36 protein-coding genes and 4 pseudogenes are annotated in these 44,649 nt (G+C 37.1%); 29 read left to right on the top strand and 11 right to left on the bottom strand.

The features are described from left to right. Positions 1–388: 388 nt before the first annotated feature. Together J7E81_RS24745 and J7E81_RS24740 are read right to left on the bottom strand one after the other, a co-directional pair. Positions 389–1,121 (bottom strand): annotated as a pseudogene (locus J7E81_RS24745) (transposase); the annotation flags it as partial. Positions 1,122–1,406: 285 nt separating this feature from the next. Further along, positions 1,407–1,559 carry a hypothetical protein gene (locus J7E81_RS24740; protein ID WP_215046495.1) on the bottom strand — a complete coding sequence of 51 codons (153 nt, stop codon included), beginning with the start codon at positions 1,557–1,559 and terminating at the stop codon, positions 1,407–1,409. 35 nt (positions 1,560–1,594) lie between these two features. On the opposite strand from J7E81_RS24740, the gene J7E81_RS24735 reads away from it, so the two are divergent. Next, positions 1,595–2,215 (top strand): phage antirepressor KilAC domain-containing protein, encoded by a 621-nt coding sequence (locus J7E81_RS24735; RefSeq protein WP_308162275.1) that lies wholly within the window; start codon positions 1,595–1,597, stop codon positions 2,213–2,215. 110 nt (positions 2,216–2,325) lie between these two features. Then, positions 2,326–3,060: a DEAD/DEAH box helicase family protein gene (locus J7E81_RS24730; protein WP_215046491.1), complete on the top strand. Its 735-nt coding sequence runs from the start codon at positions 2,326–2,328 to the stop codon at positions 3,058–3,060. A 1,280-nt stretch (positions 3,061–4,340) separates the two neighbouring features. Here J7E81_RS24730 and J7E81_RS24725 read toward each other — a convergent pair. Next, positions 4,341–5,360 carry a DUF3231 family protein gene (locus tag J7E81_RS24725; RefSeq protein WP_215046489.1) on the bottom strand — a complete coding sequence of 340 codons (1,020 nt, stop codon included), beginning with the start codon at positions 5,358–5,360 and terminating at the stop codon, positions 4,341–4,343. 253 nt (positions 5,361–5,613) lie between these two features. Further along, complete coding sequence (locus J7E81_RS24720; RefSeq protein ID WP_215046487.1) at positions 5,614–6,174, bottom strand: recombinase family protein; 561 nt, start codon at positions 6,172–6,174, stop codon at positions 5,614–5,616. Between the two features lie 527 nt (positions 6,175–6,701). Between J7E81_RS24720 and J7E81_RS24715 the strand changes: the two genes are divergently transcribed. Together J7E81_RS24715 and J7E81_RS24710 are read left to right on the top strand one after the other, a co-directional pair. Further along, complete coding sequence (locus tag J7E81_RS24715; protein ID WP_215046485.1) at positions 6,702–7,013, top strand: hypothetical protein; 312 nt, start codon at positions 6,702–6,704, stop codon at positions 7,011–7,013. Positions 7,014–7,385: 372 nt separating this feature from the next. Next, the gene (locus J7E81_RS24710) at positions 7,386–7,961 is read left to right on the top strand and encodes a hypothetical protein (RefSeq protein WP_215046484.1); all 576 of its coding nucleotides are present in this window, start codon (positions 7,386–7,388) and stop codon (positions 7,959–7,961) included. 520 nt (positions 7,962–8,481) lie between these two features. Here the strand turns inward: J7E81_RS24710 and J7E81_RS24705 are convergent. Next, complete coding sequence (locus J7E81_RS24705; RefSeq protein WP_215046482.1) at positions 8,482–8,631, bottom strand: hypothetical protein; 150 nt, start codon at positions 8,629–8,631, stop codon at positions 8,482–8,484. Between the two features lie 1,254 nt (positions 8,632–9,885). On the opposite strand from J7E81_RS24705, the gene ltrA (J7E81_RS24700) reads away from it, so the two are divergent. Continuing rightward, positions 9,886–11,877 (top strand): group II intron reverse transcriptase/maturase, encoded by a 1,992-nt coding sequence (ltrA, locus tag J7E81_RS24700; protein ID WP_215046481.1) that lies wholly within the window; start codon positions 9,886–9,888, stop codon positions 11,875–11,877. 589 nt (positions 11,878–12,466) lie between these two features. Continuing rightward, positions 12,467–14,180, top strand: a pseudogene (gene ltrA / locus J7E81_RS24695) (group II intron reverse transcriptase/maturase). 231 nt (positions 14,181–14,411) lie between these two features. Here ltrA (J7E81_RS24695) and J7E81_RS24690 read toward each other — a convergent pair. Beyond that, positions 14,412–14,867 carry a MerR family transcriptional regulator gene (locus J7E81_RS24690; RefSeq protein ID WP_214718041.1) on the bottom strand — a complete coding sequence of 152 codons (456 nt, stop codon included), beginning with the start codon at positions 14,865–14,867 and terminating at the stop codon, positions 14,412–14,414. Positions 14,868–15,458: 591 nt separating this feature from the next. Between J7E81_RS24690 and J7E81_RS24685 the strand changes: the two genes are divergently transcribed. The 19 genes and pseudogenes from J7E81_RS24685 to J7E81_RS24600 all read left to right on the top strand — a co-directional run bounded on the left by J7E81_RS24685 (position 15,459) and on the right by J7E81_RS24600 (position 37,185). After that, positions 15,459–16,685, top strand: coding sequence for an MFS transporter (locus tag J7E81_RS24685; RefSeq protein WP_215046479.1), 1,227 nt, complete (start codon positions 15,459–15,461; stop codon positions 16,683–16,685). A gap of 84 nt (positions 16,686–16,769) precedes the next feature. Next, complete coding sequence (locus J7E81_RS24680) at positions 16,770–17,489, top strand: SDR family NAD(P)-dependent oxidoreductase (RefSeq protein ID WP_214809356.1); 720 nt, start codon at positions 16,770–16,772, stop codon at positions 17,487–17,489. An 83-nt stretch (positions 17,490–17,572) separates the two neighbouring features. Next, the gene (locus tag J7E81_RS24675) at positions 17,573–18,553 is read left to right on the top strand and encodes an aldo/keto reductase (protein ID WP_215046477.1); all 981 of its coding nucleotides are present in this window, start codon (positions 17,573–17,575) and stop codon (positions 18,551–18,553) included. A 671-nt stretch (positions 18,554–19,224) separates the two neighbouring features. Continuing rightward, positions 19,225–19,980 (top strand): carboxymuconolactone decarboxylase family protein, encoded by a 756-nt coding sequence (locus tag J7E81_RS24670; RefSeq protein WP_215046475.1) that lies wholly within the window; start codon positions 19,225–19,227, stop codon positions 19,978–19,980. Positions 19,981–20,106: 126 nt separating this feature from the next. Further along, positions 20,107–20,418, top strand: coding sequence for a Dabb family protein (locus J7E81_RS24665; RefSeq protein ID WP_215046473.1), 312 nt, complete (start codon positions 20,107–20,109; stop codon positions 20,416–20,418). Beyond that, positions 20,415–21,044, top strand: a complete 630-nt coding sequence (locus J7E81_RS24660; protein ID WP_215046471.1) for an NAD(P)-dependent oxidoreductase — start codon at positions 20,415–20,417, stop codon at positions 21,042–21,044. Before J7E81_RS24665 ends, J7E81_RS24660 begins: the two co-directional genes overlap by 4 nt. A gap of 63 nt (positions 21,045–21,107) precedes the next feature. Continuing rightward, positions 21,108–21,230, top strand: a complete 123-nt coding sequence (locus J7E81_RS31000; RefSeq protein ID WP_285292048.1) for a hypothetical protein — start codon at positions 21,108–21,110, stop codon at positions 21,228–21,230. Beyond that, entirely contained in the window at positions 21,231–21,929 is a 699-nt protein-coding gene (locus J7E81_RS24655; protein ID WP_215046501.1) for an SDR family NAD(P)-dependent oxidoreductase, read from the top strand. Between the two features lie 297 nt (positions 21,930–22,226). Next, entirely contained in the window at positions 22,227–23,189 is a 963-nt protein-coding gene (locus tag J7E81_RS24650) for an aldo/keto reductase (protein WP_215046469.1), read from the top strand. A gap of 69 nt (positions 23,190–23,258) precedes the next feature. After that, positions 23,259–23,562: pseudogene (locus J7E81_RS24645) on the top strand (aldo/keto reductase); the annotation flags it as partial. 53 nt (positions 23,563–23,615) lie between these two features. After that, positions 23,616–24,455 (top strand): aldo/keto reductase, encoded by an 840-nt coding sequence (locus tag J7E81_RS24640; RefSeq protein WP_215046467.1) that lies wholly within the window; start codon positions 23,616–23,618, stop codon positions 24,453–24,455. Between the two features lie 26 nt (positions 24,456–24,481). Further along, positions 24,482–25,333: an aldo/keto reductase gene (locus J7E81_RS24635; protein ID WP_215046465.1), complete on the top strand. Its 852-nt coding sequence runs from the start codon at positions 24,482–24,484 to the stop codon at positions 25,331–25,333. Positions 25,334–25,548: 215 nt separating this feature from the next. Continuing rightward, positions 25,549–26,679, top strand: a complete 1,131-nt coding sequence (locus tag J7E81_RS24630; protein WP_215046463.1) for an FAD-dependent monooxygenase — start codon at positions 25,549–25,551, stop codon at positions 26,677–26,679. 398 nt (positions 26,680–27,077) lie between these two features. Further along, positions 27,078–27,929 (top strand): BglG family transcription antiterminator LicT, encoded by an 852-nt coding sequence (gene licT, locus J7E81_RS24625; protein WP_215046462.1) that lies wholly within the window; start codon positions 27,078–27,080, stop codon positions 27,927–27,929. Positions 27,930–28,053: 124 nt separating this feature from the next. Next, a complete protein-coding gene (locus tag J7E81_RS24620) occupies positions 28,054–29,877 on the top strand; it encodes a beta-glucoside-specific PTS transporter subunit IIABC (RefSeq protein ID WP_215046460.1) in 1,824 nt (607 codons plus the stop codon). A gap of 101 nt (positions 29,878–29,978) precedes the next feature. Continuing rightward, entirely contained in the window at positions 29,979–31,430 is a 1,452-nt protein-coding gene (locus tag J7E81_RS24615; RefSeq protein ID WP_215046458.1) for a glycoside hydrolase family 1 protein, read from the top strand. 223 nt (positions 31,431–31,653) lie between these two features. Next, positions 31,654–31,845, top strand: a complete 192-nt coding sequence (locus J7E81_RS31410) for a PQQ-dependent sugar dehydrogenase (RefSeq protein ID WP_215046499.1) — start codon at positions 31,654–31,656, stop codon at positions 31,843–31,845. 664 nt (positions 31,846–32,509) lie between these two features. Beyond that, positions 32,510–34,090: a response regulator gene (locus J7E81_RS24605; RefSeq protein ID WP_215046456.1), complete on the top strand. Its 1,581-nt coding sequence runs from the start codon at positions 32,510–32,512 to the stop codon at positions 34,088–34,090. 188 nt (positions 34,091–34,278) lie between these two features. After that, a complete protein-coding gene (locus tag J7E81_RS24600) occupies positions 34,279–37,185 on the top strand; it encodes a glycoside hydrolase family 3 protein (protein ID WP_215046454.1) in 2,907 nt (968 codons plus the stop codon). 953 nt (positions 37,186–38,138) lie between these two features. On the opposite strand, the gene J7E81_RS24595 is transcribed toward J7E81_RS24600, so the two are convergent. Both J7E81_RS24595 and J7E81_RS24590 read right to left on the bottom strand, forming a co-directional pair. Then, positions 38,139–38,996 carry a tyrosine-type recombinase/integrase gene (locus J7E81_RS24595; protein WP_215046452.1) on the bottom strand — a complete coding sequence of 286 codons (858 nt, stop codon included), beginning with the start codon at positions 38,994–38,996 and terminating at the stop codon, positions 38,139–38,141. A 248-nt stretch (positions 38,997–39,244) separates the two neighbouring features. Then, the gene (locus J7E81_RS24590; RefSeq protein WP_214733099.1) at positions 39,245–40,360 is read right to left on the bottom strand and encodes a tyrosine-type recombinase/integrase; all 1,116 of its coding nucleotides are present in this window, start codon (positions 40,358–40,360) and stop codon (positions 39,245–39,247) included. 358 nt (positions 40,361–40,718) lie between these two features. On the opposite strand from J7E81_RS24590, the pseudogene J7E81_RS24585 reads away from it, so the two are divergent. Beyond that, positions 40,719–40,947 (top strand): annotated as a pseudogene (locus J7E81_RS24585) (Cif family virulence factor); the annotation flags it as partial. Positions 40,948–40,963: 16 nt separating this feature from the next. Here J7E81_RS24585 and J7E81_RS31405 read toward each other — a convergent pair. Beyond that, positions 40,964–41,227 (bottom strand): IS3 family transposase, encoded by a 264-nt coding sequence (locus tag J7E81_RS31405; RefSeq protein WP_215046497.1) that lies wholly within the window; start codon positions 41,225–41,227, stop codon positions 40,964–40,966. A 280-nt stretch (positions 41,228–41,507) separates the two neighbouring features. Then, the gene (locus J7E81_RS24575; protein WP_215046450.1) at positions 41,508–41,708 is read right to left on the bottom strand and encodes a hypothetical protein; all 201 of its coding nucleotides are present in this window, start codon (positions 41,706–41,708) and stop codon (positions 41,508–41,510) included. Between the two features lie 312 nt (positions 41,709–42,020). On the opposite strand from J7E81_RS24575, the gene J7E81_RS24570 reads away from it, so the two are divergent. Beyond that, entirely contained in the window at positions 42,021–42,248 is a 228-nt protein-coding gene (locus J7E81_RS24570) for a hypothetical protein (RefSeq protein ID WP_215046449.1), read from the top strand. An 81-nt stretch (positions 42,249–42,329) separates the two neighbouring features. On the opposite strand, the gene J7E81_RS24565 is transcribed toward J7E81_RS24570, so the two are convergent. After that, positions 42,330–43,220 (bottom strand): LysR family transcriptional regulator, encoded by an 891-nt coding sequence (locus J7E81_RS24565; RefSeq protein ID WP_215046447.1) that lies wholly within the window; start codon positions 43,218–43,220, stop codon positions 42,330–42,332. A gap of 208 nt (positions 43,221–43,428) precedes the next feature. On the opposite strand from J7E81_RS24565, the gene J7E81_RS24560 reads away from it, so the two are divergent. After that, positions 43,429–43,761, top strand: a complete 333-nt coding sequence (locus tag J7E81_RS24560) for an aconitase X (RefSeq protein WP_215046445.1) — start codon at positions 43,429–43,431, stop codon at positions 43,759–43,761. Then, on the top strand, positions 43,709–44,239 hold the full coding sequence (locus J7E81_RS24555) for an aconitase X (RefSeq protein ID WP_215046443.1): 531 nt from the start codon (positions 43,709–43,711) through the stop codon (positions 44,237–44,239). The genes J7E81_RS24560 and J7E81_RS24555 overlap by 53 nt, the downstream gene beginning before the upstream one ends. Positions 44,240–44,649 lie beyond the last annotated feature (410 nt).

The following is a 44,649-nucleotide window of genomic DNA, read 5'->3' as shown; positions in this document are numbered from 1 at the left end:
TGAGCCTTTGAAAAAGGCTCACTACTCCAACAGGTCAGCAAGCGAAGCGCGGTAGGGTTTTTAATAAAAAAAGTTTCAATTTATTTTGTCCGTTTTCTTGACGTAGTACCATTGCGGGTATAGATTTGTCCCTTTAGAACAAACAAAAAAGGAATTAAAATATTGTGAATGTGGTTGTCCAGTTCCTTTTCTTAATGGAAGAGGATATTGTGTAAATTGCAAAGAAGAAGTATATAGTTCTGATTTGGGTAATTTCTAGGTATGTGAAACCGTCATTAATGACGGTCTCAGATTGTAGACAAAAGGCATCCGGATGTGCCAATCTGGGTGTCTTTTTGTTGTTTTTTTGCTCGTAAGAGCAAAAGTTATGCCTATCCTATGTCTATTATTACGCCATTTCTGGACTTTTCCATGTCCAATTGGCCATCTTTTTTAAATTCATGGCAGCAAAAGTAAGCATCGCTTGCATGGACAATTTTTTTAGGCCTCTTAAGGTTGTCCAACGCATACCATGCTTTTCCTTGGCATCTGCAAAAACACGTTCAATGGTTTCTTTGCGTCTTGCGTAAATGCTTTTATTCTCTTGTGTAGAACGAAGATATTCGGCTTCTTCTATATGGTGTTCCCAGACATGACGCTGAATGAGTTTTTTATGTTCCATACTCTGCGTGCATTTTGAAAGTAAGGGACATTTTTCACATTAATCGGATTAGAGAAGTATTGACGGTAGCCTTCCTTCGTCGTAGTTGCATACTTCAATACTTGTCCTTGCGGACAGATATAACAATCGTAGTATTCATCATAAACATATTCATATTTTTTCATGTACCCCTCTTTCGTACGAGGGCGAGTATAAGGTAAAGCAGGCGTCATATCATTTTCAAATATGTATTGGGAATAGCAGGTGTTTTATATCCAGCATCAGCAGCAACAGCAGAAGGTTTTCCTTGTTTCTCGATTACCTTTTCCAAAAGTGGTCCGAAAATGACACTGTCATGGACATTCCCAGGCGTTACAATTGCCCCTAATACAAAACCATTTCGATCAGCGGCGGCATGGAATGAGTATGCGAACTGTTTCGTACGCTCGTCTTTTACGTAATAACCACTCTCAGGGTCAGTCAAGGTAACGGGTTCGGTTGACGGGGAGAAAACGAAAAAAAGTAAAACAAATAGTAAACAAAAAGGGAGCTAATAGAACTTTTAAGTAAAGACCCTAATTAAAGACGAAAAATTATAGAGGGGAGCTGCTTAGATTATAGCAGATACTCTTTGAACTTAGGAACTCATGCCCCCTGTGAAAATTAATTATTAACAGAGCTTATCTAATAAAACAAAAAACGTTGGTTCCACTTAATGGGACAACGTTTTGCAATTTAATTCATATAAGAATCAATACAATAAATTTCAAGTTGAAACTAACTTATTTGAACCATCCAAATAAATTAGGGTTCCGTTTTCCTCCGTAACATCATTTTGCAAATTATTAATAAGCTGCTCATTAAAATTCATAAATTCTTCACCATAAATATTTCGTAAAATCGTATTAACCTCGTTCATTTCTGGAAACTTACCATATATATTTCTTATAGGTAGTGAAGCAGATATTACTTCGTTATTGTAGGTTTGACTGTCTCCCATTCAACTTAGGGGGCTTAGAAGGAGAGGCTAACTTTGTAAATGAATATGGTTTGTATAACCTAATACTTGGTAGTCGTAAGCCTGAAGCTAAAGCCTTCAAGCGATGGATTACCCACGAAGTTATTCCAACAATCCGTAAGCATGGTGCATACATGACGGATGATGTATTAGCTAAAACGTTAGATGATCCAAATTACGTGATAGGTTTATTGACAAACTTGGCGGAAGAACGAAATAAACGATTGAATGCAGAACAAACGCTTACCTTACAGGCGCCAAAAGTAGAGGCTTATGATTTGTTCCTAAGTGGAGTGAATACAATGACCATCACTGAGGTCGGCAAATGTTTTGGTTTCAGTGGAATTAGATTATGTGAATTCTTACGAGATGTAGGTGTTCTTCTAAAATGGCCGTGCAATGCTCCAGCACAGAAATATCTGGATAAGGGTTACTTTAAGGTAATCTTAAAAAAGGATGACAGAGGTTACCACTTTAACGTCCGTCAAACAAGGGTGACAGCTGCTGGTGTAGACTTCTTAAGTAAGCTTTTAAAGCGTTACGGAATGGTTGCATAATCATTCAATGGTGAGATTGTCAATGCGGCAGTCTCCTTTTTTATATTTACTAATCGATTAAAATATGGAGGAAGATATACGTGAATAAAATTGTTAAGGTGATCGATAGTATGATGGGAACGGGAAAAACTAGTTATGCCATTCAGATGTTGAAGGAGGCGGAAATTGATCAAAAGTTCATTTACGTAACACCTTTCCTTGACGAAGTCCAACGTATTAAACAAGAAGTCTATAATAGGGACTTCAAAGAGCCTGACGCAATGCACGGATCTGGAACTAAACTAGAGTTGTTAAAAAGGCTAATAGGGAATGGTGATGACATAGTAACTACGCACGCCTTGTTTGCAAAGGCAGATGACGAGTTAATTGATTTACTGAGCTGGTCAAATTATACGTTAGTAATGGACGAAGTAATGGAGGTGATTTCTCAGTTACAGGTGCGTAAAGGCGATATTAAAATGATGCTAAATGGAGGAGCAATTGAAATAACTGAAGGAGGTAAAGTTGATTGGAAGGAACATCCGAGGTTCGATACTACATTTAGCACCGTTCGGGATTATGCTATTGCTGGTAATTTATATCTAGTAAATGACGTTGTATTTGTCTGGAGCTTTCCAGCAAAGATATTTGAATTATTCAATCAAGTTTATATTATGACTTATATGTTCGTTGGACAGTTGCAGCGATATTATTATGATTTGCACAACATAAAATACGAATATTTCTCTGTTATTAAAAAAGTGGAGAGATATGAACTTATTCCCAAATTAGAAATCACAGAAGACCATTCAAGACTAAAACAGCTGATTAATATATACGAAGGTAAGTTGAACGATATTGGCTAAAACAAGTTTTCATTGTCTAAACAGTGGTTTCTTAACTCTCATAATACCGCAAACTTGAAGCAGTTAAAGAATAATTTGTACAATTATTTACGAAAATCTCCATGATGTAAAGGCTGAAAGAATTCTATGGACAACATTCATGGATAATAAGAAAAAAATAGAAGGGAACGGTTATAGAAAGGTAGAGTCAGAAAATAGTTCAACATTTGAAAGAGGTAAGGCATGTTTCACAGCGTTTAATTTACGTGCCACCAACAAATATAGGCATAAGGACGTATTAGCATTCTGCTTGAACCGCTATATGAACCCTATCGAGAAACACTTTTTCGACCAACAGAACGTTAAAGTTGATGAAGACTTATTGGCGTTATCCGATCTATTGCAGTGGATATTCCGCTCTGCCGTTCGAGAAGGGAAGCCCGTCCATATCTATATCCCAAGCCGTAGAATGCGTGATCTGCTAAAGAAATGGTTGAATAACGAACTACAGTGCAGTAACGCCAGTCATTCTAGTGACGTTTATTCTCTAGTAGTCTAGCAAGAGGGCCGTGCTAAAATCGTCTGAAAACCCAGTTGTATCAAGGGTTAGAGGCGTATAGGTCTTAAGAGAAAGTATATGACGTTATAACCTTCGCCTGACGGCTCGGTGATGTAACTAAAGCATATTAGCTTCAGTAACATCTATAAAATACTAACGGTGTAGTTTTAATAGAAGACTGCCTAAGCAGGATTCAACTGAGCGTCAGCGAAGTTTAAGACGTCTTACGATTAAATGTTAAGCCAGCAAGTATAATTACGTTGTTTGTACAGAAGTTAACCATTGCGTTGTGAATGTCCATCTACAATGTACAGGATTTTTGATTAGCTTCTGATCCGACTCATCGACGGCTTCCATCGATTTATAGAAATACACTTGATGCAGCTTGACCGAAAATGGCGTTCCTGGAAACCTCGGGGTCTATGGATTAGCGAATACACAACCTAGATGTACCAAGCGTTTGAAAGGTGTTTTAGGATATGGTGTAAAGTAAAAACACTTGACAATATGACATTGAAAACGTCACTTATGGTAAAACTTCGAGGAGGCGACTTAACTTACTTTATTACGATAAAGCGTTGTTAAAACTGGGTTTCGAGATATCTACCGTGCTTTAATACGCTGAAGGATACGATGTTATCAATACCGACCAGAAATCCAGTGACAGTAACTAGACTAAATTGTCGTATCCCTAAATAAGAAAAGGCGACACCCTTATTGAAGTAACAGTCATAAACTTTAATTATTCGGTGTCTTTTGTTTGGGATAGTTTTTGTTTATCGGTAGTTCCAGGTGGTTGTTCTAGCCATTTGTTATCAATCATGATGTTAACTCCGTCCTTTGCATACTGAGCGACTTCTAGCGATAAGCGTTCATAATTTAGAAAAAGGTCTGTTCTTTGACTTGCCGCCGCTGCAGTTGCGTAATTTCCTGAACCAGTCGCACTTAACAATACCATATGAGACATGGTTAATTTGTCTGAGAATGGCGGTGTAGTTGAATTTGTTATAGCAACATCTGATGAAGCTGGTGGTTGTATATCATTGTCGAGTAGAGTTGCAGAAAAAATCTGCACATGCTTTTTTGAAATATCGTTACCTCTTAGCATCCACTTTTGTATATTTTTTCTCGGTGATGTTTGAGCAAAACTAATAGAAAGATGACTACCTATTAGATTGGTTTGAATGTTCATATAAAGATGAGATATTTCAAGTGAATTTAAAGGGCGTTGCTTACTGAAAAGAGAAAAACCACTTAAATAACTTTTGCTATCTACGTAATCAGTCTTTGTTGGGTATACAATATACGGTGCTCTTACAAACAATCCTTTAGAAAGTGCGACATCAGAACTTCTGTCGAATAAATCGGACGTTTCTTTTAGTCCTTCCATAAAATAACCCCTTACATCTTTTCTTGCACTCATGGAAACGAGTCCACTATAAGCAAGTAACCCAGCCTTTGCCATGTGGTTTATGTAAGTCAGCATAAATGAATCAGTATATAGGCGAGGAGCATTTAAATTGACATCTTCGTTAGTAAATCCTGTTGGTAATGGCAAATCTTCTTCTTCGAAAAGATGAGTTAGTTTTTCTATATGAGAAACTGTAAGATCATATGCAAATTGTATAATAGGCCTTATATCTGAGTCTTCAACATGTACTAGAAAATATCCAAGAATGCACTTAGCCATACTATCGTTCATATAGCCAGTCCAAGTACTAGCGATTTCTGACGATGTTAGGCTAATACGGTTTTCAGTCATATTCCGAACTCCTTCAAAAAAATATATATAGGTATATTCTTTTCGAATAAACTTGTTTTTATGTAGCCTAAGATGACCAAATACATATACGAACACCTTCGATACCTTGGGGACTCGGAATGGTGATCCAACACTCTAGGAAACATCAACTGTTCGGAAGGCACTACCAAACGTCAAATAAGCGAATTCATATAAATAGGATAAAACCTTTGCCAGATATGGTAAAGGCATTTACAGGAGAAACATTTCTACATCATTCTGTTGCTTGTAACTTCTTTTTGGATCGGATCAACGTACTTTTCGATATTCCGGTTAAATCCTCAACTTGCGTGTAAGAGTGTGTCGCTAACAACTGTAAAGCATGATGAATTTGCTTCTTTGTGAATTTATTAGGTCGACCTTCTCGAAAGTCTTCACGTTGCCTGGCGATTGCCTTACCTTCTTGTGTCCGCTCTACGATCATATCTCTCTCAAACTCTGCGAAACCGCTCATAATCGTTAGTATTAACCTTCCAGTAGGCGTGTCCTCGACCAATCCCATATTCAAAACGTGCACCTTTACGCCTCTTTCGAATAACGCTTTTATAGTATTAATTGCATCGACAGTTGAACGAGCAAAGCGGTCTAATTTCGTGACTACCAGTGTGTCGCCTTCTACTAGTTTTGAAAGAACCTCTTTAAACTTTGGCCGCTCTGCCTTCGTACCTGTAAACTTCTCAAAGTAGATTACGTCACAACCTTCGTTCTTTAACGTTCGTAGCTGTGATTCTAAGTCTTGCTGGATCGTGCTCACCCTGGCATAGCCATATTTCATTGTTTTTCCCCCTCTATTTATGAACCTAAGTAATGACACTGTTTGATACCTTGATAATACTGCCTTTTCATTCCGGTGTCAAAACTTTTAAGTTATGAAACTATTTAGGGTATCAGAAGGAGTACGGGAAGCCACCCTATCACAAGACAGACCCACCCTTAATATAGCCTTATGCCTGGTGTAACGCACACACGATCGTAAAAACTTGGAATCCTGAAGGTTCAAAACGCATAGTAGCCCCAGAAAATGTGTTTATTAACTCCATAACTTGTCCCTTTCAAATCCCTTACTTTTTGCATTTACTATATTGATTGAAAAATTATAAATTTCGAAAGGATGTGTTTTTTATAGCGACTTTACGTACGGGACCTTTTCTTATTCCTATCTTTACCCATCATCCACCAAGTCCCTGCAATATTGTAATCGTAACACTCAGTAACCAGACAAATCGGACTCTAACCGCCACGGTACGAATCGACCAAGTTATTTTTCCTCCGGGGCCGCTTGTTCCTCCGGAACCAATAATCGTGCTGGTACCTCCGAACCCTATGACCTTGCCTCCAAACACGGCTGGGGGGGTTGCTGTTCCTGTATTCACTCCAATTCCGATCACAGACACCACTGCAACAGCATCAGGCGATCCACGTGCTTTAATCGTTACAGTAAGTGGAGATGTTGAAGAATCAGGCGATCTCATTGAAGTCAGCGTCACAGGCGGATTCTCATCAGATGGTAGTTCACTTGATGTCTCAGAACCGACTATGTTCTTCCGACATGAAGACTTCGTGCAAGTTCATGACGAACACCATCATCACCACCATGATGAAAGCAGCAGCTAACATTAGAATAAGCACGTAAGATCGTTTCTAGCGTACACAGCGGTCTTTCTTTTTGGACAAGGGGGAGCCACCCTATCACGAACAAAGCCATGAGGCCATATAGCACTATGCCTGGTGTACCGCACATTCGAGGTTCAAATTTCGAATCCTTGACGAGCTGGATAGGAAAGATACCCCCTTTTCCACAAAATCAGTCGGGTCAAATACCCAAATCGATCAAAAAAATTTTTTTCGGAATCAGAAATCTCGGGGGTGTTGTTAAACTAACTGTGCATTACTAGAACAACGGTAATGCTTTTTTCTTATTCGAGTAACTGGGCATTTAGTTGAACTACACATTTTTTAAATTATGGGAAGCAAGGTTGTGATTGTATGTTTCAAGAGGGGTTTCCAAACTATTTGAGAGATGATGTTACTAAAGCGGTTGGATTGATACCAAATAAAACTTATAATAATGTCACTATTGGTGTGTCTCAGGATATTATTCAATATTTTCAAGATAATAACGTAATTAGGTTTCCCTATCGTATCTACTACATTGATAGTTCAGATGAAGTTATAGACAATTTAAGTGAACGACAAAAAATGATTTTGCATTGCATATATTCAAGAAGTTGTGATGGACTTGTTCGCCAAAGGCATATGTATTCGTTGCTTCAGATGGATTATGAAGATTGGGCTATTCCTTATATCGTAAAAATCTGTGATGAATATGTCGTAGAAATATTAGAAATGACTTATGATATTTTAAAAGAACAGGATACAGAACGGATTAAGAAATTTTGTATTGAAAATATTGAGGCGTTTTGCAAAAGCTATAATAGAATGATTAGCTATTGGAACGAATATTACAGATATAAATACAATAATTTCCAACAATATATTGGTAGAAAGTTATTTAGAGATTGTTTTGGTTACTCAAAATCAATGGAACGCAGGAAAAAATAAGTTTGTGAAACAATACACTTTAACTAACTGGGTGCAAGAGTTGCAGATCAAGCTGTCATAATGATGAGTTATAACTATATCGTAAATAAAATTACGACCAAGAATGAATGCACTTAATAATATAGGCAAATATCTATTCCTCTTTCAACATGGACACATACATTATTTTTGAAACAATTTGAGGAGGAGATAAAAATGGAAAGAATGTTTGGAATGGGTATGGGTGGTTTCCCTGGAATGGGCATGGGAGGTATGCCTGGATTTATATAGGCAGTTTCATCAGAATGGATATACCATTATGCTATAACCTAATTTCCAATATTTTGTTATGTTAGTGGTTCTTTTGTGATAAAACAGAGCTGTCGATTAGGCAGCTTTTTCTTATGCTACTAACTGGCAGTTTATTTGAAAAAAGAAAAAAATTAAAAGATGACCATTTAATGCAAAGGGTGACAAAAAAAAATAAACCGAGTATCTTTTGGCTTATTTCAAGAAATGTTCTATAAGGTTTTTTAAACATCTAATTCTCTTCTTCTCCCAAGACGCCACACGCTTCAATTAATAATTTTATATCATTTTGAATCAATTCTTTGACTTGTGGAATATCGCATTTTGAATAATCATTTTTTAATCGTTCAAGTTCACGGAGAAAGATAGGAATTAGGTTCATTACAAATAATCATCCTCGGTAAAAAATTAGCCAAGAGCTTCAATCCCCTGACCAAATTTAATTGTAACACGCAAACTCCCCCACTGTAAAAATTACTAATTATATATGGAAAAGAAATAGGAACTAATCATTTAAGTCTATATTCAACTAACGGGTGCGATTGTTGTGCGAAATGTTTCTAACTTAAATTGAGAATGGTCACATTATTCAGGTAAAGGTTAGACAGTTCCTTACGGAACTGAAGGGTTATATCGAAGAATCAAATGATAGAGTAACGTCTTGAAGGGTTCTCTCTGAGTCGAATAGCACTAGATTTAGTAAGAATAATAGTGTTATAAGCTCGGCAAAAAGGCGTAAGAATTTACCGTATCAGTTTGGCTGACGAAAGCCTACCCGCGGGGGTGGTGTAAATCATGATGCTTGAGTTGAATGAATATGGTGAGAATGTGAATAAACCTAAAATAAAAGGTTAAGCTGACGAACTTCTGAATGGTGCGAGACGTTGTTCTCAAAAATAAGGCTAATAACTTTATAGGGAGAGAACCGCTCTGAGTAGCTCAAATAAAAGTTACAAAGAGAACAACTTTTTCGATGAGAGAATGAAAAGATAGGGTAACGCCTTGAAACTTCTCCAGTAAGATACCCTAACCTCCAGTCGATTGCAGTCGGCTAGGGCAACCATAGCTGGGTAATGAAGGTAGAAACTACCGAAGTGCCGATAAGGTAACCGAAAGCCAAAGGGAGTAATAAACCCAATGGAATTGTAGTGAATACTCTCTGTCGTTTAAATATGGTGAGAATGTCGTACCAACGGCTGACGAATCTCTGAAGGTAAACCTCGACAGAAGTACGATTTAGAAATGAATCGGGCGTGAAAATATCGCTTGTCTAAAGGATTGAAATTTTCATTCGGAGAGTAAATCCTAACGCAGTTACAGGCTGCGGAGCTAGACACGGGGAAAAGGAGACACCTAAGTTGAAACAATGATAATCGGAAAGGAACGTCGGAAGCTGTCAACGTTGCTCGTTAGAGCGAGGGGCACTTCAAGTTAAACAGGAAACGTGTAAACGAGGGAACTGTTTTTAATGACCGATGAAAGTAGTGGCACAACCCATGATGGCTCTTGTAATGAGAGAAGGAGGAACAGCCACAAGTCGAAAATTATGGAAGGAATATCCATCATTCAATCCTTGCATGGATTCTGGTGAGACTCAAAAGGTCACCTAAATTCTCGTGAAGGAAGGTGATAGACCATGAATGAAAAATCTGAGGACAGGATACTTAAGGACAATAAAAACAGGTATGCAGAGTACTATGGTATGCAAGCAGTGTTTGATGAATTGTACATAAAGTCTAATGAAGGGAAAAAGTTTAAACATCTCATGAGAATTATCACGTCAAAGGATAACATCCTTCTTGCTTACAGAAATATTAAGCGAAACAAAGGAAGTTACACACCTTCGGTGGATAGAATAACTATTGAGACGATTGAACGGATGTCCCAAGACCAACTTCTAAAGAAAATAGAAAATCGCTTTAACAACTACCAACCAAGCAAAGTTCGCAGGAGGGAAATTCCAAAACCAAATGGGAAAACGAGACCGCTCGGAATACCATCGCTTTGGGATAGACTCATCCAACAATGTATATTGCAAGTCTTGGAACCAATCTGTGAAGCTAAATTTAACACTAGAAGCTACGGTTCTAGACCAAACAGAAGTGCAGAACACGCTATCGCAGATGCAAACTTCAAGATAAACCAAACAAACCTAATGTATGTGGTTGATGTGGACATTAAAGGTTTCTTCGATGAAGTAAATCATGTAAAACTGATGCGTCAATTATGGACGCTCGGGATACAAGACAAACAGCTACTTATTATACTACGAAAGATATTAAAGGCACCAATACAATTGGAAGATGGGACAATCGTCAACCCAACAAAAGGAACCCCTCAAGGGGGGATACTCAGTCCCTTATTAGCTAACGTCAACCTAAATGAGTTTGACTGGTGGATAAGTGACCAATGGGAAACAGCGAAAACCCGACATAGCTTTAAATATAAAAACAAAGAAGGTAGAACAGGTAGAGACAACAGAGCCTTGAAGAAAACAAAGTTGAAGCCAATGTACATTGTACGTTACGTAGATGATTTCAAAATCTTCACAGCCACACGAAGCAACGCAGAGAAAATATTTAAAGCTGTGCAAATGTGGCTAGAAGAGCGCCTAAAGTTGCCAATCTCAAAAGAGAAATCAAAGGTAACAAACTTAAAGAAGCAAAAAAGTGAATTCTTAGGGTTCACGCTTAAAGCAACTAAAAAAGGCAAAACAAAAATAGGTGCAACAAAGTACATGGCGGAAACACACATGTCCCCAAAAGCAATAAAGACAGCGAAAGCGAAACTAGCTGAGCAAATTAAAAAGATACAAAAAACCCCCAACAGCTCAAACTGCATTAAGGAAATCGCAAAGTACAACAGCATGATAATTGGGATACATAATTATTATGAAATCGCTACGCATTTGAACCTAGACTTGAAAAGAGTAGGTTACGATCTACAGAAACAAATGTACAACCGATTTCCAAAAAGCAAGCCGAACGACAAGTATACTAATGGTTTTACTAGATATGGGGAATATAGGGGCAAAGACAAAGGGATAGTGAAGTATACTAAACGAAAGAACAGATACATTCGATACCTCATGAAAAGTCCAATACTTCATCTCGCCGATGTTAGAAATAAAAATCCAATGATGAAACGTAATACCATCAACAAGTACACTGAAGAAGGACGAAAGTTAATTCATAAGAACCTAACAAACGTATCCGAAACAGAACTTAAATGGTTACGAGAACACCCTATACTAATAGGTAGAGCGACGGTAGAATACAACGACAATCGTTTGTCGCTTTATGTGGCTCAGAACGGAAAATGTTCGGTAACTGGCGAGCAGTTAGATTTATTAGACATGCGTTGTCATCATAAAATACCGTGGCATATAACACGTGATGACAGCTACCAAAACCTAACGTTAATCAAATCAGACGTTCACAAGCTGATACACGCAACAAAAACAGCAACAATAAGGGCTCTCCTGGAAAGACTAAATCTGAATAAAATAGCCATTGAAAAGCTGGATAAATTAAGAGTGTTAGTGGGGAACAATTGTATCAATGAAAAAGAAAATAATTTAGATATTTTCAACAATGAAGTTAGATATGAACAACTAACGTTGTTCTAAATACAAAATAGAAAAATCATAAGGTCCAGAGGAAAAATCATGATTGGATGATAAAGAAAACATAATTTTCGAGGGAGCGCCGTGTGAGATGAAAGTCTCACGCACGGTGTGGGACGAGGGAAAGCTGAAAAGAGAATGGAACTCGGAAGAGTTTTACACTTAGTAGGTTACCTATCGTTATTACGGGTCTAAAGTTACGAACAATAGGAAAATATTGTCTCATCTTACGATGAGGTGAGTGATGTGGAGTAAAAATTGCCTCTCTGAAACACGTTATACCGAACAATGGCGGTATCCAGCTCACAGGCTTACAGGAAGCACCTAAGTTTAGAATAGATAGCTAGGTTATAAGGTACTTGGAAAGTAAGGAACGTTGATTGAAGGGCTGTCACCCGAAACGGTTGCTATAAGTATTATGGCGAAATGCATTTGTCCTTATGAGGGTAGGGGTACGACTAACGAAGCCTCGGTAATAGAGGTGGAGGAACAGCCCCAAGTCTAGCGATAGTTAATGATTATTTTTCAAACGTGCATTGCACCGGTCGGGTAAGAACGTGGGAACATCGCTTCAAAAAGGAATGATGCCACAGTGCAAGCTCTACGGTTTTGGGATTATTACGACATGACCGACACCTTTACAGACTTACATCAACGAGCCAAAAATAAAGAAAAATTCCATTTTCTTTACGACATCATCACGTCGAGGAATAACATTTTATTAGCATATCGCACAATCAAGTCAAATAAAGGGTCGAAGACCCCAGGTTCAGATGGGAAAACCATCTTAGATATTGAGAAACGGACCGAGAACGAATTAATTGAAGAAATACAAAAGCCGCTCAAGAATTATCGTCCTAAGAAAGTAAGACGGAAACTAATAGAAAAAGATAATGGTAAAATGCGACCGCTAGGCATTCCATGTATACTCGATAGAATAATTCAACAGTGTTTTAAACAAGTGCTAGAGCCAATTGCGGAGGCTCATTTTTACAATCATAGTTACGGATTTAGACCTCTACGGTCTACCCACCATGCTATGGCAAGAGTTCAATTTCTCGTTAACCATTCGAAACTTCATTTCGTTGTAGATATTGATATTCGCGGTTTTTTTGACAATATTAATCATACGTTGCTGGTTAAACAACTATGGAATCTAGGCGTTCGAGACAGACAAGTTATTGCTTGTTTATCTAAAATGTTGAAAGCCGAGGTAGATGGAGAGGGCATTCCGACAAAAGGATCGCCGCAAGGCGGCTTACTCTCACCGCTGCTTTCGAACATTGCGCTTAATGAATTGGACCAATGGGTAGCGAATCAATGGGAACTATTTCCCCTTCACAAATCATTCAAGACTAGGGAAGGTGAACTTCTAGCAAAAAAGCGTACTCATTTAAAAGAAGGCTATTTAGTACGTTACGCAGATGACTTCAAAATACTGTGTAGAGATTGGAAAACAGCAGAGAAATGGTATCACGCAGTAAAGCTATTTCTAAAGGAACGTCTAAAACTTGATATTTCACCAGAAAAATCGAAGATTATTAATCTACGTAAACATGAATCTGTTTTTCTTGGATTCGCCATACGCGCAAACCGTAAAGGTAAAAAACGAGTAGCTCACACTTTCGTTCGAACTGAGAAAATACAGAAAATAAAAGCTGAAGCGAAGAAACGAATCGATATACTACGTTCCTAACCAACAGCCCAAAATGCTTTACTCTTTAATAGTTTTGTCTTAGGGCTACATAATTACTTTAACAGAGCGACACACGTCAACTTAGCGTTCTCACGTCTTGCCTATGAAATACGTGCAATGATGTACAATCGTCTTAAGCCTATCGGGAAATATGCACATCCAACGAATCCACCTCCAAAAAAACGTTATTAGCTTCACACAAAGTCTAACACCATTCACGGTGAAAGGTCGTACGCATATTCATAAGAATTTGCATAAGAATATCAAGCAAGAAATAGCTCTATTGATGGAATCGAGCATCCCAACACGCAGTGTCGAATATATGGATAATCGAATTAGTCGATACAGTATGAAGAAAGGAAACTGTGAAATCACAGGACTATTCCTCCAGGCACACGATGTGCACTGTCATCACTATATTCCTATACAATCCGGTGGAAGTGACAAGTTTCATAACCTACGCATCCTACATAAAGATGTACATAAACTTATCCATATGACAGATACAGCTAAGATGAATATACTCATGAAAAACTCGGGGATCACAGAACCGATGCTACAGAAAATTAATAAATATCGGGAAAAATGTAAATTAGAACGAATTAAATAACCTAGGTCAACAAGAGTAACTTGAAACTTATAATTAACAAGACCATCGTTAGATGGACCGCGGAATGCTTGGAAACTGGCACGTTCCGTGCGGAGCAGGGGAAAAGCCGGAGATAACCTCAAACGCTTACCTATTGCTAACGGTTAGTTTAAGTGTATTTCCTCACAAAGTTAAAAAGTCGATGTCCCGATAAGGAACATCGACTAGCAGTATCATTAGTATTAGCAATAACTAATGAGCAATCGGCATTTTATCTTTTGCCAAGGGACAGGATGAATTGACATTTTTATCATTTTGCCAATTGGAAGGGTTGGTATCATCCGGGATTACTTCATTTATAATGTCACGATAGTGTTGTTCTTTATTAGTAATATATTCTGCCATTGATTTAATTTCTTCTAATTGAGCTAGAACCAATTCTTTTTGCTTTAATATTATTTCATAACGTTCCTGAATAGTAGAACCGCCTTCCAAACACAGGTCTACATATTTTTTGATGTCCTCCACTGACATACCACATTTTTTTAATTTTTTTGCTCCTGAAAGCCATTGTATAGAGTCGTCATTAAAAATTCGATTATTATTTTTATCACGTTGTAAACTTGGAACTAATCCCTTATCAGTGTAAAAGCGAACAGTGTGTTGAGTTAAATCAAGTAATTTGGCAACTTCTTTTACAGTGTACATGTTAGCCCTCCCTATATTTCAATGAATTATATAATATTAAATATTTGATTTCGTGTAACACGAAGATAGTAAGGTGATAATACTTTAAATTCTTACGATTGTAAATCCTATATGCTGAACAAAAAAAAGAATTTAAAATTATTGACTTCGTGTAACTCGAATGTTGTATAGTTACAAATGTTCAAAGTTCTGTTCTGTAATTAATCCCATAATAAATCATGTAGGTTAAGGGATCTTTCAAAAGAATTTAAATAGAGAATTACAAAGGAGGGTAATAAAAAGTGATTAAAACTATTGACCTCGTGTAACACGAAGGTGATAAAGTGATAATACTTTAAGTTCTCAAGATTGTAAACCCATAAATACAGAACAAAAAAGTAATTTTAAACTATTGACTTCGTGTAACTCGAAGGTAATATAGTTATACTTGCTTAAGGCTTAATTTATAAAATTCCTATGATTATTCGTTTAATGTAAAAACAATTTATAAGGAAAGCACCTTAAAGAAATATTTTAAGAAAGTTAAATAAACAGTTGCGACAGTATTTTAACGAGCCTGTCACAATCGTTAGATTATTAGGAGGTTTCAGCATGTCCAAAATATCCACCAACTCCGACCGCCGGATGACACCGGCGAAAACAGTCATCTTCGCGATTGCCGCGGGACTGGCCGTCGGGAATTTATATTTGTCTCAGCCACTGTTCCAAATTATCGCCTCGTCTCTCGGTGTCTCATCATCGACCGCTGCAATGCTGGTGACCGTTACCCAGTTTGGATACGCGCTCGGAATATTCCTCCTAGTGCCACTAGGCGATGTTCTTAATTTACGTCGGCTAATTCCGCTGATTCTGAGTCTATCAGCAGTGATGCTTATCGTCTCCGCTATAGCACCGACGTTTTCAGTCCTCCTGGCAGCGCTCGGCGGCTTAGGATTGACCACCGTCTCTGCACAGCTTTTGACTCCATTGGCCAGTGAACTAGCTGAGCCTGAGCGACGTGGACGAGTAGTTAGCACTGTCGCTTCGGGTGCCCTAATCGGTATTCTGCTTTCACGCACTATTAGCGGCTTAGTAGCCGATCTTCTCGGGTGGAGGGCGATATATGAAATTGCAGCAGGTGTCGCAATTATTCTTGCTGTCATACTGTACAAAATCATTCCGCGACTCGAACCACGCGAACATATTTCCTACCCACGTCTTTTAGGATCAGTGTTCACCACCGTGGCACGTCATCGTGCAGTGCCCCCGACGTTGGTCATTTCCGCAGCGAACTTCGCCGTGTTCTCGCTGTTTTGGACATCACTAACTTATCTGCTAACAGCGGAGCCATTCTCCTACTCGGCAGGTCAGATAGGGCTCTTGGGACTTGCTGGCTTGGCTGGTGCACTAGCTGCAAGGCGTGCAGGTGTTTTGCACGACCGTGGGTGGTCCGTTCCTGCTGCAGGAGGCGCCTTAGCGTTACTCGCATTGTCACTGGTTGCGGCTTGGGTAGTGAAAAGTTCAATCATTGGGGTGATAATCGTTGTCATTGTCTTAGACATCGCCACTCAGACCAACCTTGTGTTGGGACAGACCCGTCTCCTCGCTCTTCCTGGTTCTGCACGAAGCCGTCTGAACACGGCTTTCGTAGTGAGTAACTTTCTCGGAGGTGCGATTGGATCGGTTATCGCAGGCCCTCTCTGGGCGTTCGGCGGTTGGACCGCGATCATGGTCGCTGCCCTGGCCATTACCCTCGCTGGCCTCATCATCTGGGCCGCTTTACGAACCCGCCTGTACGACGGCGACTTGATTAAAGGCATGAATGAGCAGCAGTCCTGAAGGGAGGTGGGGCTTCATCGATAATTTGCTGGATTTGTTGAAACAGGAAAATTTGATGAAAAATAAGTTTGGAGGTGAATAAAAATGGCAAAAATTTTCATTTCAGGATCATCAACAGGTCTTGGTGCATTGGCAGCAAAAGAGCTAATTGCTCAAGGAAATGAAGTAGTTTTACATGCACGCAATGAAGCTCGTGCAAAAGAGGCTTTAAAAGAAAATCCAGGTGCCACTCAGGTGGTCATTGGAGACCTAGGAAAGAAAGAAGAAATTCTCTCAGTGGCTAAACAAGTCAATCAATTCGGTCGATTTGATGTCATTATTCATAATGCAGGAGTATACACGCCAGATGCTCGTTTAACCTACACAGTGAATATTGAAGCGCCTTATCTTTTAACTAGCCTTATTGAGAAACCCAAACGGATTATTTATGTCTCATCTGGAATGCATCGCGGTTCTAGATTGAACATTGATCATTTAGAACAAGAAACAGATTATTCAAGTTCCAAATTAGCCTTGTTATTACTGATGAAAGCGGTCAGTCGTTTATGGCCAGATGTGCTTGTCAATGCAGTTGATCCTGGCTGGGTGCCAACTCGCATGGGTGGTGCAGGCGCAAATGATTCTCTTGAAGGTGGCTATTCCTCACAGGTTTGGCTAGCTAGTGGTGAGGATAAAAATGCCTTGAGCTCAGGGAATTATTACTACCATAAGAAGCTTTCTCGTTATGATGAAAGAGTAGAAAATATTGACTTGCAAAATCAACTGCTAGCCAAATTAGAAGAAGCAACACAAATAAAATTATAAAACAAAAATTAAATGGATATTCGAAACGAAAAAAACATAGGAGGATTAAGATTCATTATATCTATTAGAAAGAGGGATAAAAAATGCAATATACAAAACTTGGAAATACTGGTTTAGATGTATCACGGATTTGCCTGGGTACCATGGGCTTTGGTGTAGCAGAGCGCTGGCCCCATAAATGGGTAATTGAAGAGGAGAAAAGCCGACCGGTTATTAAAAAGGCACTAGAATTAGGGATCAATTTCTTTGATACAGCAAATGTGTATGCAGACGGAACGAGTGAAGAAATTGTGGGACGTGCTTTAAAGGATTTTGCCAATCGGGATGAAATCGTCCTAGCAACGAAGGTTTATCATCGGATGCATGAAGGTCCAAATGGTGCGGGGCTTTCCCGAAAGGCAATCATGAGTGAAATTGATAAGAGCCTTAAGAGACTCGGAACGGATTATGTAGACCTTTATATCATCCACCGCTGGGATTACAATACCCCTATTGAAGAAACGATGGAAGCATTACATGATGTGGTGAAGGCTGGGAAGGCAAGATACATTGGTGCTTCTGCCATGTACGCATGGCAGTTCCAAAAGGCATTACATGTAGCAGAGAAACATGGGTGGACAAGATTTGTCTCGATGCAGAATCATTTAAACCTCATATACCGTGAAGAGGAAAGGGAGATGCTGCCACTTTGTAAGGAGGAAGGAATTGGGGTAACTCCATATAGTCCGCTCGCATCGGGGAGATTAACACGTGATTGGTCGGAAACAACGCATCGTTCAGAAACGGATCAAGTTCAAAAAATGAAATATGACGCAAAAGCAGATACTGATCGATTAATCGTAGATCGTGTTGCTGAACTAGCAGAGAAACATGGTGTTCCACGCGCTCATGTTGCACTTGCTTGGCTGCTGCAGAAAGAACCGGTAACAGCTCCTATTGTCGGTGCTACGAAAATTTCCCATATCGAAGATGCAGTAGCTGCTCTTTCTCTTTCTTTATCAACGGAAGAAGTTGCTTACTTGGAAGAGCCATATGCACCGCACGCAATCGTTGGTCATAGTTAATTATTGATAATAAATTATTTGTTTTACACCTGTTTTGAAACGGAGACTAAAAGCAAAAAGGTATAATCCCTTGCAAATATGAGATATTATACCTTTTTTTCAATAGGGAATTTATACAGTGCCTTCAGCTTCTATCGGGCTGCTTTTAAAAATTATTGAGTTCTTATTCAACTACTCTAGTTAAAGCATCTTCAAGAAAATCAAGCTCTAGTTGATTTATTTAAAAAGTTGTAGAACAGAAAAATGCAACTCTTGCTCAAATTGCAATTGTCTGGCTGCTAGCTCAAAAGCCTTGGCTTCCTTACAAGATGCTGCTACCTTAGTCGAATGTGTTGAAAAAGGAATAAAGGGATCTGAAGCATCTGAGGTACTTTTAGAGTATGAATCTCTCCGTTTAAAAAATGCTCGTCAAATTGTGCAATCTTTCAGTCGCTCTTTTGGACGAGAATAGTAGAGTAGGCAAGATTAAAAAGGAATATTAAATTAAACTACCCGATAATGATGGGGTAGTAATACTGGATGAGCTACTATCTTATCAGTTCCAAGAACGATACTTTTCGGAACCTCCACTAAGCTCCCTCAGTACGATTTAATTTTCTCTCGAATACTCGTAACTTTAACTTGATACTTTAGGCAAAATAGAAAAGTAAATCATAAAAGGAGATCTATATATGAACCGTGTTGAAAAGAGCAAGGAAAAATACAAACAACTATTTGGGAATGGAGTACCTGCCGCATACGCTACCGACTCTGATTTTCAAGACATCCTGAGCCGATTTATTTTTGGGGAAGTTTTTTATCAAGGTAATCTGGATGACAAACATCGTGAGCTTATCACTCTGGTTGTGCTTGCGACCAATCAAACATTACCTCAATTAAAGGCTCATGTTCAAGCTGCGCTGAATGTTGGGCTGACTCCGGTTGAAATCAAGGAGGCGGTTTACCAATGTGCTCCATACATTGGATTTCCGAAAACGCTAAACGCCATAAATGAAGTCAATGAGGTTTTCAAATCCAACAATATTACATTACCACTTGAAAGCCAAAAACAAGTTGAAGAAGACAATCGTTTTGATAAAGGTCTTGCAACTCAAGTAGAGATATTTGGAGATATCATTGCAAAGATGCGGGAAGGTGCCCCAGCAAATCAAAAGCATATTCAGGATTATCTTTCTTCTTTTTGCTTTGGAGATTTCTACACCCGTGGCGGGCTTGATTTGAAAACACGGGAGTTGTTGACACTCTGTATCGTTAGTGCGTTGGGTGGTGCAGAAGGTCAAGTAAAAGCACATGTGCAGGGGAACAAAAATGTTGGCAATGACAAGGAAACCTTAATCACCGCCATCACCCACTGCCTTCCCTATATGGGCTTTCCGAGAACACTAAACGCATTAAATTGTATTAACGAAATTATTCCTAAAAACTAAGGAAAGGGTGTTAGGAGGTATCCAACTGTATCGTTATCAATCAATAATTGTCTTTTACTCCCGTGCGGACAATGTCGTCAACTTAAGAACTAAGTTAAAAATATTCAAGTTAAAGGAAGGATTAAAATGATTAGACATATTTTTATTGCACCAATTAAAGAAGGCATAACAGAAGAAAAACTGAATAAAGAAATAAATTTGTTGAAAGCGATGAAGGATAATATTCCTGAAATCATGGATCTGACAATAGGAAAAAATACAGGCTGGGTTGGTGGCGAAAACGCAGTAACGATGGTTGTAGATCTGAAGGATAAAGAGGCGTTTGAAGCCTATATGGTGCATCCGTATCATGTATTCATAAACAGCATAAATGGAACAGAGGATGATTGCTTTGTCACCAGCGGATTATATTCCGCACAAATAGAATATGAGAATTGAAGTTTTATGCATATGGGAAATCAGGACGCACAATTATTAAAGAGGCTGAAAAACGTGGTCATGAGGTATTAGCAGTAGCACACAGAAAACATGATGATGTAGATTATAAAAACGTATTAATCAAAGACATCATGGATTTAACCAAAGAAGATATTGCAGGCTATGATGCCATTATTGACGGAGTAAGTGCTTGGGTACCAGAAACTTTCTACGTGCATACTGACGGTGTTTCTCATATTGCGAATTTGCTTGATGGTAGCAACACACGCTACATCAAAATTGGTGGAACAGGTACATTGTTTATAAATAAAGAGCATACAAAATATTTCAAAGACTGGGAAAACTTTATGGAAGAACTTAAACCATTAGCAGAAGTCTTGGTTCAAAGTTTGGAACGCTTGCGCTCATACTCAAACATTGCTTGGACTTATGCGACACCAGCATTTAATTATGACGTTGAAGGAGAAGCGACAGGTAAATATCATTTTGATGGCGAAGAATTTAGCATTGAGGATATTCCAACAAGCCATATTAGCTATGCAGATTTTGCTAGTGCGCTAATTGATATTTTGGAAAATGGTTCTTATGTTCGTCAAAGAATGACAATTGTTGGTGATGAACAGTAAAAATTGAAAAGTAGTTTAGCGAGTATTCGTGCTTGCTACACTCAGATAATAGGAGCGAAGAAGATGAACAAAGAATTTCTTGATAAAGTTGTTTTAGTCACAGGTGCAGGCTCTGGCACCGGAAAAGAAATTGCGGCTCAAATAAATCCTGTGGCTATTCTAACGCTTTTTCAATCCGTTCAATGAATTCATAATCAGTTTAAGCACCTTAAGAATGCCGAACAAGGAGCAAAGGTTGTTATTATTGGAAGAAATGAATCAACCTTGAGAGAATCTGCCGTACAAAACGAGAATATTCACTATCGTGTAACAGACTTAAGCGTTTCTAGTCAGTTAACTCAGTTAGTGGAACAAGTAAAAAATGATTTTGGTAAACTAGACGTACTTGTCAATAATGCTGGTTGGGCACCAATTACACCACTTGGAAAAATTCAAATGAAAGAATACGAAGCAGCTTTTGACACAAATGTTCGAGGAGTTTTAGATTTAACGCAACAAGCACTTCCTCTTTTAAAAGAAAGTAAAGGAAATATTATTAATATCTCCTCAACCGTAGCTAGACAACCTTTAGCCAATATGTCTGTTTATTCAGCTAGTAAGGCAGCTCTTAAAGCGATGACAAAATCTTGGTCGAAAGAATTGGCACAAGTTGGTATTCGCGTAAATGCGGTAACAGTTGGTCCAATTGAAACACCAATTTATGATAAAACAGATTTGACACCTGAAGAAGCGAAAGCACATCATGATAATGTTGAAAAGATGATTCCATTAGGTTATTTTGGACAACCAGAAGATGTTGCTTATCCTGTCTTGTTCTTTGCTTCAGATAAATCTCGCTTCATTACTGGTGCGGATTTGGCAGTGGATGGTGGAATGCTTGCTTAAATGATGAAGTATATTGGTAGTTTAATCGTTTAGTAAAGAATCAAAGTAGACAAGACTAGAAAAACTTGTCTACTTTGATTCTTTTTATGGATTTGAAGGACGAACTGGTTCTAAATTAAAATGTTACAACCAAAAAATTTAAAACTATTGACTTCGTGTTACTCGAAGGTTGTATGCTTATAATTATTCAAGGCTGAAATTAAATCCCTATGATAAATCATGTAAAGTTAGAGGGCTTTATTTCGAAGTCTTCGAATGACTTTGGTTTTCAAATAATGAAGAAAGGCGTGATAAGCAATGAAATTAGTCAAATTACAAAATGATAAAATCCCTCCGATTGCTCTTGGTACATGGTCATGGGGCACTGGTGCAATCGGTGGGGATGAGGTTTTTGGAAATTATCTTACAGAAACGGATTTAAAGCCAGTATTTGATGCCGCGATGGATGCTGGATTCAATTTATGGGATACAGCTGCTGTATATGGGATGAACGCTTCAGAGAACATTTTGGCAAGTTTTATCAAAGGCAGGGAGAATGTGCTAATCTCCACTAAATTCACTCCACAAATGGCAGGAGACAATGACAACGCTGTTAAGGAACTTCTGGAAGGAAGCCTAAACCGGCTGGGCGTGGATTACGTGGATATTTATTGGATATACAACCCGGCAGATGTGGAAAGATGGACACCAAAACTTATCCCTTTAATGAAAAGTGGAAAAGTGAAACATGTAGGGGTCTCCAATCATAATCTGGACGAAATTAAATTGGCAGCCAGTATCTTGGCGGAAGAAGGGCTGAAAATCTCAGCTGTCCAAAACCATTACAGCTTACTTTACCGTTCATCGGAAGAAGCAGGTATTATTGATTACTGCAATGAAAATAATATGGTGTTCTTTTCATATATGGTACTGGAACAAGGTGCATTAACTGACAAATACAATTCGAAAAATCCTATGCCGAGTGGCACCAGAAGAGGCCAGGCATTTAATCCAGATGTGCTTACTAAGATTGAAAGTTTAGTCCAAGTAATGAGAGAAATCGGCATTAGACACAATGCATCAACTGCACAAATTGCAACAGCTTGGTCCATTGCAAAAGGAACGGTACCGATTATTGGTGTTACGAAAATGTCGCATATTGAGGATGCAATAAAAGCTGCCGAGGTCAATTTGACAGCACGGGACATCCTCGAACTTGAAGAAGCGGCAAAAGAAACCGGTGTTGAGGTTAGAGGCGATTGGGAAAAACCTATGATTTAACATCTCAATGAATCAGTCTACTTTCACAGCTATTGCGAGTTACATGGGTACTCGCACTGTCTGTCAATACGGGATCAGGTTGTACTTGCGACGAAATTCGGGCATGTTCGAAACGAAAAAGGGGAAGTTTTAGGCGTCAATGGACGACCAGAATATGTTAATTCTGCCGGTGAAGAGACTATCGGTGCTATGGCTGATCTCGTGACAGAAGGAAAAGTGAGATATATCGGACTTTCGGAAGCATCAGCAGCACCATACAAAAAGGCACAAGGTACATCCGATTACAGCATTACAAACGGAATATTCATTTTGGACACGGGATGTAGAAGAGGAAATCTTGCCTACGTGCCATGAACTTGGCATCAGATTTGTTCTTTGAAAGAAACGCTGCATGCTTATAAAAAATAAAAAATGGAGGACACCACAATGGAATTTACAACACTCAGTAACGGAGTGAAGATGCCAATGGTCGGCATCGGTGTGTATCAGGTTCCAGACACTGCACAGTGTGAATGGGCTGTTCTGGATGCGTTCCATGCAGGTTACAGATTGGTAGACACCGCCGAAGCATACATGAACGAGGAGGCTGTTGGTATTGCACTAAAAAAAAGCGGACTGAAACGGGAAGATGTTTTCATCACATCAAAAATTTGGATTTCAAACTTTGGCTATGAGAAGACAAAGAAAGCCTATGAAGCAGCACTTAAGAGATTGGATATGGAGTATATGGATTTGATTCTTCTGCACCAGTCTTTGTCGGATTATTACAGTGCATGGAGAGCCTTGGAAGAGCTATATAAAGAGGGAAAGGTTCGGTCAATTGGTGTTTCCAATTTCTATCCGGAACGTCTGACGGACCTTTGCATGAATGCTGAGATTAAACCGATGATCAATCAGATTGAATGCCATCCGTTTTTTCAGAGGGAGACAGACCTTGAGTGTGCAAAGCATTTCGGCGTAAAGCTTGAGGCGTGGGCACCGTTTGCGGAAGCAGGAAGAGGAATTTTTACAAATGATGTACTGACGAAGATTGAGGCAAACCACGAAAAGACAGTCGCACAGGTTATCCTTCGTTGGAATGTGCAACGTGGTGTTGTCGTGATTCCGAAGTCTGTTCATAGGAACCGTATCGAGGAAAATATTAACATCTTCGACTTTGAACTTTCTGATGATGAAATGAAGCAGATTGCTACTCTTGATACTGGACATACGGAGATTATCGACCACTATGACTGGAAGATTGCCAAGATGTTAAATGAAGTATAGGGCAGAGAATAAGGAGGTAACTCAAAATGGAAATGATTACATTGAACGATGGAAACAAGATTCCAGTAGTCGGTTTTGGCGTATTTATGATACCGAATGATGGACCAACTTATGATGCAGTACATACGGCATTGAAAGCAGGATACCGACATATAGACACTGCTGCGGCATATTTTAATGAGGAAGATGTAGGTAAGGCTATCCGTGACAGCGGTATTCCGAGAGAGGAGATTTTTATTACTAGCAAGCTCTGGCTCCAAGATTACGGATATGAGCAGGCGAAGAAAGGAATTGCCAGATCTCTCCGTAAGTTGAACATGGATTATATCGATCTATATTTGATTCATCAGCCTTATGGAAATGTGCCTGGGGCTTGGAAAGCAATGGAAGAGGCAAAAGCTGAAGGAAAGTTGAAATCTATTGGTGTCAGCAACATGACTCCGAAGATTTGGAACGAGATTGTACCGCAGTTTGCCACGAAGCCTGCTGTCAATCAGCTGGAATTCAATCCGTTGTTCCAGCAGAAGGCAATCCGTGAGATCATGGCAAAAGATGATGTGGCTCTGGAGGCATGGTATCCGCTAGGACATGGAGATGCAAATCTGCTTTCCAATCCGGTGATCACAAAGCTAGCAGAAAAATACGGAAAAAATGTTGGACAGATTATTTTACGATTTGAAGTTCAGGAGGGTGTTATCACTCTGCCAAAGTCTGCAAATCCAGAGAGAATCAAGACTAATCTTGAGGTCTTCGACTTTGAATTGACCGATGCGGAAATGGATGAAATGCGGGGTCTTGATACCGGAAAAGGTGCTCATAATCCGGATGCACCGGGACTCCGTGAAGCCTTAATGTCTGCATTTAAGATCGAAGATTAAGGATATACGGAATGCAGGAATGAAGTGAAATAGTTGATCATTTTACTTCCGATATGGCTAAGATGTTAAACGAATGGAAAATTCATGAATTATTAATAATGAAACAATTGTATTGGTTGATATTTAATGCTTTTTTCATCAAAAAACCGATTTTCCAATTAGGAAATTCGGTTTTTCCATTTTGAAGACATTACCAATAAGGAGGAATAACAATAATGAGAAAGGATTTCCGAGGCGAATCAACCAATAACAATTTTATCAAAGAAACTAACGGCACTGCTGTTGTTGTCGGTGCGTCGCTTTCTGGACTAATGACTGGGATTGCTCTTTCACGAGCTGGATTAAATGTCACCATTTTAGAGAGAGCTGGAGCGAAACCACGTAGTGGAGCTGTTCTTCAAGTTGACAGTGGAGAAATTGATCGAACTAAAACAGCGAAACTTTTAAGGAAACTTGCTTCTGGTGGAATTAGGTCTGCTGAGGCTTGGTCATCTATACATTTTCGACTACGCACAGAAGCAGAAGCCGATCCTAGAATTGACTTACATTATGATACTCGTGTTCAAACTATTAACCAGGACAGCGACTCTGCGTGTGCGGTGACTGATAAGGGTGAGACATTCCATGGAGATATTTTGATTGGTGCAGATGGTCACCGTAGTATTGTGCGTCGCTTAGTTGCACCTTATAAACCAAATGCAACTTTTGCTGGATACCTGATATGGGTCGCTATTGTAGATGAGAAAAACATACCTGAAAAAAGCCGACCTAGCCTCACCCCGAAATTAAGTATGCCCGATGGTATCGGTGACTTTTTACTCGGTTCTATTATTGCTGGAGAAGACGGGTCTACCGCTTTAGGAGATCGACGACTAGGATGGGCTTGGTACGATAACACTCAAAATGATTTGTTACGTCGTCTTGGATGTGTGGAAGGAAACATTGTTCGGCATTCCCTTAATGCTCCTGACATCCCGGAACAGACATTGATTGAACTGGCTGAAAAAGCTTCTGTTAGATGGGAACAACCATGGTTAGACGCGATTCTTCATAGTATTGAAACATGTAATCTTGTTGGAACTCCGATTGCCGAATATGTTCCTGACAATCTTGTAAAAGGACGTATAGCAATCGTTGGAGATGCTGCACATCTACCTACACCACTAACTGCATCGGGGTTTAATGCGTCCTTACAAGATGCTGCTACCTTAGCCGAATGTGTTTCAAGGGGAATAAAAGGATCTGCAGCATCTGAAGCTCTTTTGGAATATGAAAATCTTCGTCTAAAAAATGCACGTCAAATTGTGCAATCTGGACAATCCTTTAGTCGCTCTTTTGGGCGGTAAAAGAGCGTATTCTTAAAAGATGCCACTATATAGAGTAAATTGTGAAGTTTTGTACTAAACCACCATTGGAGAACGAGTTAAAATCCCATCCTCTGTGGTGCAGCTCTGCTGCATGGATGACTATATGGGCAAGAGTTGAACAAGGAGTTTTCTAGGCAGCTCTCTTCTTTGTGCAACTGCTTGTTGAAGAAGGAAGAATAATTAGAGTAATGTTGATTAAAAATTAAAGGAAAAAAGTAGTATAATAATGGGTAAAAGTTTTGTTGCTAAACCGAAAGTCTTATGATATTATAAGGTAAGCGTATACAGAACGGGTTGTAACTGTTAAATCAGGCAAAACCGATTACCTTAGAAAAAAGGTAGGGGTTTTGCCTTTTTCTATTATCGGAGGTGATAAAGTGAAAATCGAGAAAATATTAAATAATAATGCAGTTATTTCAACAAAAGATAAACAAGAAGTTATCATCATTGGACGCGGAATTGCTTTTAATAAGCGTGTTGGAGATGATATTAATGAACAACAAATAGATAAAATTTTCACTTTGGAAAACGAAGATATATTGAAAAAGTTCAAGACCTTAATTGCTGATATGCCAATTGAGTACATGGAAATATCCGAAAAAATCATTGCATATGCAAAAATGAAATTGGGGAAAAAGCTAAACGATAGCATTTATATTCATTTAACTGATCATATTCACTTTGCAATTGAGCGGATTAAAAGTAATTTGCCTATAAAAAACGGATTACTTTGGGAAACGAAGCAATTATACAAAGATGAATATGAGATTGGGTTAGAAGCATTAAATATGATTTGTGAACAATTTGGTGTCATTTTACCAGAGGATGAAGCAGGCTTTTTAGCCCTTCATTTTGTCAATGCTGAGCTGGGTGAAGAAATGCCAGTTGTGCAAAGCATGACCAAAGTTATGCAAGAAATTTTAACCATCGTAAGATATCATTTCAAGATTGAGTTTAATGAAAATTCTTTACCCTTTTATCGTTTTATTACTCATTTGAAATTTTTTGCACAGCGGTTAGTCAAGGGAAATCATTATAACAATACATCTGATGATGACTTATATAATGTAATAAAATTAAAATACCCAGAGGCATATAAGTGCTCACAGAAAATAAAGAAGTTTATTGAGAACAGTTACACCTATCAATTAACCGATGAAGAAATGATTTATTTAACGATTCATATTGAAAGAGTAGTAAAAATCAATAACAGATTCATAGGGTTGTAACCTGATGGGCAAAACCTAAATCAAACAGTCAAAATTGATTGTTTGGTTTAGGTTTTTTTTATTACCTTGTGCGGTTAATCAACTTCAATATTACAAATGATTTTATATTAAAGGAGTGTAGAAAATGAGCCACAAAAACTTAGCAAAAGAAATTCTTGAGCTAGTTGGAGGGGAACAAAATGTAGTAGGTCTTACTCATTGTGCTACTAGATTAAGATTCAGTTTAAAAAACCGCAAAAATGCAAATAAAGCTGAAATTCAAAAACTTGACGGTGTATTAACTGTGGTTGAGAGTGGAGGACAACTTCAAGTTGTTATTGGAAATGAAGTTCCTTATGTTTTTAAGGAAATAAATCAAATAGGTAAATTTTCGGTAGATACTAATTCGGCAAATGATGAAAAAATATCAATTACTTCAAAAATATTTGATATTATTTCAGGAAGTTTTACTCCATTATTAGGTGCAATGGCAGGATCAGGTATGCTTAAAGGATTATTGGCAATTCTCACGACATATCATATTTTATCAGCAGATAGTGGAACTTATCATATATTATCTGCAGCAGGAAATGCATTATTTTACTTTTTGCCAATTTTACTTGCTGTTACCCTTTCAATCAAATTGGGTGCTAATCCATATGTAGGAGCTGTAATTGGAGGATCGTTATTAGAGCCCAATTTTACAGGGTTAATGACGGCAAAGTCTGTAACATTTTTAGGCATACCAGTAATCCCAATGAATTATTCATCTACTGTTTTTCCGATTTTTATAGCTATAATTATATATTCGATTCTTGAGAAATTTTTAAAAAAAATTGTGCACAAAGATATACAAATGTTTTTAGTTCCAATGTTATCACTAATGATTATGGTACCTTTAACAATAATGGCATTTGGTCCATTTGGAGTTTATGTTGGTAATGGAATAGCTGGACTTATTAGTTTCTTAAGTGGAAAAAGTGGTATGCTAACTGGAGCTGTAATGGGAGGTGCTTGGGCTTTCATAGTTATGCTTGGTATCCATAATGGGTTAACACCTATTGTTGTAGCCAACATTACGAACGGTGGAGATCCACTCTTAGCTATGGTTGCATCAGCTATTTTTGCCGAAATAGGTATTGCAATTGGTATCATGATAAGATCAAAAGATGCAAAGGTTAAGACAGTTGCAGGATCTACAGTATTTCCAGCAATAGTAGGTGGAGTAACAGAGCCGATTATTTACGGATTTATAGTCCGTTATAAACGTACTATACCATATTTGATTATTAGTGGAGCAATTGGAGGAGCGATTATTGGATTCTTTGGTTTAAAACAATCAGCATTAGTATTGCCTTCATTGTTTGCTATTCCTGTAATTTCACAAAAGGTACCTTATATAATTGCTATAGTTATTTCAATGATATTAGCACTACTGTTTACAATAATTTTTGGATTTGAAAATAAAAAGGAAGTTGAAGATAAAAAGGTAAAAGCAGGAGAGACAATTATAAAAAAAGAAGAGATTGTCAGCCCATTAACTGGGGTAATTAAACCGTTAACTGATGTGGATGATCCAGTGTTTTCATCAGCAGCTATGGGAAAAGGGATTGCCATTGAACCAACTGTTGGAAAAGCAGTATCGCCTGTGAACGGTATTGTCACAATTGTTTTCCCGACAGGACATGCAATTGGAATTACGTCAGACGAAGGAGCAGAAGTATTAATTCATATCGGAATCAATACTGTTCAACTAGAAGGTAAATATTTCGCACCAGTTGTTAAACAAGGAGATCGGGTAAGCCAAGGTGATTTATTAGTTAATTTTGATATTGATAAAATTAAAGAAGCTGGGTATCCGGTTACTACTCCAGTTATTATTACAAATACAGATCATTATGTAGATGTTATTGAAACCAATAAAGAAACCATTCAGGCAAAAGAAGGTTTACTGACAGTAGTCATTTAATCGTCTTCTTTTAGAGATACGGGGGAGAGACTTGATTACTCTTCTCCATATAAATTGCTTTAACTATTGTAAATAGATAATAATCTAGGAGGATTTACATTATGAATTATGAAGACAAGAAATTTCCAGAAGGCTTCTTATGGGGTGGAGCTACCGCAGCAAATCAATTAGAAGGCGGTTTTCATGAAGGGAATAAAGGATTAAATATTGCAGATGTTCTACCAGGTGGAAAAGAACGACTCAAGTTATTACGGTCACCAGGCTTCGATTTTGAAATTGATACAGAAAAATATAGTTATCCGAATCATGAGGCGATCGACTTCTATCATCGCTACAAAGAAGATATCGCGTTATTTGCAGAAATGGGATTCAAAGTATACCGTATGTCCATCGCTTGGACAAGGATTTTTCCTAATGGAGATGAGCTGGAACCAAATGAGGAGGGCTTAGCTTTTTATGACCGTGTGTTTGATGAATTGCATAAGTATGGTATTGAACCGGTTGTCACGATGTCTCACTATGAAATGCCGGTAAATCTTGTGAAAGAATACGGCGGCTGGAGAAGTCGAGAAGTTGTTAAGTTCTTTGAAAGATATGCAAAAGTAATTTTGAACCGTTACAAAAACAAAGTAAAGTATTGGCTGACATTCAACGAAATCAATTCGGGTCTTGAATTACCGATTCTGGGTCTTGGTTTTGCGATTCAAAAGGAAGAAGATAAATATCAGCAAACATTCCAAGCTTACCATCATCAATTCGTTGCAAGCAGTTTAGCGGTAAAGGCTTGCCATGAAATCATTCCTGATGCAAAAATAGGGTGTATGATTATATATGCACCTATATATTCTTATGATAGTAACCCTGAAAATGTAATGTATGCTCTACAAAAATCGCGCTTCCTTAATAATTTCTGTGGTGATGTTCAGGTAAGAGGAGAATACCCTGCTTTCATAAAGCGTTACTTTAAAGAACATAACATTAATCTTGAAATGCAACCCGGTGATTTAGAGCTTCTGAAAACTTATCCAGTTGATTTTATTAGCTTTAGTTATTATATGTCACTTACCGAAAGGAAAGAAAAGGAAGCTACTGACATTGGAGAAGGTAATATTTTAGGAGGAATGAAAAATCCATTCCTAAAAGCGAGTGAGTGGGGATGGGAAATAGACCCTATCGGATTAAGAGTTGCCTTGAACGAATTATATGACCGATACCGTAAACCACTTTTTATTGTTGAGAACGGTTTAGGAGCCAAGGACAAAGTAGAGGAAGATGGCTCAATTCACGATGATTATCGAATTGAGTACCTTCGCATCCATATCGAACAAATGGCGGAAGCGATTGAAGATGGCGTTGAACTGATGGGATATACTCCTTGGGGCTGTATTGATTTGGTTGCTGCTTCTACGGGAGAAATGAGCAAACGTTACGGGTTTATTTATGTCGATTTAGATGATGAAGGAAATGGAACATTCGATCGATTGAAGAAAAAATCATTTTATTGGTATAAACAAGTAATTGAATCAAACGGTGTAAATTTAACAGCTAAATAAAATGTGATTTGATGTTAGATTAAGATCTATTAATTGATTTACCTTATATTTAGTAATAAAAATATGCAGAGGGAGTACATCGGCAGTCTGTAGATTTAAGTGAAGATTTATCTGCTGGATCAGAAGCAGGGCTTCTTGGATTTATCTTGGACTTAGACTTTGAACAAACTAATGAAGCTTTTGCATTTTATACCTATGAAAAAGAAGAAGTACATTTAACAAAATTGAAAAGATACGTCTAAATGGGAATGGATGGGAAGAAATAGAAGTTTTATTAGATGAGCTTCCTGGAGGTTCTTATCATGATGGTGGTAGATTAGAGATTGGTCCTGATAATAAATTATATGCAACAGTAGGAGACGCATACAATCTGGATGAAGTTCAAGATTTGGGTTCACTAAGTGGCAAAATTTAATAGCCTTTGCAATTTTCATTATTTAAACATTTAAAGAAAACTACCCGAAAAGATGCTAAAAGCAGTGTGATTTCAATTGTGAAATCTACTGCTTTTAAACTTATATATGCTTCTTCTTGTGCGAGTACTTCAAAAGAGAACGACTTAGGAGAAACTCTCCTTTTTAAGGTGAAATTTTTTGGCTTAAGGACTAGATAATCATTTTTGGAAATAGGTGAGTTTATAAGGAGCAGACCAAAAAGGCACTTTCCTTTTTTCAAGTATTGATGGGTTTATGAAGAGTTGTAGTTAAACTACTGGAAACAAGAGTTAAAGAATGGGGATGGTGGCGTGACAAGATAATAAACAATTTTAATTCATCTGTTTAATAATCAACAAATAATTGTTATCTAACCATTGCAAGCTTTCCAGTTCCGTTTAAAATTATCAACAAATATGTTAAAGGAGGATTCACAATGACCACATGGTTGAAAGACGAATTACTCAAGATTGCTAAGTCCGATGACCTGCACATCTCGCCGTTCAGTGAGTAAAAAGATGCCGTAGGAACGAAAACACAACAAGGGAGAGAAGAACATCCTTTTTATTTAAAGATTGAATCCATTTACAAAAAAGAACTAATCATAGATTATGATTCTTTATATTTTTAATGGGGGAATATACCGTGTTGAAAATCCTTATAGTTGATGATGAGGTACTAGAACGAAAGGTATTATCGAGAATCATAGGTAGCTCTTCTGATCTTGTTAAGGTCATAGGAGAGGCTCCTAATGGGAGAACGGCCATTGAAATGGCTATAGAGCTTCGGCCCGATATTATGTTTATGGATATAAAAATGCCCGGTATTGATGGTGTACAAGCTGTGAAAGAAATTAGAAAGTTTAACCCTGAGATTAGGTTTATAATGGTCTCAGCCTTTAACACATTCGAATATGCAAAGGAAGTCATGCAGCAGGGAGTAAAAGAATACATACTAAAGCCTAGCAGTAAAAAAGATATCCTCGAAAGCTTAAACCGTGTCTCAAAAGAAATTCTAGAAGAAAGAAAGCGGATTGAAGAGCATCAACATTTAAAGGAAAACCTTAATCTTGCATTTTCCATAGCACAAAAGGAATGGGTTTCTTCCTTATTATTAAACCAAGTCAAGGATATCACGTTTGATGAGTGGGGCCAATTATTTAGTGTTGAAATTACAAGCGGATTTATCGCACTTTTTTCTCTTGAAGCTCATGAAGGAACCGAACTAACAACAGATGAATTACAATCCTGGCATTTATGGCTGAGTGAGACTTTAAAAATTGTAGTTAAAAAGCAAGAGATTATGATTGGTCCATTAAATACCAACCAAATTCCAGTCTTAGTCCTTTGCAGAAAAGGAACAGAAAAAAGTCAAATAAAAATAAGTATGCAGAGTAATATTGAACGCATTTTTACTTTTTTTAAAAAAGAATCTTTTAAAGGACATCTAAAAATTGGAATTGGACGCCTGTATAGTGATGAAAAAGATTTAAATAAATCTTATCATGAAGCGGTTGCGGCCTTAAAGCAACTATCTAACCAAAATAAGCGGTATTTCTTTTTAGAAAAACAAGAACTAAAAGAACTACCGTCCCAATCAGCGATTTTTGAATTTGAAAAAGAACTTCTAGATGCGATTCGGCAGGGAGATGTGAATAATGTCCTATATATTTATGATTCTTTTATAAGTAAGTTTAATGAAAAGACCTCAGTACTTAAAAGGCTATTAGACGAGATATTTATTCTTATTTTACGCATGCTTCATGATTTAGGGATTAATTATCAACAAGTACCTTTATTTACAGAAACTGAAGAGTTAATTGAGCTGGTAGAAAAGGGAAAAACGTATTTATTGGAAGTAGTTCAGAATGTACAAGTTTGGCGAAATATTCATGCGAGCGGGATACTTCATAATGCAAAAGAATTTATAGAACTCCACTATTCTGACCAACTTTCATTGGAGCAAGTTTCAGAATATGTAGGAATTAGTCCGTTCTATTTTAGTAAATTATTTAGAGATCGGTTTGGAATGACTTTTATCGATTATTTGACCGGAATAAGAATTACAAAAGCCAAAGAAGAAATGAACGACACACAAAAAAGCTTAAAAGAAATCTGTTTTTCTATCGGTTACAAAGATCCCAATTACTTTAGTAGGGTTTTCAAGAAGGTTACAGGTAAATCGCCAACAGAATTTCGAAAAACAGCTCAAGTTCATAATTACTAAAAGCAAAAAAGTGAAGAGTTTTGGCAATAAAGTCCAGAATATTCATTACATTCAAATTAATATTTAAGTTATAGTTTAGTTGTAAGCGCTTAAACAACTTGCCTATCCAATGAAAAAATTGTAAAGACAGGGGTGGAATATAGTTTAAGTTATTTAGATTAATATAATGAAGGTGAGGAAGGGAAATAATGGAGAAGGGCAACAACTTGAAAAGAGTAGCGAAAGGATTGCTATCAATAGTGTTTTCAGCATCCTTGGTAGCAGGAAGTTTTTCAACTGCATTTGCAGCAAGAACTTCGAATGATGTTACACCATCAGAAACAGCACATCGGCAGCTAGCGTATGAAGCGGCAACTGAAGGAATGGTATTATTAGAAAATAATAACAAAGCATTACCTATCCCCAAAAATGGTGAAATCGCTTTATTTGGCGGACCTGGTTCTGTATATACAGTAAAGGGAGGCACTGGCTCAGGTGATGTTAACCAAAGAGAGGTTGTAACCATTTTTGATGGATTTAAAGCGGCAGGTTATGATATTACAACCAAAGACTACTTAGATGGATTATTAGCAAATACAACCGCGAGTACAAAAGAGGCAGCAATTCCATCAAATGTATTAACAGCAGCGAAATCAGCAAATACAGCTGTTTATGTAGTATCTAGAAATTCAGGTGAGGGTGCAGATCGAACTGCTACTAAGGGCGATTATTACCTGACTGATATAGAACTTGCCAATATCAAAGCAGTCGCCGCTAATTTCGAAAAAGTGATAGTAGTTTTAAATGTTGGTGGAACAGTAGATACAAGCTTCTTCAAGACTGTTAATAAGGAAATTCCAAATGGAATTGATTCCTTGTTCCTTATGTCTCAAGGTGGTATGGAAGGGGGAAATGCACTTGTTAAACTGTTAAATGGAACAGTCACACCATCGGGTAAATTAAGTGATACATGGGCAGCAGCATATGCGGATTATCCTTCTTCACAAACGTTTAGTACCAATGATAATAATAGTTTACAAGAAAATTATACGGATGATATCTATGTAGGATATCGCTATTTTGACTCATTTGGTGTGACGCCAGCTTATGAATTTGGTTATGGATTATCTTATACAAACTTCAAAATTAAAGTGGAATCTGTAGAAAGTAACAAAGATACAACCAGGGTAAAAGCTAAAGTTACCAATATTGGTAAAACCTATTCCGGGAAAGAAATAGTTGAAATCTATTTCTCAGCACCGAGTGGAAATATAGAAAAACCATATCAGGAGCTGGCGGCATTTGCTAAAACAAAGTCCCTGCCACCGGGGGCTAGTCAGACGCTTGAGATTACCTTTGACACAACAGAAATGTCTTCCTATTATGAAGAAAAAGCTGCGTATGTCATGGAAGCAGGAAAATATATCATCCGTGTTGGTGATTCTTCAAGAAATACAACAATTGGAGCAGTTATTACTCTGGATAAAGATGTGATTACCGAAAAATTAAGCAATCAAAGTACTGCAGATAAAAGTTTGTCTACAATTTCTTCTAAGGGTAAGACACCATTTCATACTGATACAGATGCAGAAATAAAGAGTGCATTAAAACTGACATTAAAACAAACAGATTTTAAAACAGTAAATAATGCGACAAAAAACGACGCTGAAACGGTTACTACATTTTTAAGTGATACAGCTGCAACCCCTTATGAACAGAATGCAAGCAGTAAATATCTTGATTATAATGAAGAGCTAAAAAGAGTAACAACAAGATCTGGAGCAACTTTACAGGATGTAGCAAATGGTACTATCTCAATGGAACAATTTGTTGCGGGAATGACACCAACAGAATTGGTAAATATAACAAATGGAATTATGGGGGTAACTCCAACTAGTGATACTGGAGCTTCGGCAAATAGTGTAAGGGGCGGAGCTGGAGAAACAACCCAACTGTATTATAGTAAAACTCCAAATAGTGATGAATATGCTGATTATGGAATTCCCAATATCGTATTAGCAGATGGACCTGCCGGTCTTCGACTTACTAAGTCGTACACTGTAGATGGACAGACATATTATCAGTACGCTACAGCATGGCCAATCGGAACATCTCTTGCCCAGACATGGAATACCGATCTTAATAAAAAAGTTGGAAATGCGGTTGGAGAAGAAATGACTGAATATGGTGTAACTCTTTGGTTGGCACCAGGAATGAATATTCATAGAAATCCATTATGCGGACGTAATTTTGAATATTTTTCAGAAGATCCATTCTTAACAGGCATTATTGCTTCAGGACAAACTTTAGGTGTTCAGGAACATCCAGGTATCGGTGTAACAGTTAAGCACCTTTCAGCGAATAATCAGGAAAATAATAGAAAAGTAGAGAATAATTCAATTTCCGAAAGAGCACTTAGAGAGATTTATCTAAAAGGATTTGAAATTGCAGTTAAGAGTGCGCAGCCTATGGCAATCATGACATCTTATAACAAAATCAATAGTGAATACGCAGCTTCAGACTGGGATCTGTTAGAAAATATTGTCCGCTCAGAGTGGGGATTTAAAGGTCTAATCATGTCAGACTGGGTGAATAATGCAAGTCCTGCCAGCGAAATGCATGGTGGAAATGATATTATTATGCCAGGGAGCAGACAGAATCAACTTATAAATGCAATAAATGGAATTCCTACACTCCCTACTTTTACTACGACTGGAGATCCAATTCAAGGAATGATACAATTAAGTATGTTAGGAACATATATGTGGGGCGATGATTGGAAGGATTTCAACCCATCTGCAAAAGGAAAGCATACATTGTCTACAACAGTTGCAAGGGGAGTTACTTTGGGTGCCAGAGTTACAGACTATGTTAATGCTGGTATAGCGACTGTAGTAACCAATTCAGATGGAACAAGAACAGTTACGTACAAAGGCGACTTTTTAGGAGTAATGTATTTGGGTGACCTTCAAAAATCTGCTATGAATGTATTACATACTATAATGCAGACAACTCAGTATGCAAAATTATATGGCTCCACAGCAAAATCGTATACTACCCAGTTTACAAATTTGAAACAGTACCTCAATTCGGTTGAAACAGATAGCAAAAAATAAACTAGATATAAAGATCAAGTAAAGGCTATTGCTTCAAAAACCCTTTCTGTAAGAGGCTGCTGAAAAAGTCGAAATCCTATGCGATAGATTCATATGCGTATAGGATTTCTTTTTTTGCATAATTGTAGAATAATAAGTGAGACATTTTCATATGGGGGTCCCTGGTTTTTATTTCCCTTCGGGTGACAAATGGAAGAAGAGGAGGTTTGAAAACTCTCCTCAATTACTTGTTTAATCCCATTAATAAAATAAGTAAACAGACCACACTTTTGGTCACAACTTGGTCACAGATTAGATGTTTTTATATTTAATTAGATAAAATTAAATGATATTTGATTTGATAAAAAGTACATTAGATCAAGACTTTACGGCATTATATAAAACAAAATGTAATCAAAAATGATACCTTCCCTCTAACTTCAAAACTGTGTGTGTCTATAAAAATTTTACTCATTCATAATAGATCAAAAAAGTCTCGTAAATACTTTTCGAGACTTTTTTGATCTATTCAAGCTAAGGGACGATAGGAATATTAATTTTCTCACAAAATTAATAATATATATTTCGACATATATGTTATTAATATCATATATTATAAAATTGTTATTATTTTCGATTAGATTGTATATTGTATCATTACTTTTAAATATACATCATATTAAAACTCAGAAATAAAAGGAAAGCCGATAGTGTATCTTTAAAAATAAATGATCTTTTTAAGAGAAGAGACAAATATTTGTATATATAATTTTTATTCTTGAATTCTCAAACAATTAACCTACAACGAAATTACATGTAAGATTGTACATAAAAGAAAAGATAAATGCGCTAGAATGCAAATCTCCAACACAACAAAATAAGGAAACGAGAACCATATAAAATATTTATCATCAAAAAATTAAATAACGGTCTAACCTCCATTTAAATTAATTCTTTAAACCACTTTGTTCGAATTAAGATTTTGGGGTTATATTTCCAAGTAAAATGTATTTTAAGTAATTAGATGCTGAATTTTCTTCTATTCCAAGTTCTTTTGCAATGTCTTGTAGGGAATATTTTTTTAAATACAGATGTAATGCCATTGCTCTACGTATAGATATCAGCGTCAATGCTGGATCGTTTTCCCCTAGATAATCTGAAGATATCGCTCTCAAATGGTTGAGAATAGACATAACCTGAATAGGTCCCCCAGAACGTTCTCCATGTCGTGTAGTGGTAAAGACAAAATCACTTTCATTATACCTTGTTTCCACATAGTACTCTCGAAAGCATGTGGCTTCAGTACCTCTTAAAGAAATTGAACGATTCTTAAGTTGTATGACAATGTTATTATTGTCGAGTTCATCAATAATATCTTCTTTTTTAAAACGAAAATCTGCTGTCTTTAATCCCTTTACAGCTAAAAGGAATACGGCTTTTCTCAATTTAGAATATCCCTGGTTCAACAACACATTTTCCAAGATTGATAGTATTTCATCATAAGTAACAATTACTTTAAGCTCCTTTTCAATTTTCAAACGTTTCATTTTCACAGCTGGATCAATGGGTACTTTATTAAACTCCCAAAGAAAATGGAAAAATGTCTTGATAATCGCTAACTCTTTGTTAACAGTAGAAATACTCTTATCCCGTTCTAATTCTTCTTCTAAGTAATTTTTAATATCAGTAGGAGAAATTTGAAAAGGCTCCTTATTAAAAGGGTAAGATTTATTTATAAACTTAAAAAATTGGTTAACTACCTTATCATAACTTTTTACTGTCTCTAAACTGTATCCTTTATCTTCAATATGTCTAATAAATCCATAAGGCATTTTTTCATCCCCATTCACTTTTTAAAAAGAAGTTCATACTAATTAAAAAGGGTACGAACGTACCCTAATATTATGAAAATTAATGGAAATTGGCCGTTAAGGAATAACATACCACCTTGATTAAATGCAAGATATAGATCAATAAAAACTGAAAAAAATGGCCACTTTTTTCCTTTTCTCAGCTTTCCTAAAAACAAGTTTTAAAAGGACTCTTTCTCTAATCAAAGGTTACTGAACAACTGATGTCTCTAAAACAAGTTAACTTTATTTAAATGAAGATATGAGTTATCTTGATTGATTCGTTCTAAATATATATTGGTTGTGGAAATATCCGAATGGCCAGCCCAATCCTTTACAACAGCAAGAGGAACGTCGTTCTCCAAGAGAAGAGTAACAAATGTATGACGGAACCAGTGAGGAGTAACGCTTAAATTTTTTCCAGCAAGATGTACAGCTTCCTTCACAATTTTATACAGGGCAGGGTAGGTTAACCGTTTTTTATTTACTAGAGGTTCATTTTTATTGTATAAAGCGAAAAAAAGGGGGCTTGTATCTTGCATATTTATTTCAACAGATTCGCCCATACTTTTTCGATAACTAAATAGAATTTCTTGTGTTTCTTCTCTTATAGGGATTGATCGAGGTTTATTCCCTTTTCCAATTACATCTGCGAATAAAAATCCTTTACGGTTATAGCGAAAACTTCCCCAATTTAAGCTTAAAAGCTCACTTGCACGAAGCCCCGTGGTATAGAGCAGGTAGCCAATCAGCAAATTTCTTTTCTCTAATTGTTCTCGATTTCGTATTGCTTTCACAATTTTAGGAAAAAAGGAAATCAAAAATTCAGCGTCTCGTTGACTCAATTCCCTAACTTGCAATCGTGTTTGTGCATCTTCGTGACGAGTTTCTTCTATTATATAGTGTCCTTTTTTAGATACTGGTTTGGAGATCCAAGTGGAAAGGTGAGCTTTATAAAATTGCGTTTCATACCCAAAGTCCAATAACCTTCGGAAAAACTCTAATTTTCGAATGGCAGATTTTGCTGCATACTTTTCTTTGATAAATTGGTTATACGCTTTTACTTCCGGGAATCCAATATCTCGAAAAGATAGAGAATGCTCCGATAGAAAAGTGAGCAGCGTTTTTGCATCTGAGCGGTAGGCTTTAATCGTGTGGGAAGAAAGCTTTTTATCCTTGGGAAACAATTTCTCTATAAAAAACATTTCAATAAAATCCTGTTCGGAACTATTTTCAAGTGTGAGGTTTCGATTTTCATCAAGTAGATGACGAGCTTTTAGATTCTCCTGTAAATGGGTTAAGTACTGTTCACCATTCATATTTTGAAGAAGAGTCAAATAATTCATTTATTGACCTCCTAAGAATTGAATTTATTACTAATAACAATATTATGTATAGTAAAGATAATACCTAATTATCTTTACTTATATGATACCACAGAATGTTTGTTCTAACTATATTCTTTTCTCCAGAATTTTATTAGATTACAATGTCGCAGATTAAGCCTCAGACGAAATTAGATTTAGTTTTAAAGGCTACCACCCATTTCATTTGTCTACAGCTATAGCGCCAATTTTTCTGGTTAAACTATGGGCAGATATAAAAAGGAATATATGTTAGTCAAAAATCTACCTATTTCCAATAAAAGGATGTGTCGATGTGTTATACTTTTATATAGATAGTATTATCCAAGGAGGATATTTGATTGAACACGAATTAAAGTATTTTATTAAGAAGTGTGACCTTGCAGTCAAACAGGAGGATTTTGATACATTGATGAACTACTATACTGAGGATGCCATTTTAGTTGTAAAACCTAGAATGATTGCACGAGGTAAAGAGGAAATCAAAAAGCATTTATTGCAATTGCAAAATACTTCAATAACACCCTTGTACCAAACAGGGAGAAATGATTATTTTAAAAGCTGCTGACTTGTGTTAGTTAATTCTTAGACGTACGTAATATCGGTAAGTAATACTTTCCCTGGTTCACCTTCATCAAATTTTCTATCAAGTAGATTTGATAGGGTTTTATGCTCCTGAGTTGCCTTTGCCATTTTCCTGTAAGAATTTATCTGCCTGATCTTCGCTACCAAGTTAAATTTCCTCATAATCCTTCGAATCTTTTTATGGTCCATTACGACATAGTAATCGTTCTCCAAAATCATCTTGATAACAAGAGCACCTACTATTGCCTTCTTTTCATCAAAGATTTTTTTATTAGCTCATTATCTTTCCAATCATTTTCTTGTCTTGAATCCCTTAGATTTTCAGCTTTTATCCATGCGTAATAACCACTCCGGCTTACTCCTGCCATCTCTAAGAGGTATTTTTATCCCGGTAATTCCACAATTCCGAACAATCTTTTCGATAAGCATAAATTTCTCCGTCTTCGTTACTATTTCTCCTTCGATACCTGCCTTTCGAGTTCGTCTAACTTTTTTAAGAATTCTAGCTCCGCTTCTAAATACTTGATCCGTGCCTCAGCCTTCCTTAAGCTTTCCTCAACTGTAAGCTGTTTAGATGATGGTCTTCCAGTACTACCTTTTCCTCTCCGTTCCGTAAGAACCCATCTTCCCCAAACTGATTAAAAGTTTTCCTCCAGCGTTTTAAGCATTGTTTAGGTTTTTCAGAACCAATCACTTGAAGGTCAAATCCATGCTCAATAAAGATTTGTACTAGGGCCCTTTCCATTAAAATTCTCTTTTACAGCTCTAATCTTAAAGTCGGGTGTATATGAAATAGAACGTTCGGACACATGGACCACATTCGGATTACTCTCTAATAATTTAATCTGAATCTCGTTAAATATAATTTTACTCATTTTAAATTTCCTCCGGTTATCTCCTCTAAATAATTATAAACGGTTTTTTGTCCAGCGAACACAAAAAACCCGAATAAGGGATTTTTTTTAAAGTGTCCATTATTCGGGTTATAGTTCAATATCTGGTTGACCTTATAATACGAACGGGTGCTTTACTTCAAAAAGCCAAGGAGGTAAAAATTATGGCATTAGATTGCTTTTTTTATGATGTAAATGATAATGATATTGACTATTTTTCTATGTCAGAATCTTTACACGAAGCAATTTTTAATAATCGCAATAAATATTATCGTAGCTATATTTACCTTAGAAAGCTTATTAATTACTATGGTGATGCAAAATTTGAGGGTAACGAAGTTAAAAGTCTTATCGAAGACCTAAAACTTTATTTGCCATATTACACCCGATAAATAGGTACTGTTATATCAGGATTGGACATAAAGCCGGCAACTGCAAGCATAGAAGGATGAATCCTTGTTTCAAAATGTAAATTACCCCCCCAGAGCCTCTTTTAAAAACTGAGTCCAAGTCCGTGTGGCATAGGATAAATAACTATCCTTTCTCCAGGCTATTCCTAAATGCCAATTTATTTGAGGTTCAACAAGAGGCAAGATTTTTAACTTTAGACGCTGGTGATCAATTTCATTAAAATGACTTTCCGGAAGAATGGTGATTCCTTGATTAATAGAGACCATTTCCATCATAAAATTCCATTGCGAGGTTTCACAGATAATATTGGGTTCAAAACTGAGTCTTCTGCATTCCTCCATAATGGTATCATGTATGGTAAACCCTTCTCGAAAGATGATAAAGTTTTCTTTGAACAATTCCTCCCACTTGACGCTCTCCTTTTTTGCCAAAGGATGCCTTTGATGAATAAGAATGCGTAAGTCACCTTTTAAGAAAGGAAAGAATTCAAATACATCCTTATCAATTGGGTAGGGCATTACCACCAAATCCAGGTCTCCCTGCATTAATGCTTTTTGTAGATTGGCTGCACCATCCTCCATAAATCGGACATGAATTTCCGGATATAGTTTATGAAATTCAGCGATCATTTTAGAGAGAAGTTTCGTTCCTAGCATGGGGAATATTCCCATTTTAACGTAACCCTTTTTACTATTTTTTGTATCATCCAATTCCTGATGAAATTGTTTTAAGGTTTGGTGAATTTGCTGACCATATTGAAATAACAGTTTTCCTGCATCCGTAAGCTCAAGCTTTCGAGTTGTACGGATTAGCAGTTTTACATCTAATTCTTCTTCTAAATCTTTAATCACATTGCTGATATTGGGTTGGGAAATATATAAAGATTCAGCTGCTTTTGAAAAACTACCACGTTGAACGACCTCAGAAAAGTAATGTAATTGTTTTAGCTCCATTGTTTAGCTCCTATTAATAATAATGTGAAATAAATACTATAACATATATATATTTAAATTATAAATGATACATCGTTATAATATACATGTAAGCAAGAAGTTAATAAAAGTTTATAACAATTTGTGAAAAACATCACAATTATTCTTTTGGTTGTTATTTGTGAATTATTTCACATAGTATTTCTTTTATAAGAAAGGTGGAATTTAAATGGAAAAGTACAAAATGGAACTTACCCAAGAGGAAAAAGATATTCTTGAGGGCAAGCAAGGGGATGTCCTGCAGAAAGTAATGAAATCAATTGTTTTATTTGGCGAAGCCTTTAGGGCAAAGCGTCTAGTTCCAATCGATGGACCGATTCATGTTGTAACTTCTTTTGGTATGACTGGATTTGATGCGGTATTTTCCATGATGGATGAATTGATTGGTGCTGGTTTAAAAACAAAAGAACCATTTACGGTTGATCCGAGACCCATTGATTTTGACAATATTGAAACGACAGAAGAGAGCTGTTGTTTATGCCAATTCTGTGATCTGCGCTAAATCAAACAGAAATTCAGGAGTTATTGAATTATTATGCGGAATTTTAGGAAAAACACCGGAGTTCGGATTTTTAACTCAAGAAGGACGTTGTGCCCAGTGGTTAGTGGAAGTAAAGACAACAAAAACACCGAATCCCATGTTACTCGGAAGTGCGATTGGGATGAAGGTAGTTGGAGATAATCCTTATATTACGGGTCTTGATCAATTACTGGGAACGGAACTCAATAACACGATGAAGGATTACTTGAAAGATATGGGAGCCGCAACAGCTTCTAACGGTGCCGTTGGTTTATACCATGTTGAAAATGTTACACCTGAAGCGATCGAACAAGGAAGAGACCTCTTGGTGGAAGGATTTAAAACCTATGTCATAGATGATGAAGAATTAGATCGAGTGATGGCATCATACCCTGTGTTCGCGGATGCAGCTTTGTTCACACCGGGTATCGTTTCTAACAATTCACTTTCCTTGAGATAAGGAGTGAGTTATTGGTCAATCTGTTCTTCGACTTTTTTTGTTTGTATAAAAATGAGTCCTTCTATTAAACGTATTATGAACTAGGAATAATGATACTAATCTTTTGTGAGTTTCTGCCCCATGTACCGTAATGATGTGTTATCTTAACCAGTATCCCATTTCAAAACTTCTTTCGGAGGAGTCGCTATGATAAAATTAAACCGGTATGGGGTCCAAGTATCTTTATGCGGTTATCTTAACTCGTGCATAGAAAACCTTTGTTTATCAATGGTTTATTTATTGAAGACATGTAAACAACGTATTCGTCTAGACAACGAACCTAGCATCAAATTCTACAATCGTTAGTTTCCTTGAAAGGCAACTAAAACGCCTTAAGGCGTTCTCAGTAAATCGAGTAGGAGGGGGTGATT

It is taken from the genome of Bacillus sp. ISL-18, assembly GCF_018613415.1.
Lineage (GTDB): Bacteria > Bacillota > Bacilli > Bacillales > Cytobacillaceae > Neobacillus.
The sequence above is the reverse complement of the archived record's forward strand: the minus strand, read 5'-3'. Positions and strand labels throughout refer to the sequence as shown.

Excerpts from the sequence above, each read along its gene's own strand:
- J7E81_RS24740 (WP_215046495.1), bottom strand. The coding sequence starts at position 1,559 with ATGAACGAGGTTAATACGATTTTACGAAATATTTATGGTGAAGAATTT.
- J7E81_RS24730 (WP_215046491.1), top strand. The coding sequence starts at position 2,326 with ATGATGGGAACGGGAAAAACTAGTTATGCCATTCAGATGTTGAAGGAG.
- J7E81_RS24725 (WP_215046489.1), bottom strand. The coding sequence starts at position 5,360 with ATGACTGAAAACCGTATTAGCCTAACATCGTCAGAAATCGCTAGTACT.
- J7E81_RS24720 (WP_215046487.1), bottom strand. The coding sequence starts at position 6,174 with ATGAAATATGGCTATGCCAGGGTGAGCACGATCCAGCAAGACTTAGAA.
- J7E81_RS24710 (WP_215046484.1), top strand. The coding sequence starts at position 7,386 with ATGTTTCAAGAGGGGTTTCCAAACTATTTGAGAGATGATGTTACTAAA.
- J7E81_RS24705 (WP_215046482.1), bottom strand. The coding sequence starts at position 8,631 with ATGAACCTAATTCCTATCTTTCTCCGTGAACTTGAACGATTAAAAAAT.
- ltrA (WP_215046481.1), top strand. The coding sequence starts at position 9,886 with ATGAATGAAAAATCTGAGGACAGGATACTTAAGGACAATAAAAACAGG.
- J7E81_RS24690 (WP_214718041.1), bottom strand. The coding sequence starts at position 14,867 with ATGTACACTGTAAAAGAAGTTGCCAAATTACTTGATTTAACTCAACAC.
- J7E81_RS24685 (WP_215046479.1), top strand. The coding sequence starts at position 15,459 with ATGTCCAAAATATCCACCAACTCCGACCGCCGGATGACACCGGCGAAA.
- J7E81_RS24680 (WP_214809356.1), top strand. The coding sequence starts at position 16,770 with ATGGCAAAAATTTTCATTTCAGGATCATCAACAGGTCTTGGTGCATTG.
- J7E81_RS24675 (WP_215046477.1), top strand. The coding sequence starts at position 17,573 with ATGCAATATACAAAACTTGGAAATACTGGTTTAGATGTATCACGGATT.
- J7E81_RS24670 (WP_215046475.1), top strand. The coding sequence starts at position 19,225 with ATGAACCGTGTTGAAAAGAGCAAGGAAAAATACAAACAACTATTTGGG.
- J7E81_RS24665 (WP_215046473.1), top strand. The coding sequence starts at position 20,107 with ATGATTAGACATATTTTTATTGCACCAATTAAAGAAGGCATAACAGAA.
- J7E81_RS31000 (WP_285292048.1), top strand. The coding sequence starts at position 21,108 with ATGAACAAAGAATTTCTTGATAAAGTTGTTTTAGTCACAGGTGCAGGC.
- J7E81_RS24650 (WP_215046469.1), top strand. The coding sequence starts at position 22,227 with ATGAAATTAGTCAAATTACAAAATGATAAAATCCCTCCGATTGCTCTT.
- J7E81_RS24640 (WP_215046467.1), top strand. The coding sequence starts at position 23,616 with ATGGAATTTACAACACTCAGTAACGGAGTGAAGATGCCAATGGTCGGC.
- J7E81_RS24635 (WP_215046465.1), top strand. The coding sequence starts at position 24,482 with ATGGAAATGATTACATTGAACGATGGAAACAAGATTCCAGTAGTCGGT.
- J7E81_RS24630 (WP_215046463.1), top strand. The coding sequence starts at position 25,549 with ATGAGAAAGGATTTCCGAGGCGAATCAACCAATAACAATTTTATCAAA.
- J7E81_RS24620 (WP_215046460.1), top strand. The coding sequence starts at position 28,054 with ATGAGCCACAAAAACTTAGCAAAAGAAATTCTTGAGCTAGTTGGAGGG.
- J7E81_RS24615 (WP_215046458.1), top strand. The coding sequence starts at position 29,979 with ATGAATTATGAAGACAAGAAATTTCCAGAAGGCTTCTTATGGGGTGGA.
- J7E81_RS24600 (WP_215046454.1), top strand. The coding sequence starts at position 34,279 with ATGGAGAAGGGCAACAACTTGAAAAGAGTAGCGAAAGGATTGCTATCA.
- J7E81_RS24595 (WP_215046452.1), bottom strand. The coding sequence starts at position 38,996 with ATGCCTTATGGATTTATTAGACATATTGAAGATAAAGGATACAGTTTA.
- J7E81_RS24590 (WP_214733099.1), bottom strand. The coding sequence starts at position 40,360 with ATGAATTATTTGACTCTTCTTCAAAATATGAATGGTGAACAGTACTTA.
- J7E81_RS24575 (WP_215046450.1), bottom strand. The coding sequence starts at position 41,708 with ATGGAAAGGGCCCTAGTACAAATCTTTATTGAGCATGGATTTGACCTT.
- J7E81_RS24570 (WP_215046449.1), top strand. The coding sequence starts at position 42,021 with ATGGCATTAGATTGCTTTTTTTATGATGTAAATGATAATGATATTGAC.
- J7E81_RS24565 (WP_215046447.1), bottom strand. The coding sequence starts at position 43,220 with ATGGAGCTAAAACAATTACATTACTTTTCTGAGGTCGTTCAACGTGGT.
- J7E81_RS24560 (WP_215046445.1), top strand. The coding sequence starts at position 43,429 with ATGGAAAAGTACAAAATGGAACTTACCCAAGAGGAAAAAGATATTCTT.